Genomic DNA, 57671 nt, shown 5'->3' with positions numbered 1-57671 from the left:
TCGATGCCGGGGTTCTCCACGACCACCAGTTGCCCGCGCACCGGCCGCACGGCCGGGTCCGGCACCAGCTCGCGGGAGCCCAGACCGGTGCAGTTGACGACGACCGGCGCGTCCGCCTCGGCCAGGTCGGTCACCGCACGGTCCTCCACCGTGCCGCCCGCGGCCGCCAGCCGCTCCCGAAGCCACGGCAGATGAACCGACATGTCGATGAGCGGCAGCCGGGCCCACAGCCCCGTCCCGGCGTACTCGGCCGGGCCCGCCGCGCGCAGCCCGGGCAGCCGGGCCGAGGCCCACGCACCCACCTCGTCCGGGGCGGTCTCGCCGAGCACACCCTCGACCATGCGCACGCCGGTCTCCTCGGACCGCGCCGCCAGCTCCTCGTACACGTCCAGGGAACGCAGCGCCCACGCCTGGGCCAGCGCGACCGGCTCGATCCGGTACGGCCACCACAGTCCGCCCGCGACCACCGAAGTGGTCCGCTCCACGGGCTCCCGCGTCCACAGCCGCACCCGTCTGCCCCGCTCGGCGAGGACCACGGCCGTCGTCAGCCCGATCACCCCGCCGCCGACCACGACGACTTCACCGGTCAGTTCGCCATCCAGTTCGGTTTCCACACCAGGACGTTAACCGAACGCCCCACGCCGGGTCCGGAGCGGGCCCCGCCCCCGGGACGTACCCACCGCGGGGCCGCCGAGCGCGTGCCCATCGGGGCCGGGATCCGGCGCGTCCGGGCGCGGCTAGGATCGACGGTCTGATGACTGCCACCCTCGTCGCCAAGAACCTCGCCGCCGGCCACGGAGACCGCTCCCTGTTCACCGGGCTCGACCTCGTCGTCGCACCCGGCGACGTGATCGGCCTCGTCGGGGCCAACGGCGCGGGCAAGTCCACCCTCCTGCGGATGCTCGCCGGGCTGACCGCGCCGGAACAGGGCGAGCTGCGTCTGTCCCCGCCCACCGCCACCGTCGGCCACCTCCCGCAGGAGCCGGAGCGCCGCCCCGGCGAGAGCGTCCGGGAGTTCCTGGCCCGCCGCACCGGCGTCACCGACGCCCAGCGCGCCATGGACGAGGCCACCCAGGCCCTGGTCGACGGCGCCCCCGGCGCCGACGACGCGTACGCGACCACCCTGGAGCGCTGGCTGGCCCTGGGCGGCGCCGACCTCGACGACCGGGCGGAGGAGACCGCCGACGCGCTGGGCCTGACCGTCGGCCTGGACCAGCCGATGACGTCCCTGTCCGGTGGCCAGGCGGCCCGCGCCGGCCTCGCCTCCCTCCTCCTCTCCCGCTACGACGTCTTCCTCCTCGACGAGCCGACCAACGACCTCGACCTGGACGGCCTGGAGCGCCTCGAACGCTTCGTGACCGGCCTGCGCGCCGGCACCGTCGTCGTCAGCCACGACCGCGAGTTCCTCACCCGAACCGTCACCAAGGTCCTCGAACTCGACCTCGCCCAGCGGCAGATCAACCTCTACGGCGGCGGCTACGAGGCCTACCTGGAGGAACGCGAGGTGGCCCGGCGGCACGCCCGCGACGAGTACGAGGAGTACGCCGACAAGCGGGCCTCCCTCCAGGACCGGGCCCAGACGCAGCGCGCCTGGATGGACAAGGGCGTCAAGAACGCCCGGCGCAAGGCGGGCAACGACAACGACAAGATCGGCCGCAAGTTCCGCAGCGAGGCCAGTGAGAAGCAGGCCGCCAAGGCCCGCCAGACCCAGCGCATGATCGAACGCCTGGAGGTCGTCGAGGAACCGCGCAAGGAATGGGACCTGCGCATGGAGATCGCGTCGGCGCCCCGCTCGGGCGCGGTCGTCGCCACCCTGCGCGACGCCGAGGTCCGGCGCGGCGACTTCACGCTCGGCCCGGTCTCCCTCCAGATCGACTGGGCGGACCGGGTGGCGGTGACGGGAGCCAACGGCGCGGGCAAGTCCACGCTGCTCGGCGCCCTCCTCGGCCGCGTGCCCCTCGACGCGGGGCACGCGGCGCTCGGCTCCGGGGTCCTGCTCGGCGAGGTCGACCAGGCCCGCAAGCTGTTCCACGGCCCCGAGATCCTGCTCGACGCCTTCCGTGCCGCCGTCCCCGACCTGGAACCGGCGGAGATCCGCACCCTCCTGGCCAAGTTCGCCCTCAAGGCCGACCACGTCACGCGCCCGGCGTCGACCCTCTCACCCGGCGAACGCACCAGGGCCGCCCTCGCCCTCCTCCAGGGCCGGGGCGTCAACCTCCTGGTCCTGGACGAGCCGACCAACCACCTCGACCTCCCGGCCATCGAACAACTCGAATCGGCCCTGGACGCCTACGAGGGCACCCTCCTCCTCGTCACCCACGACCGCCGCATGCTGAACGCGGTCCACGTCACCCGCCGCCTGGAGGTAACGAACGGCAAGGTGACGGAGGCTCCCGCCTGACTGCGGGCAGCCGCCGGCCGCCGCCGCTGCGGGCAATCGTGCCGCTGGGGCGGCACGGGTGGGCGCAGCGGCACCCGGCTAGCCCCGGTCCGCGCAACCCACCCCCCGCCCCAGCGCCGGACGCCTAGGCGAGTCCGGCCCGCCGCAACGCGTCCGCCATCGCCCCGTTGGACGCGGCGGGCGCCGACGAAGACCGCCCCTTCCCGCCCCCGCCGGAGGCACCGGCACCCCGCTGCTGCCGCTGCCGAGGCGGCTTCCCACCCCGCTCCTTCTTCGGCTCCCCCTGCGCGGCAGCCTCGTCGTCCAACCGCAACGTCAACGAGATCCGCTTCCGCGGAATGTCGACGTCCATCACCTTCACCTTCACGATGTCCCCGGGCTTCACCACGTCCCGCGGATCCTTCACGAACGTCCTGGACATCGCGGACACGTGCACGAGCCCGTCCTGATGCACACCGACGTCCACGAACGCCCCGAACGCGGCGACGTTCGTGACGACCCCCTCCAGCACCATCCCGGAAGCCAGGTCGGAGATCTTCTCCACGCCCTCCTTGAAGGTGGCCGTCTTGAAGGCGGGCCGCGGGTCGCGCCCCGGCTTCTCCAGCTCCCGCAGGATGTCCGTCACCGTCGGCAGACCGAACGTCTCGTCCACGAACTGGTCCGGCTTCAGCGACCGCAGCACCGACGTGTTGCCGATCAGGCCGGTCACCTCCTGCCCGGCGGTCTTCACCATCCGCCGCACCACGGGGTACGCCTCCGGGTGCACGCTGGACGCGTCCAGCGGGTCGTCGCCGCCCCGGATCCGCAGGAAGCCCGCGCACTGCTCGTACGCCTTGGGTCCGAGCCGGGACACCTTCTTCAGCGCGGTCCGCGAGGAGAACGGCCCGTTCGCGTCGCGGTGCGCCACGATGTTCTCCGCGAGCCCGGAGGTGATGCCGGAGACCCGGGAGAGCAGCGGCGCGGAGGCCGTGTTGACGTCCACTCCCACGCCGTTCACACAGTCCTCGACCACCGCGTCCAGCGAGCGGGACAGCTTCACCTCGGAGAGGTCGTGCTGGTACTGGCCGACGCCGATCGACTTCGGGTCGATCTTCACCAGCTCGGCCAGCGGGTCCTGCAACCGCCGCGCGATCGACACCGCGCCGCGCAGCGAGACGTCCATGTCCGGCAACTCCTGGGAGGCGAAGGCGGAGGCCGAGTACACGGAGGCGCCGGCCTCGGACACCATCACCTTGGTGAGCTTCAACTCCGGGTGCTTGGTGATGAGTTCACCGGCGAGCTTGTCGGTCTCGCGGGAGGCCGTGCCGTTGCCGATGGCGATCAGGTCGACCGAGTGCTCCTTCGCCAGCCGCGCCAGCTTGGCGATCGCCTCGTCCCACCGGTTGGCGGGGACGTGCGGGTGGATCACGTCGGTGGCCACGACCTTTCCGGTCGCGTCGACCACGGCGACCTTCACGCCGGTACGGAAACCGGGGTCGAGGCCGAGCGTGGCCCGGGTGCCCGCCGGGGCGGCCAGCAGCAGGTCGCGGAGGTTCGCGGCGAAGACGTTCACCGCCTCGTCCTCGGCGGCCGTGCGCAGCCGCAGACGCAGGTCGATGCCGAGGTGCACCAGGATGCGGGTGCGCCAGGCCCAGCGGACGGTGTCGCCCAGCCACTTGTCTCCCGGCCGGCCGCGGTCGGCGATCCCGAACCGGCTCGCGACGATCGCCTCGTACGACGACGGGCCCTCGGCGGGCTCCTCGGGCTCCAGCACGAGGTCGAGCACGTCCTCCTTCTCGCCGCGCAGCATCGCGAGGACGCGGTGCGAGGGCAACTCGGTGAACGGCTCGGCGAAGTCGAAGTAGTCGGCGAACTTCGCGCCGGCCTCCTCCTTGCCGTCCTTGACCTTGGCGGCGAGCCGCCCGCGCGTCCACATCCGCTCGCGCAGCTCGCCGATCAGGTCGGCGTCCTCCGAGAACTTCTCCGTGAGGATCGAGCGCGCGCCGTCCAGAGCGGCCTGCGCATCGGCCACGCCCTTGCCGGCGTCGACGAACGCGGCGGCAGCGGCCGACGGGTCCACCGACGCGTCAGCGAGCAGGCCCTCGGCCAGCGGCTCGAGACCCGCCTCGCGCGCGATCTGCGCCTTCGTACGCCGCTTCGGCTTGAACGGCAGGTAGATGTCCTCCAGGCGCGCCTTGGTCTCCGCCCCGCGGATGCGCGCCTCCAGCTCCTCCGTGAGCTTGCCCTGCTCGCGCACCGAATCCAGGATCGCCGCGCGCCGCTCCTCCAGCTCCCGCAGATAGCGCAGCCGTTCCTCGAGCGTGCGCAGCTGCGCGTCGTCGAGCATCTCGGTCGCTTCCTTGCGGTAGCGGGCGATGAAGGGCACCGTCGAGCCGCCGTCCAGCAGCTCGACCGCGGCCTTCACCTGTCGCTCCCGCACGCCGAGCTCGTCGGCGATCCTGCTTTCGATGGACCTTGCGTCGCTGGACCCGCTGGACGTGCTGGACGCGTTGGACCCGGGTGTCGTCACGATCCCGTACCGCCTTCTCACTGAGGTTGCGCGGCAATTGTGGCAGGTGGCGCCGACAATCGGGGATCAGGGCGCCGTCCCGGCCGGTCGGAACCGGTGGGGGGAGGCGGCCGGGGATCAGACCCGACGGCCCCGCGTGGCGGAGGAGGCCCCGCCGAAGAGCCGGGCCAGGGCCCGGAAGGGAAGCGTCACCACGGTGGCGACTGCGCCACCGATCTGGCGCAGTACGTCTGCGATGGCACGGAACACGAGTTGCCCCTTTCGTCTGCCGGCCGCCCCGGCCGGCAGACGTACGGGTACCTCCGTACCGGCGCCGTATGCCCTCCCGTGCGTGCCCCGTGCCTGCCCGGGCGTGTCGACGGCGCGTCAGCGCTTGGCGAGCAGGTCCGCGGGGAAGGCACCCGCCTCGAGCGCCGCACGGGCGAAAGCCGACCCGAGTTCCGTCAGGCGCGCCACGCCCTCCGCTCCCAGGTGCGCGTAGGGGGCAGCGTCGAGCCGGTCGGTCTCCCGCTCGATCCCCTCGCGCAGGGCCGTGCCCTCCTCGGTCAGCTCGCCCGCCGCGTCGACGATCCCCCGCTCGCGCAGCCGGCCGGTGGCCGCGTCCCACTCCTCCTGGGTCCAGCCCCGCGTGCTGAGGATCCACTTCGGTGCCATGCCCTTGCCGGTCGCGGTGTGCGTCACCAGCGCCTCCAGACCGTCCAGTCCAGCGGTCGTCAGCGCGGCGAGGTGGCCGTCGCCGCGGTGCTCGCGCAGCAGCGTCGCCGCGTGCCAGAGGGCCAGGTGCGGGGCGTCGGGCACGGGCAGGTCCGCGTGGGCCGAGTAGAGCGGGCGGGCACTGCGCGAGCAGCCCCCGGCGGCACGCAGGGCCAGCTCGGCGGCCTCCGCCATCTCGGCCGACGCCACGGCCTGCGCGCCCAGCAGCCGGCGCAGCGTCGCGTCGACGGCGCGCAGGCGTGCCGCCAGGGCCTGCTGCGGAGTGACCTTCTCCCACACGGCGGGAACGTGCCGGGCGACCAGGTCGTGCTTGTAGTTGTAGAACGCCGCCGTCACGACGCCGGCGCCGACCGCGCCCAGCGCGGCGGCCCGCACCGCGAAGTTGACGGCCCGGGCGTCGGTGACCCCGAGGGCACCCAGCTCCCGGCCCAGGTCGGGGGAGAAGTAGTGCGTCGAGTGCAGCGAGTTGAGCGCGTTGTGGCAGCGGCGGCCCGCGCGTGCGTCGAGTGCGGCAGTGGTCATACCACGCAGGTTACCAACCGCTCAGTACGTCCTGGAGGTCCGCGCGGGCCATGGCAGGAAAGGTGGGATTCTCGTCATTGCGGCCATCGGACGGGGGACGAAGAATCGACGGCATGGCGCAGCGAACCCGGCCGGCCGGGCGGACCGTACTGGTACTCCTCTTCGACGACGTGCAGAGTCTCGACGTCACCGGCCCCGTGGAGGTCTTCGCGGGCGCCGAGAAGCACACGCCGGGCACGTACCGCATCCGCACGGCCACGCTGGACGGTGCTCCCGTGCGCACGTCCAGCGGTCTGACCGTCGTACCGGACCATGCTCTCGCCGACGCGCCGGAGCCGGACACCCTGGTCGTCCCCGGCGGACAGGGCACCCGGGACCCCGACCCGCGCCTGACCGACTGGCTGCGCGGGCACGGGCCGCGGGCCCGGCGCCTGGTCTCCGTCTGCACCGGCGCGATCCTGCTGGCCCGGGCGGGGCTGCTGGACGGCCGCCGCGTCACCACCCACTGGGCCTACAGCGGCCGGCTCGCCCGCGACCACCCGGCCGTGGACGTCGACCCCGACCCCATCTACATCCGGGACGGGAACGTGGCCACGTCCGCCGGTGTCACCTCCGGCATCGACCTCGCCCTCGCCCTGGTGGAGGAGGACCTGGGCCGGGACGTCGCCCTGACCGTCGCCCGGCACCTCGTGGTGTTCCTGCGCAGGCCCGGGAACCAGGCCCAGTTCAGCGCCCAGCTCGCCGCCCAGAGCGCGCACCGTGAGCCGCTGCGGGAGATCCAGCAGTGGATCACCGAACACCCCGGCGCGGATCTGGGCGTCGAGTCCCTCGCCGCCCGCGCCAGCCTCTCACCGCGCCACTTCGCCCGCGCCTTCCGGGCGGAGACCGGCACCACGCCGGGCCGCTACGTCGACCGGGTCCGTCTGGAGCACGCCCGCAGGCTCCTCGAGGACACCGGCGACGGCGTCGAGGAGGTCTCCCGGGCCAGCGGCTACGGCACGACGGAGGCCATGCGCCGCGCCTTCGTCAAGGCGCTCGGCACCTCACCGGCGGAGTACCGCCGCCGCTTCCGGCCCGCCCCGGCCCACTGAGACCCGTACACGCACCGTCGTCCACCGAACCGACCCCGGAAGGAAGAACGTGCAGATCGCCGTCGTCCTCTTCGACCGCTTCACCGCCCTCGACGCCGTGGGCCCCTACGAGACACTCGGCCGTCTCCCGGACGCGGAGACCGTCTTCGTCGCCGAGCACACCGGCCCCGTCCGCACCGACACCGGGAACCTCGCGCTCACCGCCGACCGGACCCTGGCGGACGTGCCCGCCCCCGACATCGTCGTCGTCCCCGGCGGGCCCGGCCAGAGCCCGCAGATGGAGAACGAGACCCTGCTGGACTGGCTGCGCGCCGCCGACGCCACCAGCACCTGGACCACGTCGGTGTGCACCGGTTCCCTGCTGCTCGCCGCCGCCGGGCTGCTGGAGGGGCGCCGCGCCACCTCGCACTGGCTGGCCCTGGACTTCCTGAAGCGGTACGGCGCCGAGCCGACCGGGGAACGGGTCGTCACCGACGGCAAGTACGTCACCGCGGCCGGTGTCTCCTCCGGCATCGACATGGGGCTGACCCTGCTCGGCCGGATCGCCGGCGACGAGCACGCGCAGGCGGTGCAGCTCCTGACCGAGTACGACCCCCAGCCGCCCTACGACGCCGGATCGCCGGCCAAGGCGCCCGCGCACATCGTCGAGAAGCTCCGCGGCCGGAGCCGGTTCATCCGGACGTAGGCCCGCTCCAGCCGAAGCGCGGCTGCCTGCGTTCCAGGAAGGCGGCGACGCCCTCGGCGGTGTCGCCGCTGCCGCGTGCCTGCGCGGTCCAGTGGGCGTCCCGGTCGGTGCGTCCGTTCGCGAACTCCTTCGCCGCGGACTGCGTCAGCAGCGAGCGGGACGTCAGCACCCGGGTGAACTCCGCGACCCGCTTGCCGAGTTCGCCCTCCGGCAGCACCTCGTCCACCAGACCGGTGCGCAGCGCCCGCGCCGCGTCGATCAACTCACCGCTGAACAGCAGGTACTTCGCGGTGGCGGGCCCCGTCAGCGCCACCAGCCGCCGGGTCGCGGACGCCGGGTACACGACCCCCAGCTTGGCCGGGGTCACCCCGAACAGCGCCGTCTCCTCGGCGAACCGCAGGTCGCACGCGGCCGCCAACTGCGCCCCGCCGCCCACGCAGTGCCCCCGGACCGCCGCCAGCGTCGGCTTGGGGAACGCGGCGAGGGCCTCCTCCGCCCGTACCGCCAGCCCTTGCGCCTCCTCGGCCGACTCGCGCAGGGTCGAGATGTCGGCCCCGGCGCAGAACGTGGCGCCCTCACCGGTGAGCACCAGCGCCCGCACCCCCGGATCCGCGGCCAAGCCGTCGAGGACACGGGGCAGCGCCCGCCACATCTCGGCCGTCATCGCGTTGCGCTTGGCCGGGTGGTGGACGACGACGGTGGCGACCGAGTCGGCGACCCGGTGCAACAGCTGCGGCTCCATGGACCGGATGTTATCCACCGGCCCGTCCACTGCGGGCGGCCGGGCGGACGGACGGCGGGCAGGCGGGCGTCAGTCGGGACAGTAACGGTCGCGTGTCATGCGTCAACGATCAGAAAACGCTCGATATTTGCTGACTTGTGTTCAGTCCCCGAGTGCGGCCCGGCGGGTTACCAACACTCGGGGTGTGGTGACTATCGAGCCCAGGGGTGGCGACCGGACGATGGACGAGACCGGGCCCGCCGGGCCGCTGCCGTACGAAGGCGTCTGGCGGTTCACCGCCCCCGCCGTGGACGCCTCGGTCCCGCAGGCCCGGCACGCCGTGCGCGACCTGCTGACCCGCCAGGGGGTGCCGGTCTCCGACGACGTGACGCAGGCGCTGCTGCTGATCGTCTCGGAACTGGTCACGAACGCGGTCCGGCACGCGGCCGTGCTCTCGCCGGTGCTCGCCGTGGAGGTCGCCGTCGGGCCCGAGTGGGTGCGGGTGGCCGTGGAGGACGACCACCCCTACCGCCCGACCGCCCTGGAGACCGACCACGGCCGCACCGGCGGGCGCGGTCTGCTGCTGGTCCGGGAGGTCACCCGGGAGGCGGGCGGGGCCTGCGACGTCGCCCACACCGCGAGCGGCGGCAAGGTGATCTGGGCCGCCCTGCCGCTCAAGCACACCCCGCGATAGGACCCGCCGCGGGGGGCCCGCTCCGCCACAGGCCCCCCGCGGCAGGACCCGCTGCGGCGGGCCCCCGCGGAGGACCCCGCTCACCAGCCCGCGGACGGGCCCGTCAGCTCGCGGACGGCCGGCCGGGCCGCGTCCAGCACCGTCATGAACCACGCCGAGAAGGTGTCCTTCGCGTGCCGCTCGGCCAGCTCCGCCGGGGACACGAAGACCGTCTCCGCCACTTCCTCCGGGTCCGCGCGCAGCCCGGCCTGCACCAGGCCGACGAAGAGGTGGTTGTACTCCTGCTCGACCAGCCCCGAGGCCGGGTCGGGGTGGTTGTAGCGCACCGTGCCCGCCTCGGCGAGCAGGGAGGGCGACACCCCCAGCTCCTCGTACGTCCGCCTGGCCGCGGCCGCGAAGGGGGCCTCACCCGGGTAGGGGTGGCCGCAGCAGGTGTTGGACCACACACCGGGGGAGTGGTACTTGCCCAGCGCCCGCTGCTGGAGCAGCAGCCGCCCCCGCTCGTCGAAGAGGAACACGGAGAAGGCGCGGTGCAACCGCCCCGGCGGCTGGTGTGCGGAGAGCTTCTCCGCGGTGCCGATCGTCACGCCGTCCTCGTCGACCAGTTCCAGCAAAATCGCGTCTGCGGTGCCGTTCGACGAGCTGGGCGTCGCGGTGGCAGGAGTGATCGGCATACCCATCCTTCACATCGGTCCTCGCGCCCCAAGTGTGCCGTACGAATCCGGCACTCTCGGCACTTCCCGGCACACCCGCATGTCCCGGGTGCCCGCACGGGCACCGGGGGTGGCCGGTCGGACACCGAGCAGGGGTCCGATGGAAGATCATTCCCGGCGTCGCCCCACCGGAACCCCCGGCCCCCGGCCTCCCGGAGGCATCGCGGCGGACCGGAAGCGGACGGGGGCGTGCGACAGCGCGTCCCCGTGCGTGCGCGCCCCCCGGAGCCCTGGACGGTTCACCGGCCCCGGCGCGTCCTGCCGGGCCTCAATGGCACAACCGCGCCTCGTGCTCCGCGTGACCGCTGGGCTCCAGCTGGAACGTGCAGTGCTCCACGTCGAAGTGGTCGCCGAGGCAGCCCTGCAACTTGTGGAGCATCTTCTCGTGGCCGATCGCGCTCAGCGCCTCGCCGTCGACCACCACGTGCGCCGACAGCACGGGCATGCCCGAGGTGATGGTCCAGGCGTGCAGGTCGTGTACGTCCTCGACGCCGTCCAGCGCCAGTATGTGCGCGCGCACCTCGGCGATGTCCACGCCCTTGGGGGCCGCCTCGAGGAGCACGTCCAGGGTCTCGCGCAGCAACCGCAAGGTACGCGGCACGATCATCAGACCGATCAGCAGCGACGCGATCGGGTCGGCGGGCTGCCAGCCCGTGGCCAGGATGACCAGCGCCGAGACGATCACCGCCAGGGAGCCCAGCGCGTCGGCCGCCACCTCCAGGAAGGCGCCCCGCACGTTCAGGCTCTCCTTCTGGCCGCGCATCAGCAGCGACAGCGACACCATGTTCGCCACCAGGCCGATCGCGCCGAAGACGACGGTCGGCCCGCCCGCGGTGTCGGCCGGCGTGATGAAGCGGTCGACCGCCTCGTACAGGACGTAGCCGCCGACCCCGAGCAGCAACAGACAGTTGGCCAGGGCGGCCAGGATCTCGGCGCGGGCGTAGCCGAAGGTGCGGCGGTCGCTCGGCGGGCGGCTCGCGAAGTGGACGGCCAGCAGGGCCATGCCGAGCCCCAGGGCGTCCGTCGCCATGTGCGCGGCATCGGCGATCAGCGCGAGCGAGTCGGCGACCAGACCGCCGACGATCTCCACGACCATGACCGTGAGGGTGATCGCCAGCGCCACCCGCAGCCGGCCCCGGTACGCGGCGGTCACCGTCCCGCCGCTGTGCCCTCCGTGTGCGTGCCCGTGATCGTGCCCAGCCCCCATGGGAAAGCCGCCTCCTTGTCCGCAGGGGCGTCCGGCCCTCCGGCGCCCGGATGACAGTCAACTACGGGTAGGGGGTATCCGGCAACGCGGCACTGAACACCGTTGTCATGTGCCCTGACCTGGGGAAACGTTCCGCAGGTCAGCGTGTTGCGGGGCAATCGGAGGCGCTTCGTCCGCCGTATGGGGGCACGCTTCGCCGAGGGCGGTCCTGACCCTGTGCGAACAAGTGCCGACACTGTGCGATGTCCGCGATGCCCGGTCTGGGAGCGCGGTTTGTGGGACGGGGCCCGGATCCACAATGATGATCGCGGCGAAGGTGGGTGCAAGCGGCGTCGACCGACCGTGAAACGGGCGGTGAACACGGCGTTCCCGGCATCCGATAACCTCTGCCGACATGCCGCCCGGGCGCCCCGGGCACGGGCGTTCCACCATGCACAGGCCGGCGCCGAGGCGCCGGCACCAGGGAGTGAGTTCGGTTGCCGACCGCCATCCTCACCGGTCAGCCGGTCCCCGGTTCGTCGATCGAGAGCGAGCTGCGGTCCCTGGGCTTCGACGTGCACCTCGCCCTCGGCGCCGCCGACACCGAGACCCTGCTGGCCCGGGTCCCGGGCGAGGAGCGGGTCGCCGTGGTCGACGCCCGCTTCGTGGGCCACCCGCACGCCCTGCGCCTCGGCCTCACCGACCCCCGCTTCCCGCTCGCCGCGATCCCGGGCGCCGTGACCGCCCAGCCGGCCGCCCGCCAGGCGCTGACCCGCGCGATGGCCCGCGAGAACTCGGCGGGCGGCGGCACCGCGCTCGCCGTCGACAGCCTCGCCGACCGGATCACCGCCGCTCTCGACGCCGACGGCGCCGACGTGCACCGCCCCGAGCTGGGCAGCCTCGTCGCCGCCGTCCCCGCCGACCCGCAGGCCCGCAACGAGGCACGCCAGGCCGTCGCCGCCGTCGACGACGAGGCCGTACGCCTGAAGTCGGCGGTCAAGGCCCGCGACGGCTTCGTCACCACCTTCTTCATCAGCCCCTACTCCCGCTACATCGCCCGCTGGTGCGCGCGCCGCGGCCTGACCCCCAACCAGGTCACCACCGCCTCGCTGATCACCGCGCTCATAGCGGCCGGCTGCGCGGCCACCGGCACCCGCGGCGGCTTCGTCGCCGCCGGCGTGCTCCTCATCGCCTCCTTCGTCCTCGACTGCACCGACGGGCAGCTCGCCCGCTACTCCTTGCAGTACTCCACGCTCGGCGCCTGGCTCGACGCCACCTTCGACCGCGCCAAGGAGTACGCCTACTACGCGGGCCTCGCCCTCGGCGCCGCCCGCGGCGGCGACGACGTATGGGCCCTGGCCCTCGGCGCGATGGTCCTCCAGACCTGCCGGCACGTCGTCGACTTCTCCTTCAACGAGGCCAACCACGACGCCTCGGCCAACACCAGCCCCACCGCCGCCCTCTCCGACAAGCTCGACAGCGTCGGCTGGACGGTCTGGGTACGCCGCATGATCGTGCTGCCGATCGGTGAACGCTGGGCGATGATCGCCGTCCTGACCGCGCTCACCACGCCCCGGATCACCTTCTACGCGCTGCTGATCGGCTGCGCGTTCTCCGCGACCTACACCACCGCCGGCCGCGTCCTGCGCTCGCTGACCCGCAGGGCCACCCGCACCGACCGGGCCGCCAAGGCGCTGGCCGACCTCGCCGACTCCGGCCCGCTCGCCGAGGCCGTCGCCAAGGGCCTGCGGTCCACCGCCCGCCGGCTGCCCGGCTTCACCGCCCCCGCCGTCGCCCTCCTCGGCGGCGCCGCCGTCGTCGCGACGGCCGCGCTCACTGGTTTCGGCGGCCCCTGGCCGCTCGTCGCCGCACTTGTATACGTTCTGACTTCGGCCCTCGCCGTCGCCCGCCCCCTCAAGGGTGCCCTCGACTGGCTGGTCCCGCCGTTCTTCCGGGCCGCCGAATACCTCACCGTCCTCGTACTGGCCGCGAAGGCCGACGTGAACGGGGCCCTTCCGGCGGCTTTCGGGCTGGTGGCCGCGGTCGCCTACCATCACTACGACACGGTCTACCGCATCCGCGGCGACGCGGGCGCGCCGCCGCAGTGGCTGGTGCGGACGATCGGCGGGCACGAGGGCCGCACGCTGGTGATCTGCGTGCTGGCCGTGCTGCTCACCGCCACACAGTTCAAGCTCGCGCTCACGGTCCTCGCCGTGGCCGTGGCACTCGTGGTGCTCGTCGAGAGCATCCGCTTCTGGGTCGCCGCCCACAAGGTCGGCGCACCCGCCGTACACGACGAAGGAGAACCCGCATGATCGGCCTCGTGCTGGCGGCCGGCGCCGGACGCCGTCTGCGCCCCTACACCGACATCCTGCCCAAGGCACTGGTCCCGGTCGGCCCCGAGGGCGCGGAGGACAGCATCACGGTCCTGGACCTGACCCTGGCGAACTTCGCCGAGGTCGGCCTGACCGAGGTCGGGATCATCGTCGGCTACCGCAAGGAGGCCGTGTACGACCGCAAGGAGGCGCTGGAGCAGAAGTACGGCGTCAAGCTCACCCTGATCGACAACGACAAGGCCGAGGAGTGGAACAACGCCTACTCCCTGTGGTGCGGCCGTGACGCCCTCAAGGACGGCGTGATCCTCGCCAACGGCGACACCGTGCACCCGGTCTCCGTCGAGAAGACCCTGCTCGCCGCCCGCGGCGACGGCAAGAAGATCATCCTCGCCCTCGACACGGTGAAGAACCTCGCCGACGAGGAGATGAAGGTCGTCGTCGACCCCGAGAAGGGCGTCCAGCGCATCACCAAGCTGATGGACCCGGCCGAGGCGACCGGCGAGTACATCGGCGTCACCCTCATCGAGGGCGAGGCCGCCGCCGACCTGGCCGACGCGCTGAAGGCCACCTTCGAGCGCGACCCGCAGCTGTACTACGAGGACGGCTACCAGGAGCTCGTCAACCGCGGTTTCAAGGTCGACGTGGCGCCGATCGGCGACGTCAAGTGGGTCGAGATCGACAACCACGACGACCTCGCCAAGGGCAGGGAGATCGCGTGCCTGTACTGACGAGGCTCATCCCGTCGCCGGTCGTCGTGGACATCCGCGCGGGTGCCCTCGACGACCTGGGATGCGTACTCGCCGACGAGCGCATCTCCCACTCGGGCAAGCTCGCCGTCGCCGTCAGCGGCGGCTCCGGTGCCCGGCTGCGTGAGCGCGTCGCCCCGTCGCTGCCCGGCGCCGACTGGTTCGAGGTCGGCGGCGGCACCCTGGACGACGCGATCAAGCTGGCCGGCGCCATGAAGGGCGGCCACTACGACGCGGTCGTCGGCCTCGGCGGCGGCAAGATCATCGACTGCGCCAAGTTCGCGGCGGCGCGCATCGGCCTCCCGCTGGTCGCGGTGCCGACCAACCTCGCGCACGACGGTCTGTGCTCCCCGGTCGCCACCCTCGACAACGACGCGGGCCGCGGCTCCTACGGCGTGCCGAACCCGATCGCCGTCGTCATCGACCTGGACGTCGTCCGCGCCGCCCCGGCCCGCTTCGTGCGCGCCGGCATCGGCGACGCCGTCTCCAACGTCTCGGCGATCGCGGACTGGGAGCTGGCCAACCGGGTCAAGGGCGAGCGGATCGACGGCCTGGCCGCCGCGATGGCCCGCCAGGCCGGCGAGGCCGTGCTGCGGCACCCCGGCGGCATCGGCGACAACGACTTCCTCCAGGTGCTGGCCGAGGCACTGGTCCTCACCGGCATCGCCATGTCGGTCTCCGGCGACTCGCGGCCCGCCTCCGGCGCCTGCCACGAGATCAACCACGCCTTCGACCTGCTCTTCCCCACCCGCGCGGCCTCCCACGGCGAGCAGTGCGGCCTGGGCGCGGCCTTCGCGATGTACCTGCGCGGGGCCCACGAGGAGTCCGCCCACATGGCCGAGGTCCTGCGCCGGCACGGGCTGCCGGTGCTGCCGGAGGAGATCGGGTTCACGCCCGAGGAGTTCTTCCGGGCCGTGGAGTTCGCCCCCCAGACGCGGCCCGGCCGCTACACGATCCTCGAGCACCTCGACCTCAAAACCGACCAGATCAAGGACCTGTACGCCGACTATGTCAAGGCCATCGGTAGCTGAACTACGTCCGGTCGTCCACCCCGCGGGGGTGAAGGACCGGCGCAGCGGCGAGCACTGGGCGGGACGCCTCTACATGCGCGAGGTCTCGCTGCGGATCGACCGCTACCTGGTGAACACCAGGGTCACGCCCAACCAGCTCACGTACCTGATGACCGTCTGCGGCGTGCTGGCGGCGCCGGCGCTGCTCGTGCCGGGCGTCTGGGGCGCCGTGCTCGGCGTCGTCGCGGTCCAGCTGTACCTGCTGCTCGACTGCGTCGACGGCGAGATCGCCCGCTGGCGCAAGCAGTACTCGCTCGGCGGGGTCTACCTGGACCGGGTCGGCGCCTACCTGACCGACGCCGCCGTCCTGGTCGGCCTCGGCCTGCGCGCCGCCGACATCTGGGGCACCGGACGCATCGACTGGCTGTGGGCCTTCCTCGGCACCCTGGCCGCCCTCGGCGCCATCCTGATCAAGGCCGAGACCGACCTGGTGGGCGTCGCCCGGCACCAGAACGGGATGCCCCCGGTCAAGGAGGCAGCCTCCGAGATCCGCTCCTCCGGCATGGCGCTGGCCCGCCGGGCCGCCGGGGCGCTCAAGTTCCACCGGCTGATCCTCGGCATCGAGGCCTCGCTGCTGATCCTGGTCCTCGCGATCGTCGACCAGGCCCGCGGCGACCTCTTCTTCACCCGCCTCGGCACCGCCGTACTCGCCGGCATCGCGCTGCTCCAGACCCTGCTGCACCTGGTGTCCATCCTCGCCTCCAGCAGGCTGAAGTGAGCGCGCCCATGAAGGTCGGCGCCGTCGTCATCACGATGGGCAACCGCCCCGAGGAACTGCGCGCCCTGCTCGACTCGGTGGCGAAGCAGGACGGCGACCGGGTCGAGGTCGTCGTGGTCGGCAACGGTGCCCCCGTCCCCGAGGTGCCGGACGGTGTGCGCACCGTCGAGCTGCCCGAGAACCTGGGCATCCCCGGCGGACGCAACGTCGGCATCGAGGCGTTCGGACCCGGCGGCAGCGACGTCGACGTCCTGCTCTTCCTCGACGACGACGGCCTGCTCGCGCGCACCGACACCGCCGAGCTGTGCCGCGAGGCCTTCGCGGCCGACGACGAGCTGGGCATCATCAGCTTCCGCATCGCCGACCCGGACACCGGCGAGACCCAGCGCCGGCACGTCCCGCGGCTGCGCGCCTCCGACCCGATGCGCTCCTCCCGGGTCACCACCTTCCTCGGCGGCGCCAACGCGGTGCGCACCCGCGTCCTCACCCAGGTCGGCGGGCTGCCGGACGCGTTCTTCTACGCCCACGAGGAGACCGACCTGGCCTGGCGGGCCCTCGACGCGGGCTGGATGATCGACTACCGGTCCGACATGGTGCTCAACCACCCCACGACCGCGCCGTCCCGGCATGCCGTCTACCACCGCATGGTCGCCCGCAACCGCGTCTGGCTCGCCCGCCGGAACCTCCCCGCGCTGCTGGTTCCGGTCTACCTCGGGGTCTGGATGGCGCTCACCCTGCTGCGCCGCCCGTCGCGACCTGCCCTGAAGGCATGGTTCGGCGGCTTCCGCGAGGGCTGGGCCACCCCGTGCGGTCCACGCCGGCCCATGCGGTGGCGTACGGTGTGGCGGCTGACCCGGCTGGGCCGTCCCCCGGTGATCTGACAAGCTCGTACCGAGAGCGTTCCGGCCCTCCGGCCGGAGGGCCACCAGGTCCAGTCCATGCCAGGCCCGCGCGGCCGAGCGTTTCGAAGACGAAAGTATCCACCAGTGAGTGAGACAACGCACGACGGCACGGTCGCCATGACCAAGCCCGTGTCGCCCGACGAGGGCCTCACACCGGCCCGGCTCGCCGCCAAGTACGGGCTGTCCGTGAGCGGTGCCAGACCTTCCCTCGTGGAGTACGTCCGTCAGCTCTGGGGACGGCGGCACTTCATCCTGGCCTTCTCCCAGGCGAAGCTGACCGCCCAGTACAGCCAGGCCAAGCTCGGCCAGCTGTGGCAGGTGGCCACCCCGCTGCTGAACGCGTTCGTCTACTTCGCGATCTTCGGTCTGATCCTCAACGCCGGCCGCGGCATGCCCAAGGACGTGTACATCCCGTTCCTGGTGACGGGTGTGTTCGTCTTCACCTTCACCCAGTCCTCCGCGATGGCGGGCGTGCGCGCCATCTCCGGCAACCTCGGACTGGTGCGGGCACTGCACTTCCCGCGCGCCTCGCTGCCCATCTCGTTCGCGCTCCAGCAGCTCCAGCAGCTGCTGGCCTCGATGATCGTCATGTTCGCGGTGGTCATCGGCTTCGGCAGCTACCCCAAGCTGTCCTGGCTGCTGGTCCTCCCGGCGCTCGTCCTGCAGTTCCTGTTCAACATGGGCCTGGCGCTCATCGTGGCCCGCATGGGGGCCAAGACGCCGGACCTGGCCCAGCTGATGCCGTTCATCATGCGGACCTGGATGTACGCGTCGGGCGTCATGTTCTCCATCCCGATCATGCTGGAGGACAAGCCGGCCTGGCTCGCCGACGTGCTCCAGTGGAACCCGGCCGCCGTCTACATGGACCTGATCCGCTTCGCGCTGATCGACGGATACGGCTCCGACAACCTGCCGCCGCACGTGTGGGCGGTCGGGCTCGGCTGGGCCGTGGTCCTCGCCGCGGGCGGCTTCGTGTACTTCTGGAAGGCGGAGGAGAGGTACGGCCGTGGCTGAGCAGCAGCAGGACCAGCGGGTGCCGACGGTCATCGCGGACGAGCTCCACATCGTCTACCGCGTCAACGGCGCCAAGACCGGGAAGGGCAGTGCCACCGCCGCCCTGAGCCGGATCGTGAAGCGGGGCTCCGGCGACGCGCGGGGTGTGCGCAAGGTGCACGCCGTGCGCGGCGTCTCCTTCACCGCCTACCGGGGCGAGGCCATCGGCCTGATCGGCTCCAACGGCTCCGGCAAGTCGACGCTGCTGCGGGCCATCGCCGGCCTGCTGCCCGCCGAGCGCGGCAAGGTCTACACCGACGGCCAGCCCTCCCTGCTCGGTGTGAACGCCGCCCTGATGAACGACCTGACCGGCGAGCGGAACGTCATCCTCGGCGGCCTGGCCATGGGCATGACCCGCGAGCAGATCAAGGAGCGCTACCAGGACATCGTCGACTTCTCCGGCATCAACGAGAAGGGCGACTTCATCACCCTGCCGATGCGCACCTACTCCTCCGGCATGGCCGCCCGGCTGCGCTTCTCCATCGCCGCCGCCAAGGACCACGACGTCCTGATGATCGACGAGGCGCTGGCCACCGGCGACCGCAAGTTCCAGACCCGCTCCGAGGAACGCATCCGGGAGCTGAAGAAGAAGGCCGGCACCATCTTCCTGGTCAGCCACAACAACAAGTCCATCCGCGACACCTGCAACCGGGTCCTGTGGCTGGAGCGCGGCGAGCTGCGCATGGACGGCCCGACCGACGAGGTGCTCAAGGAGTACGAGAAGTTCACGGGCAAGTAGCCCGACACGCCGGGCCCCGCCGGAACTGTTCCGGCGGGGCTCCGCGTCTGCAAAGGAAGCGTCAACTCCTGGCGTTCGCAGGAATCTTGAAGCGGATGGGTGTGTTGTTGTGATGCGTCGTGCACCCCGACGGACGCCCGTGAGTTGTACAACGTAAGCTGTACCGGTCCCGAAACGCGGCACATGGGGCGATAATGCCCGACACCCTCAGGCGGGCCTGCCGCGCGGGTGGCAGGGCGGCGTGTCCGAAATAGTGTGTATTGGGTCGGCAGTGTAGAACGGGAGATGTGACGGCAATGGCTACGGAAACTCCCCGGCTCCCCGAGGTGTGCGCCGTCCCCGCCCAGGGCAGCCCGCGATGACGGCCACCGAGACGGCGCACGCCGTCGACCCGGAGCGCGGCACCCTCGCCAAGGCCGCCGACGAGAACTTCCCCGTCGCCCCCTTCTTCCTGCCGCGCGCCTGGCGCACCGACCTCATGGCCGTGTACGGCTTCGCCCGCCTCGTCGACGACATCGGCGACGGCGACCTCGCCCCCGGCGGCGCCGACGCCCGCCTCCTCGGCGTGCCCGAGGACCGCGCCGACGACCGGCTGCTGATGCTGGACGCCTTCGAGGAGGACCTGCGCAGGGTCTTCGACGACACCCCGCGCCACCCGCTGCTGCGCCGCCTGGTGCCCACCGTGCGTCGCCGCGCGCTGACCCCCGGGCCCTTCCTCGGCCTGATCGCCGCCAACCGCCAGGACCAGCTGGTCGCACGCTACGAGACGTACGACGACCTCCTCGCCTACTGCGAGCTGTCCGCCAACCCGGTCGGCCGGCTCGTCCTCGCCGTCACCGGCACCTCCACCCCCGAACGGATCCGCCGCTCCGACGAGATCTGCACCGCCCTGCAGATCGTCGAGCACCTCCAGGACGTCGCCGAGGACCTCGGCCGGGACCGCGTCTACCTGCCCGCCGAGGACATGAAACGTTTCCACGTCCAGGAGAGCGACCTGGCCGCACCCACCGCGAACGCGTCCGTGCGCGCACTGATCGCCTACGAGGCGGCCCGCGCCCGCGACCTGCTGAATGAAGGAGCCCCCCTGGTGGGTAGCGTCCACGGCAGGCTGCGGCTCCTGCTCGCCGGATTCGTGGCGGGCGGAAGGGCGGCGCTCGACGCGATCGCCGCCGCGGATCACGACGTACTTCCCGGCCCGCCCAGGTCAGGCAAGGTCCACTTGCTGCGCGAGGCGGGCGTGGTCCTGCGAGGAGAGGGGTGATCGGGTCCGTGGAGTCGTCAGCGAACATGCCGGCACCGGTGCTCGCCGCCTACAGCTACTGCGAGGCCGTCACCGGTCAGCAGGCACGCAACTTCGCCTACGGCATCCGGCTGCTGCCCACGCCCAAGCGGCGGGCGATGTCCGCGCTGTACGCGTTCTCGCGCCGCGTCGACGACATCGGCGACGGAGCGCTGCCGGACGAGGTCAAGGCGGCCCGGCTGGAGGAGACCCGGGCCGTGCTCGCCAGGATCCAGGAGGGCGGGGTCGACGAGGACGACACCGACCCGGTCGCCGTCGCCCTCGCCCACGCCGCCCGGCGGTTCCCGATCCCGCTCGGCGGCCTCGACGAGCTGATCGACGGCGTCCAGATGGACCTGCGCGGCGAGACCTACGAGACCTGGGACGACCTGAAGGTCTACTGCCGTTGCGTGGCGGGCGCCATCGGACGTCTCTCGCTCGGTGTGTTCGGCACCGAACCGGGGGCGCGCGGCGCCGAGCGCGCGCCCGAGTACGCCGACACGCTCGGGCTCGCGCTCCAGCTCACCAACATCCTGCGCGACGTCCGGGAGGACGCCGAGGGCGGGCGCACCTACCTGCCCGCCGACGACCTCGCCAAGTTCGGCTGCGCCGCCGGGTTCAACGGGCCGACACCGCCCGAGGGCTCCGACTTCACGGGCCTCGTGCACTTCGAGGTGCGCCGGGCCCGCGCCCTCTTCGCCGAGGGCTACCGGCTACTGCCCATGCTGGACCGGCGCAGCGGCGCCTGCGTGGCCGCCATGGCCGGCATCTACCGACGCCTCCTCGACCGGATCGAGCGCGACCCCGAGGCCGTGCTGCGCGGCCGGGTCTCCCTGCCCGGACACGAGAAGGCGTACGTCGCCGTGCGCGGCCTGTCCGGCCTCGACGCCCGGCACGTCACCCGGCGGGCCGTCAGGAGGCGCGCCTGATGGACACACCGGGCACACTCGACACCCAGGACCCGTACGGAACCACCGGCGCACAGCAGCGGGCAACCCTCCGGTGGCGGTCGGCGTCCCTGACTGAGACGGTCAGCCGTACGCCGTTCAAACACCGCGGCGGCCGGACAGGGAAGGGCGCACCATGACGCAGGGCAAGGGCACGCGCGAGGGCGGAGTGCTCGCGGACGTCTCGTCCCTCGGCCCCGGCGGGCATGCCGTCGTGGTCGGCGGCGGACTCGCGGGGGTCACCACCGCGCTGGCACTGGCGGACGCCGGCGCGCGCGTCACCCTGCTCGAAGGGCGCCCCCGGCTCGGCGGGCTCGCCTTCTCCTTCCAGCGCGGCGACCTCACCGTCGACAACGGCCAGCACGTGTACCTGCGCTGCTGCACCGCCTACCGGTGGTTCCTCGACCGGATCGGCGGGGCCGCGCTCGCACCCGTGCAGGAACGTCTCGACGTGCCCGTCGTCGACCTGGCCAGGTCCGAGGGCAACCGGCTCGGCAGACTGCGGCGCGACGCCCTGCCCGTGCCCCTGCACCTGGGGCGCAGCCTGGCGACCTACCCGCACCTCTCCCTCGCCGAACGCGCCTCGGTGGGCCGTGCCGCGCTCGCGCTCAAGGGACTCGACCTCGCCGACCCGGCCCTGGACACCCAGGACTTCGGCAGCTGGCTGACCGCGCACGGTCAGTCGGCGCGTGCCGTCGAGGCCCTGTGGGACCTGGTCGGGGTCGCCACCCTCAACGCGGTCGCGGGCGACGCCTCCCTGGGACTCGCCGCGATGGTGTTCAAGACCGGTCTGCTGTCCGACCCGGGAGCGGCCGACATCGGGTGGGCCCGTGTCCCGCTGGGCGAACTGCACGACCGGCTGGCCCGCAAGGCGCTCGACTCCGCGGGCGTCCGTACCGAGGTCCGTACACGCGTCACCTCCGTCTCCGTAAACGAGAACGGCGGCTGGAGCGTTCAGGTTCCCGGCGAGACGCTCGAAGCGGACGCCGTCGTCCTCGCCGTACCCCAGCGCGAGGCCCACGACCTGCTGCCGGACGGTGCGCTCGACGCCCCGGAAAATCTCCTGGAGATCGGCACCGCGCCGATCCTCAACCTCCACGTGGTCTACGACCGCAAGGTGCTCGCCACGCCGTTCCTCACGGCCCTCGGCACCCCGCTGCAATGGGTGTTCGACCGCACCGAGGCCTCCGGACTGAAAGAGGGTCAGTACCTGGCGGTGTCCCAGTCGACCGCGCAGAACGACATCGACGAGACCGTGGCCGCGCTGCGCGAGCGGTACCTGCCCGAACTGGAGCGGCTGCTGCCGCGCGCCCGGGGTGCCGAGGTGAAGGACTTCTTCGTGACCAGGGAGCGCACCGCGACGTTCGCCCCCGCCCCCGGCGTCGGGCGCCTCAGGCCCGGCGCCCGCACCAAGGCACCCGGCCTCTACCTGGCCGGAGCGTGGACCGCCACCGGGTGGCCCGCGACCATGGAGAGTGCGGTTCGCAGCGGTGTCGGGGCGGCCGCCGCCGCGCTCGGCACCCTGGGCCGGTCCCGCGGCCTCCTTCCCGATTTCTTCGAGGAGGCGGCGTGAAAGCCGATCCGCGCGGGACCGACTTCCGCACTCCCGGCACCGCAACTGGAGGAAAGACTGTGCCCACTGTGCCCCCGGCCCCGACGGCCGATCGAAGGACCACGGTGGACGTGACCGCGCTTCTGGAGCGCGGCCGGACCCTTGCCACGCCGGTCCTGCGGGCGGCGGTCGACCGCCTGGCCCCTCCCATGGACACCGTCGCCGCCTACCACTTCGGCTGGATCGACGCCCAGGGCAACCCCGCGGACGGCGACGGCGGCAAGGCCGTGCGCCCCGCGCTGGCCGTGCTCTCGGCCGAGGTCACCGGCGCCGCGCCCGAGGTCGGCGTACCCGGCGCGGTGGCCGTGGAACTGGTCCACAACTTCTCCCTCCTGCACGACGACCTGATGGACGGCGACGAGCAGCGCCGCCACCGCGACACCGTCTGGAAGGTGCACGGCCCCGCCCAGGCCATCCTGGTCGGCGACGCCCTGTTCGCCCTCGCCAACGAGGTGCTGCTCGAACTGGGCAGCGTCGAGGCCGGCCGCGCCACCCGCCGGCTGACCAAGGCCAGCCGCTCCCTGATCGACGGTCAGGCCCAGGACATCTCCTACGAGCACCGCGACCGCGTCAGCGTCGAGGAGTGCCTGGAGATGGAGGGCAACAAGACCGGCGCGCTGCTCGCCTGCGCCAGCTCCGTCGGCGCGGTCCTCGGCGGCGCCGACGAGCACACCGCCGACGTCCTCGAGAAGTACGGCTACCACCTGGGCCTCGCCTTCCAGGCCGTCGACGACCTGCTCGGCATCTGGGGCGACCCGGACGCCACCGGCAAGCAGACCTGGAGCGACCTGCGCCAGCGCAAGAAGTCGCTGCCGGTCGTGGCCGCCCTCGCGGCCGGCGGGTCCGCCTCCGAGCGGCTCGGCGAGATCCTCACCGCCGACGCCAAGGCCAGTGACTTCGCGAACTTCTCCGAGGAGGAGTTCGCGGCCCGCGCCGCCCTCATCGAGGAAGCGGGCGGGCGGGAGTGGACCGCCGACGAGGCGCGTCGCCAGCACACCATCGCCATCGAAGCCCTCGACGCCGTCGACATGCCCGACCGGGTGCGGGACCGGTTCACGGCACTCGCGGACTTCGTCGTCGTACGAAAGAGATGATCATTATCGGTCGAATAGCCCTCGCGTAGTCGCCGGCCGGTGTCGTGGAGACACGAGCACCGGCCGACGGCGGACCCACAGCAGACGCACCACCGTATGCACACTGCACGAAGGGGAAGCCATGACAGCGACGACCGACGGAAGCACCGGGGCCTCCCTGCGGCCCCTGGCAGCCTCGGCCAGCGATACCGCCACCGACACCGACATCACGATCCCCGCCGCGGCGGCCGGGGTACCCGAAGCCGCCGCCCGCGCCACCCGGCGCGCCACCGACTTCCTGCTCTCCAAGCAGGACGCCCAGGGCTGGTGGAAGGGCGACCTCGAGACCAACGTCACGATGGACGCCGAGGACCTGCTCCTGCGTCAGTTCCTCGGCATCCAGGACGAGGAGACCACGCGCGCCGCAGCGCTGTTCATCCGCGGCGAGCAGCGCGAGGACGGCACCTGGGCCACCTTCTACGGCGGCCCCGGCGAACTGTCCACGACCATCGAGGCCTACGTCGCCCTCCGCCTGGCCGGCGACTCGCCCGACGCGCCGCACATGGCGCGGGCCGCCGAGTGGATCAGGTCCCGCGGCGGCATCGCCTCCGCCCGGGTCTTCACCCGGATCTGGCTGGCCCTGTTCGGCTGGTGGAAGTGGGACGACCTGCCCGAACTCCCGCCGGAGCTCATCTACTTCCCGACCTGGGTCCCGCTCAACATCTACGACTTCGGCTGCTGGGCCCGGCAGACCATCGTGCCGCTCACCATCGTCTCCGCGAAGCGTCCGGTACGCCCGGCGCCCTTCCCGCTGGACGAACTGCACACCGACCCGGTCCGCCCCAACCCGCCGCGCCCCCTGGCACCGGCGGCCAGCTGGGACGGCGCCTTCCAGCGCATCGACAAGGCCCTGCACGCCTACCGCAAGGTCGCCCCGCGCCGGCTGCGGAAGGCCGCGATGAACAGCGCCGCCCGCTGGATCATCGAGCGGCAGGAGAACGACGGCTGCTGGGGCGGCATCCAGCCCCCCGCCGTCTACTCGGTCATCGCCCTCTACCTGCTCGGCTACGACCTCGAACACCCCGTGATGCGCGCGGGCCTGGAGTCGCTGGACCGTTTCGCCGTGTGGCGCGAGGACGGCGCCCGGATGATCGAGGCCTGCCAGTCCCCGGTGTGGGACACCTGCCTGGCCACCATCGCGCTGGCCGACGCGGGCGTCCCCGAGGACCACCCGCAGCTGGTGAAGGCCTCGGACTGGATGCTCGGCGAGCAGATCGTGCGTCCCGGCGACTGGTCGGTGAAGCGCCCCGGACTCCCGCCCGGCGGCTGGGCGTTCGAGTTCCACAACGACAACTATCCCGACATCGACGACACCGCCGAGGTGGTCCTCGCGCTGCGCCGGGTCAGGCACCACGACCCGGAGCGGGTGGAGAAGGCGATCGGCCGCGGGGTGCGCTGGAACCTCGGCATGCAGTCGAAGAACGGCGCCTGGGGCGCGTTCGACGTCGACAACACCAGCGCCTTCCCCAACCGGCTGCCGTTCTGCGACTTCGGCGAGGTCATCGACCCGCCGTCCGCCGACGTCACCGCGCACGTCGTCGAGATGCTCGCCGTCGAGGGCCTCGCCCACGACCCGCGCACCCGCCGCGGCATCCAGTGGCTGCTCGACGCCCAGGAGGCGGACGGCTCGTGGTTCGGACGCTGGGGCGTCAACTACGTCTACGGCACCGGTTCCGTGATCCCCGCGCTGACCGCGGCCGGACTGCCCACCTCGCACCCGGCCATCCGCCGGGCGGTGCGCTGGCTGGAGTCCGTCCAGAACGAGGACGGCGGCTGGGGCGAGGACCTGCGCTCCTACCGCTACGTCCGGGAGTGGAGCGGCCGGGGCGCCTCGACCGCCTCGCAGACCGGCTGGGCGCTGATGGCCCTGCTGGCGGCGGGGGAGCGGGACTCCAAGGCCGTGGAGCGCGGCGTCGAATGGCTCGCGGCCACCCAGCGGGAGGACGGCTCCTGGGACGAGCCCTACTTCACGGGCACCGGCTTCCCGTGGGACTTCTCCATCAACTACAACCTCTACCGCCAGGTCTTCCCGCTCACCGCGCTCGGCCGGTACGTCCACGGGGAGCCCTTCGCCAAGAAGTCCCGGGCGGCCGAGGCCCTCACCGAATCCGCTCCGGCCGAGGTGAAGGGCAGCTGATGACCCGGCAGACCGGCCCGTCCTCGCTGCTGATCGCCTGTGCGCTCGGCATCGAGCACCTCGCCCTGCGCACCGGCGACCGCGCCGGAGCAGGCGGGCCGGTCACCGTCCTGCGCACCGGCATGGGTCCCAAGGCGGCCGAACGCTCGGTGACCCGGGTCCTCGCCGACCCGGCGCTCGAGGGCGCCGCCGTGCTCGCCACGGGCTTCTGCGCCGGACTCTCGCCCGGCATGCACCCCGGCGACCTGGTCGTCGCCGAGGAGACCCGGGACCCCCGCTCCACCGTCCCCTGCGTCTCGACCGACCGGCTCGTCAAGGAACTCGCGCGAGCCGTCCCCGGGCGCACCGTCCACACCGGGCCGCTCACCGGCTCGGACCACGTCGTCCGCGGCCCCGAACGCGCCGACCTGCTCGCGACCGGCGCGATCGCCGTGGACATGGAGTCCGCGGCCACGCTCCTGAGCGCCGTCCGCACGGGCCCGCGCCCGGTTGCGGCCGTCCGGGTGGTCGTGGACGCTCCAGAACACGAACTCGTCCGGATCGGCACCGTGCGCGGTGGAATATCGGCTTTCCGCGTTCTCCGATCCGTTCTTCCCGCGTTTTTCGAATGGCACCGTTCTTTGTTGCTCCCCCGGAGGTGAGCCCAGATGGCCATGCCCCTGCGCCAGTCCATCAAGGTCGCTACATACCTGGCCGAACAGAAGATTCGCCGACGGGACAAGTTCCCGCTCATCGTGGAGCTGGAGCCGCTCTTCGCCTGCAACCTGGCGTGCGAGGGGTGCGGCAAGATCCAGCACCCCGCCGGTGTGCTCAAGCAGCGCATGCCGGTCGCGCAGGCCGTCGGGGCGGTGCTGGAATCGGGCGCGCCGATGGTCTCCATCGCCGGCGGCGAGCCCCTGATGCATCCGCAGATCGACGAGATCGTGCGGCAGTTGGTGGCCAAGCGGAAATACGTCTTCCTGTGCACCAACGCCATGCTCATGCGCAAGAAGATGGACAAGTTCAAGCCGTCGCCGTACTTCGCCTTCGCGGTGCACATCGACGGCCTGCGCGAGCGGCACGACGAGTCCGTGGCGAAGGAGGGCGTGTTCGACGAGGCCGTGGAGGCCATCAAGGAGGCCAAGCGGCGCGGCTTCCGGGTGACCACCAACTCGACCTTCTTCAACACCGACACCCCGCAGACCATCGTCGAGGTGCTCAACTTCCTCAACGACGACCTCAAGGTCGACGAGATGATGATCTCGCCCGCCTACGCCTACGAGAAGGCGCCCGACCAGGAGCACTTCCTGGGCGTGGAGCAGACCCGCGAGCTGTTCAAGAAGGCCTTCGCGGGCGGCAACCGGGCCCGCTGGCGGCTCAACCACTCCCCGCTGTTCCTCGACTTCCTCGAGGGCAAGGTCGACTTCCCGTGCACCGCCTGGGCGATCCCGAACTACTCCCTCTTCGGCTGGCAGCGCCCCTGCTACCTGATGAGCGACGGCTACGTCCCGACGTACCGGGAGCTGATCGAGGAGACCGACTGGGACAAGTACGGCCGCGGCAAGGACCCGCGCTGCGACAACTGCATGGCGCACTGCGGCTACGAGCCCACCGCCGTCCTGGCCACCATGGGCTCGCTCAAGGAGTCCCTGCGCGCCATGCGCGAGACCGTCTCCTCGAACCGGGAGTGACGCAATGACCGCCATCCCCTTGGGGCTCCCCGAGGTACCGGTCCGGCCGATCGCCGAGCGGCGCGTGTCGCGGCGGATCCAGGTCGGGCCGGTGGCGGTCGGGGGCGGGGCCCCGGTGTCGGTGCAGTCGATGACCACCACCCGTACGTCCGACATCGGGGCGACGCTCCAGCAGATCGCCGAGCTGACGGCGTCCGGCTGCCAGATCGTCCGGGTGGCCTGCCCGACCCAGGACGACGCCGACGCGCTGCCCGTCATCGCCAGGAAGTCGCAGATCCCGGTGATCGCGGACATCCACTTCCAGCCCAAGTACGTCTTCGCCGCGATCGAGGCCGGCTGCGCGGCGGTGCGCGTGAACCCGGGCAACATCAAGAAGTTCGACGACCAGGTCAGGGAGATCGCGAAGGCGGCCCGCGACCACGGCACGCCGATCCGTATCGGCGTGAACGCGGGATCGCTGGACCGGCGGCTGCTCCAGAAGTACGGCAGGGCGACCCCCGAGGCGCTGGCGGAGTCCGCGCTGTGGGAAGCCTCGCTGTTCGAGGAGCACGACTTCCGGGACATCAAGATCTCGGTCAAGCACAACGACCCGGTCGTGATGGTCGAGGCCTACCGCCAGCTCGCCGCCCAGTGCGACTACCCGCTGCACCTCGGCGTCACCGAGGCGGGCCCGGCCTTCCAGGGCACCATCAAGTCGGCGGTCGCCTTCGGCGCGCTGCTCTCCCAGGGCATCGGCGACACCATCCGGGTCTCCCTCTCCGCCCCGCCGGTCGAGGAGATCAAGGTCGGCATCCAGATCCTCCAGTCGCTGGGGCTCAGGGAACGCCGGCTGGAGATCGTGTCCTGCCCGTCCTGCGGCCGCGCCCAGGTCGACGTGTACAAGCTGGCCGAGGAGGTCACCGCCGGTCTGGAGGGCATGGAGGTGCCGCTGCGCGTCGCCGTCATGGGCTGCGTCGTCAACGGTCCCGGCGAGGCCAGGGAGGCCGACCTCGGGGTCGCCTCCGGCAACGGCAAGGGGCAGATCTTCGTCAAGGGCGAGGTCGTCAAGACCGTTCCCGAGTCGAAGATCGTGGAGACCCTCATCGAGGAGGCGATGAGGATCGCGGAGCAGATGGAGAAGGACGGCGCCTCGGGGGCGCCGGCCGTCACCGTGAGCTGAAACGCGGACCGAAGGGGGCCCGAGCGTGACGATTCTGGAGAACATCCGGGGACCACGCGACCTGAAGGCGCTGACCGAGGCGGAACTCGGTGAACTGTCCGACGAGATAAGTGACTTCCTGGTGCACGCGGTCGCCCGCACCGGCGGTCACCTCGGACCCAACCTCGGCGTGGTGGAGCTCACCGTCGCCCTGCACCGGGTCTTCGAGTCGCCGGACGACCGCATCCTGTGGGACACCGGCCACCAGAGCTATGTGCACAAACTCCTGACCGGCCGTCAGGACTTCTCCAAGCTGCGGAGCAAGGGCGGCCTGTCCGGCTACCCCTCGCGCGAGGAGTCCGAGCACGACGTCATCGAGAACAGCCACGCCTCCACCGTCCTCGGCTGGGCCGACGGCCTCGCCAAGGCCCGCCAGGTCCAGGGGGAGCGCAGCCATGTCGTCGCGGTCATCGGTGACGGCGCGCTCACCGGCGGCATGGCCTGGGAGGCGCTGAACAACATCGCGGCGGCCAGGGACCGGCCGCTGATCATCGTCGTCAACGACAACGAACGCTCGTACGCCCCGACCATCGGCGGCCTTGCCAACCACCTCGCGACCCTGCGCACCACCGACGGCTACGAGCGGGCCCTGGCCTGGGGCAAGGACGTGCTCCAGCGCACGCCCGTGGTCGGCAACACCGTGTACGAGGCCCTGCACGGCGCCAAGAAGGGCTTCAAGGACGCCTTCGCCCCGCAGGGGCTCTTCGAGGACCTCGGGCTCAAGTACCTCGGTCCGATCGACGGGCACGACATCCGCGCCGTCGAGTCGGCGCTGCGGCGCGCCAAACGCTTCCACGGCCCGGTGCTCGTGCACTGCCTCACCGAGAAGGGCCGCGGCTACGAACCCGCCCTGCGCGACGAGGAGGACCACTTCCACACCGTCGGCGTGATGGACCCCCTCACCTGCGAGCCCCTGAGCCCCGCGGGCGGCCCGTCCTGGACCTCCGTCTTCGGCGAGGAGATCGTCCGCATCGGCGAGGAGCGCGAGGACGTGGTGGCGGTCACCGCGGCCATGCTCCACCCGGTCGGCCTCGCCCCCTTCGCCGAACGGTTCCCGGACCGCGTCTGGGACGTCGGCATCGCCGAGCAGCACGCCGCCGTGTCCGCCGCCGGCCTCGCGACCGGCGGACTGCACCCGGTCGTCGCCGTCTACGCCACCTTCCTCAACCGCGCCTTCGACCAGCTCCTGATGGACGTGGCCCTGCACCGCTGCGGGGTCACCTTCGTCCTGGACCGGGCCGGCGTCACCGGTGTCGACGGGGCCTCGCACAACGGCATGTGGGACATGTCCGTCCTCCAGGTCGTCCCCGGGCTGCGCATCGCCGCGCCGCGCGACGCCGACCAGCTGCGCGCCCAGCTGCGCGAGGCGGTCGCGGTGGACGACGCGCCGACGCTGCTGCGCTTCCCGAAGGAGTCCGTCGGCCCCGCCGTGCCCGCCGTCGACCGGATCGGCGGCCTGGACGTCCTGCACGCCGCGGACCGGCCCGAGGTGCTGCTCGTGGCGGTGGGCGTGATGGCACCCGTCTGCCTCGGGGCCGCCGAACTCCTCGAGGCCCGCGGCATCGGCTGCACCGTCGTCGACCCGCGCTGGGTCAAACCCGTCGACCCGGCGCTCGCACCCCTCGCGGCGGGGCACCGGCTGGTGGCCGTCGTCGAGGACAACAGCCGCGCCGCCGGAGTCGGCTCCGCGGTGGCGCTGGCGCTCGGCGACGCCGAGGTCGACGTCCCCGTACGCCGCTTCGGCATCCCCGAGCAGTTCCTCGCGCACGCCAAGCGCGCCGAGGTGCTCGCGGACATCGGCCTCACCCCGGTCGACGTCGCCGGGCGGATCGCCGCGAGCCTGGCCCTCGCCGGACAGGTGGACGAGGGGGCCGGGGGATCCGCGGTGGAACAGTCCGGCGACGGACGGATCGTCATGCCAGCGCAAGGAGAGAACTGAATGACCAAGGAGTTCGACCTCACCGCGCTCTTGGCCGAGCGCGGGGCCGAGCGGTACGAGCTGCACGCCAAGCACCTCAACCACCAGCAGCCGCGCATGCTGCGCACCATCGGCTTCGACAAGGTCTACGAGCGGGCCGAGGGCGCGCACTTCTGGGACGCGGACGGCAACGACTACCTGGACATGCTCGCCGGGTTCGCGGTGATGGGCCTGGGCCGCCACCACCCGGTCGTCCGCAAGGCGCTGCACGACGTCCTCGACGCCTCGCTCGCCGACCTGACCCGCTTCGACTGCCCGCCGCTGCCCGGCCTGCTGGCGGAGAAGCTGCTCTCCTACAGCCCTCACCTGGACCGCGTCTTCTTCGGCAACAGCGGCACCGAGGCCGTCGAGACCGCCCTGAAGTTCGCCCGCTACGCCACCGGAAGACGGCGGATCCTGTACTGCTCGCACGCCTTCCACGGACTGACCACCGGCTCCCTCTCCGTCAACGGCGAGGACTCGTTCCGCAAGGGCTTCGCGCCGCTGCTGCCCGACACCGCCGTACCGCTCGGCGACCTGGACGCCCTGGCCCGCGAGCTGAAGAAGGGCGACGTGGCCGCGCTGATCGTGGAGCCGGTCCAGGGCAAGGGCGTGCACGAGGCCCCGCCCGGCTACCTGCGCGCCGCGCAGGAGCTGCTGCACCGGCACAAGGCGCTGCTGATCGCCGACGAGGTGCAGACGGGCCTCGGCCGTACCGGCAAGTTCTACGCCTACCAGCACGACGACGGGGTGGAGCCCGACCTGGTCTGCGTCGCCAAGGCGCTGTCCGGCGGGTACGTGCCGGTGGGGGCCACCCTGGGCAAGGACTGGATCTTCCAGAAGGTGTACTCCTCGATGGACCGTGTGCAGGTCCACTCGGCGAGTTTCGGGTCCAACGCGCAGGCCATGGCGGCCGGGCTCGCCGTGCTGTCGGTGATGGAGAACGAGGAGATCGTCGCGAACGCCGCCGCGGTGGGGGAGCGGCTGAAGTCCCGGCTGGCCGCGCTGGTGGACCGTTACGAACTGCTCGCCGACGTCCGGGGCCGCGGACTGATGATCGGCATCGAGTTCGGCCGGCCCGGTTCCCTGAAGCTGCGCAGCCGCTGGACGATGTTGCAGGCCGCGCGGAAGGGGCTGTTCGCGCAGATGGTGGTCGTGCCGCTGTTGCAGCGCCACCGGATCCTGACCCAGGTGTCCGGCGACCACCTGGAGGTGATCAAGCTGATCCCGCCGCTGATCATCGACACCGACGACGCCGACCGGTTCGTCGACGCCTTCACGGAGGTGATGGAGGACGCGCACAATGGGGGCGGCCTCATGTGGGACTTCGGGAAGACTCTGGTCAAGCAGGCGGTGGCCAACCGCTGAGCGAGCGAGGCCTTGGGGGCCTCCGCCTCTGAGGCCTTCGAGTGTGTTTGCCTCTGAGGCCCCGGGGTGCCTTTGCCTCTGAGGCAAGGAATTTGCCTGACGGGCAAGTCTCGGGCTGAATGGAGCCATGAGCTCCTCCGAGACCGGCCCCGCCGAGGGGACGGTCGCCGCCGTCGCGCCCCAGCTGCGCGAGCTGCGGCGGCGGGCCGCCCTCACGCTCGAGGCCGCGTCCCGCGCCGCGGGGCTGTCGCCCGCCCACCTCTCCCGTCTGGAGACCGGGCAGCGCCAGCCCTCACTGCCGATGCTGCTCGCGCTCGCCCGTGTCTACGGTACGACCGTCGCCGAGCTGCTGGGCGAGACGTCCGCCGACCGGGACGCCGTCGTGCGCGGCGCCGACATGGAACCCACCGCCGCGGGCGGCTGGACGTACTGGCAGGCGGGTGCGCCGGGCCGCGGCATGCAGGCCCTGCGCGTCCAGGTGCCGTACGGCTCCCAGGGCGACGTCGTGCGGGTGCACCCCGGCGAGGAGTGGCTGCACGTCCTCAGGGGCCGGTTGCGACTGCGCCTCGGGGACACCGAGCACCGGCTCACCGCGGGGGACAGCGCCCACTTCGACTCGATGACCCCGCACCGGATCGCGGCCCAGGACCCCGACGGGGTCGAGCTGCTCTTCGTCCACACCCTGCTGCAGAGCCCGACGGCCGCGCTGTGCCTCGGCCCGACCCCTGGAGAGACGCCATGAGTGCCATCGAGGACAAGTTCCCGCGCGCCCTGTGGGTGCGGCTGGTCATCTACATCGCCCTGGGGCACGTCTTCGGCGGCTTCCTCTACCTGCTGTTCGAGGTGGGCGCCAAGTAGCGCCGTCCGGCCGTCGCGAGCGGGTGGCTCAGTCCACCATCCGCTCGCGCAGTCGCTCCCGGGTCTGCGGAGTGAGCCGGAGGCCCTTCTCCAGGTAGGCGTCGACGCCGCCCCACGTCTCCTCGACGGTCTCGAAGGCCGCCGCCAGGTACTCGGCGCGCGCGTCGAACAGGGGGCTGAGCAGCTCCATGACCTCGGGTGAGTACGCCGAGGCCGCCGAGCCGCTGCGGCGCACCTTGTAGCGGCGGTGCGCGGCGTTCGACTTCAGGTAGTCCTCGACGACGGCCTCGCGCTCGACGCCCAGGGCGAGCAGGGTGACGGCGATCGACAGGCCCGCGCGGTCCTTCCCGGCCGCGCAGTGCATCAGCGCGGGGACGCTGTCCTCGGCGAGCGCGTGCAGGACCCGGGAGTGCTCCGCCGTGCGCTCCGTCATGATGAGGCGGTAGGAGTTGATCATCCGGTCGGCGCCCTTGCCGTCCGCCAGGATGTCCCGCAGCTGGTCGAGGTCTCCGTCACGGACCATCTTCCAGAACTCGGCGCCGTCGGCCGGGTCGCTCAGCGGCAGGTTCACATTGCGCACGCCCGGCAGCTCGACGTCCGGGCCGTCGAGCTTCTGGTCGGCAGCGTTGCGGAAGTCGAAGATCGTGTGCAGGCCCAGTGAGGCCAGGAACGCGGCGTCCTCCCCGGTGGCGTGCGCGAGGTGGCCGCTGCGGAACAGCACCCCCTGGCGCACCCGCCGGCCGTCCACGGTCGGCAGTCCGCCCACGTCCCGGAAGTTGCGCACACCGGTCAGCTCGGGTTCGGTCGACGGGACCTGCTGCGTCACGGGGGCTCCTCCCACTCCGCCCCGCCGTCGCTGCTCGCCGGCGGGCACCACTCGACGATACGGCATGACCGGTCGGCGAAAGCCGCTGCAAGAGGGCCATTGTGGACCGGTAAAGGCATTCTGTCCGAATTGGCGCTTTGGTAATAACTGGCCCTGAAATGACGGATGGTGGATAAGGGGCGCGTGAGCAGCGTCATATCCGTGACCGAGCGTTGTCCGTCATGTTCACGTAATGCCGCCGGTTCTCAAGGGTATTCAGGGAAAACAGTGGGTCGGAAATCGACGCAGGGTCACCGGTTTTTTCATAAAGGATCAATCGAAACGCCTGTCGCCGGAACCTCGCGCTTGTCCCTGTGCGTCCTGGTCCCTTACGTTCACCACCGATCCGGACGGACGCCTAATCCTGCCGCCGACCGGAGCCCGCACTCATCCACCACCCGTACACGGCAGGAGCGGGGGACCCACAGGTAAAACTGCCTGTTCCGGTTCCCGGAACGGCTTGGGGTAAAGCCGCGTTTCGGCGCGGCCGGGCATCTCCAGCCCGCACCCGACAGCTCACCTCGCAGGCGCCGGAGAGGAATTCACCATGCCCGCGAAGGGTAAGCACCGCCGTACCAGGGCCATGCGCCTGACCCGCACCATCGCCGTCGCCGGAACCGGTGGCGCCGCGCTCGCGCTTCCGCTGCTGGGTGCCGCCTCCGCCAACGCCGCCCCCGCTCACTCCGTTTCCGAGCAGGCCGTGCAGTCCATTCCGACGTCGGCCAAGAAGTCCGCCGCGAGCAGCTCCGACAAGAACTCGGACTCCCGGACGTACACCGTGAAGAGCGGTGACTACCTTTCGAAGATCGCCGACGAGCAGCACGTCGACGGCGGCTGGAAGAAGCTCTACGCGGACAACCGCGAGGCCGTCGGTTCCGACCCGTCGCTGATCCACCCCGGTCTCGAGCTCGCGATCGGCGGCCAGGCCGCCAAGTCGTCGGCGCCGTCCGCCGCGCAGTCGCAGAAGCCGGCCGAGAAGCCCGCCGCCGAGAAGCCCGCCGCCGACAAGTCGACGGACGCCGAGAAGGCCTCCTCCTCGGACGACTCCGGCTCCTCGGAGTCCTCGGACACCGGCGCCCAGTCCACGGGCACCACCAGCGGTTACACCTCCCCCGTCGCGGGCGGCACCGTCGGTACCCCGTACCACCAGTCGGGCAGCATGTGGTCCAGCGGCTACCACACCGGCACCGACTTCGTCGTCCCGACCGGCACCTCGCTGAAGGCCGTCGGCGCGGGCACCGTCGTCTCGGCCGGCTGGGGCGGCGCGTACGGCAACCAGGTCGTCATCCAGCTCGCCGACGGCCACTACGCCCAGTACGCCCACCTCTCCTCGCTCTCCGTCTCCGCCGGTCAGTCGGTGACGGCGGGTCAGCAGGTCGGCCTCTCGGGTGCCACCGGCAACGTGACCGGCCCGCACCTGCACTTCGAGATCCGCACCACGCCGGACTACGGCTCGGACATCGACCCGATCGCGTTCCTGCGCTCGCACGGCGTCTCCGTCTGACGTCCGGCTCCGCGCAGCCACCGTGCCCCGAAGGCCGGACCCCGATCCCCGGGTCCGGCCTTCGGCGTACCCGGTCCTCGGCGTACTCGGTCCTCGGTGTACGACGCCTTCGGAGTACTGCGCCGTATTCCGGAATTGACGAACACTTTAGGCGTGGCCTTTCTCACCGACCGTCAACCCCTTCCTACGGTCGCGTAGGTCACATTCCAAGGTGAATCATGGGCCGACGTGGCAGACGATTCGAAGAGTGACAGCAGAGCAGTGATCGGGTCGTACGTGGCGGTGGGAGACAGCTTCACCGAGGGCGTCGGCGACCCCGGCCCGGACGGGGATTTCGTCGGCTGGGCCGACCGACTGGCCGTACTGCTCGCGGACCGGCGCCCCGAGGGCGACTTCACGTACACGAACCTCGCCGTGCGCGGCAGGCTCCTCGACCAGATCGTGGCGGAACAGGTCCCGCGGGCCGTCGCCCTCGCACCGGACCTGGTCTCGTTCGCGGCGGGCGGCAACGACATCATCCGGCCCGGCACCGACCCCGACGAGGTCGCCGAGCGGTTCGAACTGGCGGTGGCCGCGCTGACCGCCGCGGCCGGCACCGTCCTGGTGACCACCGGCTTCGACACCCGCGGGGTGCCCGTCCTCAAGCATCTGCGCGGCAAGATCGCCACGTACAACGGGCACGTCCGGGCCGTCGCCGACCGGTACGGCTGCCCGGTGCTCGACCTGTGGTCGCTGCGGAGCGTCCAGGACCGCAGGGCGTGGGACGCCGACCGGCTGCACCTGTCGCCGGAAGGCCACACGCGCGTGGCGCTCCGCGCCGGCCAGGCCCTGGGCCTGCGCGTCCCGGCAGACCCGGACCAGCCCTGGCCGCCCCTGCCGGCCCGGGGCACCCTGGACGTGCGGCGCGACGACGTGCACTGGGCGCGCGAGTACCTGGTCCCGTGGATCGGACGCCGGCTGCGCGGCGAGTCGTCGGGCGACCATGTCACGGCCAAGGGAACGCTGTCGCCGGACGACATCAAGACGCGGATCGCCGCGGTGGCCTGAGCCTGAGAAGGGGAGCGGGCGGCCGGTTCCCGCGCGACGTCCCCTAGCGTCGCGTGGCCGTCAGGGCCGCTCGCTCCAGACCCAGTTCCCGGGCCAGTGCCTCGTCCACCCACTGCTGCGCCCGGGCCCGCGACACCGTGCCCGCGTACGACGTGAGCTGCACCGCCAGGCCGTCCAGCAGCGCCGTCAGGCGCAGCGCGGCGGCGTCCGGCTCGGGGCAGGAGAACTCACCGGCGGCCGCACCCTCTTCGATGACCTCGGCGATCGCCGTCTTCCACTGGCGGTCCAGCTCGCGCGTGACCTCCCGCAGCGCGGGTTCGCGCGGCGCCGCCGCCCAGCCCTCGATCCACAGCCGCCAGCCCTTGGCCTGACCGGTCGGCGCGTACCACCGCACGGCCGCCCGCAGCCGGCGCAGCGCCGACGTACGGCGGGCGAGCAGCCCGCGCAGATGGGCGAGATCGGCCTCGGCGGCGTGGGTGAACGCGGCGGCGACCAGCCGCTCCTTCGTGGAGAAGTGGTAGAGCACCAGGGCGTTGCTGACACCGAGCGCGGCGGCCACGTCGGCGATCCGCACCGCCGCCACACCCCGCGCCGATATCTGCTCCACTGCCGCGCGCAACAGCTCCTCGCGCCGCTCGGCCACACTCAACCGGACTCTCCCCACACACGTCACCCTATACAGCCCCCCGGACGTGCGGTGACGCGCTCCCGGTCCGCCGCGGACCGGGAACACGGATGTGACATCCGTCGTTCGAGGTGACGTAGCACGAGACGACGACGATGAGAGCTTGATCCACTCCACCTGGAGGTACCGTGGCCGCTTTCCGTTTCCCGAGTGCCGGGTTCAGCGTGCCGCGTCCCGCGGCCTTCGGCGCGGACCCGGGCGGCGAGCGCATGGCGCGCATCCGCAGATCGCCCCACTTCCGCGACGGGGTCTTCCAGAACCCCGGGGGCACCGCCCGGACCCGCCCCTCCGGCTCGGCGACCGAATTCGCCAAGATCTACTTCAACAAGGAGGCGCGGGCCCGGCGGGCCCCCGAGGGCACGGTGCCGGTGCACGCCACCACCCTCGCCGACCTCGCCCGGCCGCCCGCCACCGGGCTCCGGCTGACCTGGATGGGCCACTCCAGCGTGCTCGCCGAGATCGACGGGCAGCGCGTGCTCTTCGACCCCGTGTGGGGCGAGCGCTGTTCCCCGTTCCCCTTCGCCGGCCCCAAGCGCCTGCACCCGGTTCCCCTGCCGCTGGCCGCCCTCGGCCGCGTCGACGTCGTCGTCATCTCCCACGACCACTACGACCACCTGGACATGCCGACCATCAAGGCGCTGGCCGGCACGGACACCGTGTTCGCCGTGCCGCTGGGCGTCGGCGCCCACCTCGAGCACTGGGGCGTCCCCGCCGGCCGGCTGCGCGAGCTGGACTGGCACGAGTCGACCCGCGTCGGCGGCCTCACCCTCACCGCCACCCCGGCCCGGCACTTCTGCGGGCGGGGGCTGCGCAACACCCAGCACACCCTCTGGGCGTCCTGGGTCGTCGCCGGGGAGGAACACCGCGTCTACCACAGCGGGGACACCGGCTACTTCGACGGCTTCCGCGAGATCGGCGCCGCGCACGGCCCGTTCGACGCCACGATGATCCAGCTCGGGGCGTACGCCGAGTTCTGGCCCAAGAACCACACGGACTATACGCCGCTGCCTGGTATGTGGCCAGACATTCACATGACGCCTGCGCAGGGGGTGCAGGCTCATCTTGACCTGCAGGGAGGCGCTCCGGGTGGGGTGCTGCTACCGATCCACTGGGGGACGTTCAATCTGGCTCCGCATCCGTGGGCGGAGCCGGGGGAGTGGACGAAGGACGCGGCCGAGGAGGCTGAGCAGGCAGTGGCGTTTCCGCGGCCGGGTGAGCCGTTCGAGCCGGCGGGGGAGCTGCCGGTGGAGCCGTGGTGGCGGGCGGTGTCGGGTCCGATCGCGCACCCATGGCGCCGTCCCCGGATCGTCGAAGGCGTGGCCGGGACGAGCAAAGGCGATCTCGACCTCGCGGGGGAGCAGTGACGTCGGTCGGGGACGAACTTGGGGAGATGGTGCGGATGATGGAGCGTCTGCCTGCTGACGAGCAGGATCGTTTGCTGCGCGCTTTGGACGGAGCAGCGTCCCGAGTGGAGTGTGAAGTCACTGCTCAGCGCCTTCGGCCCTTGCCGTCCCTGGAAGCCTCGTCTCGGCTTGTTGTCCGAACCCGCATTGTGGAGCGCTGAGCCGGCAGGAGGGCGTCGGCTGGGCAGGGCTCGGCCGCTGACGGCCCCCGGCGCCCTGCGGCCGGCACGGGGGCGCTCGCCACAGCCCGGCGCCCCGCCGCTCCCCCTCGCCGACAGACCGCTCACGACCACGGAGTGACCATGACGCGTCCCTTCACCGCCCTCGGCTTCCGCGCCGTCTCGTTCCTCGAACTGCCCTGGCTCGCCCAGGCGCGGTACTGCGCCGCGGTGAACCGGCTGCTCACCAAGAAGCACCGCTGACCCGCCCAAGCTCTGCGGCGGGCTTACAGCGTTGCAGGCTGTCGCGGCCGGGCTTCCAGGCTGGGGCATCGCATACGTCGTAGGCCTCTCCGTCTTTGCCGAGCTGGCCGCTCTGTTTCCGTTGCTGCTCGTCAACAACCGGTGGCGGCCGTTGCACCCCCAGGGTCCTCGCCCCGCTGGCCTGGACCGCCTCGGGTGTCCTGGTCCTGATGGCGCTGTGGCAACTCGTGGTCGCTTTTCACCGTTGAGAGCGAGACCTACATGTCGAGTGGTACAGCACAGACCGTCTGGGGCTTCGCTTTCGCCCCGCTGTTCGCCATCCCGGCCCTGATGATCGCGGTGACCTGGTCGTACGCAAAACGGCACCGGGCACGGGGACAGGTACAGCGACCACGAGATGGCACTTACGCCCCAGGGCGCCGCTGCTTCGAGCAGGAAGCGTGCTGGCGGACGCGGCGCTGGATTGGCGAGGGTTGTGAAGGTTTTCCGACGGGCGACCGGCGGGATCACTAGGCTGAACGCAACTGTGGAGGCGATGTGCGGGCAAGTGAAGGGGAGGCGCGGGGTGCTGGACGAGCGGGCGGGGGTCGACGCGTTGGCAGGGGACGAGACGGCCGTGGTTCCGGTGACGGTCGAAGGACATCCGCTGTATCTGTCGGTGCGGCGGCTGGAGTCCAGTCATGCCGGTGCGGACGAGCGGGAGATCGCGGCTTCACGGCCGACCCTTGAGGAGGCTCTGGACTCGCTGGTGGGGGTCGCCAGAGCGGTGGGGACGCGCTTGGAGCAGACCGGCAGTCAGAAGGCGACCGTTGAGTTCTCGTGCGAGTTCGCGGTCGAATCTGGCACGCTCGTTGCGGTCCTCGGCAAGGCCACGGCCAGGTCCGCCTTCAAGGTCGCACTGGAGTGGGCCGCACCGACGCCGTGACCTCCCTGAGCAGCGGCACTCGGGAATTGCTCACGGCGGCGACGGTGGCGCTGGTGATCCGTGCACCTGGTAGTGCGTCGCTGAGGTACGGCACGGGCTTTTTCATTGCGCCAGGCACTGTGGCGACTTGCGCCCACGTGATCGCGGACAGCGCTGAAACACTCCCGGAAGTGGTGTACGGCCGGGTGGGTGGCTCGGAGCGTGAACTGCGGCTGCGTCCCGCCCTCGATCTGTACTTCCGCGACCGGACCACGGGCCTTGACCTGGCCCTGCTGCGAGTCGTGACGGACACCGGCGGCGTGGCCGCCCCCGCCCCGTGGGTGCTATTCCACGACGACCTGCGGGACGGCGACGGGGTCTGGGTCCGGGGGCATCCGGAGGGAATGTTCCGCAGCGGCCAGTCGGTTCAACTCGACTACCAGGGCCCTTCGTCGCGCGACCCGGACGGACTCGGCCTGCTGGAACGGTTCTGGGGTCCCCCCATCGGCGGGGGCTACAGCGGCAGCGCGATCCTCAACAAGCGCACCGGCGCCGTCAGCGGAATGCTCTGCACGTCCGACCACGCCGGCAGCGTGCACGCCCTCTCCGCCACGGCACTGCTCTCCCACTGCCCACAACAGGTCCAGGAGCTGCACAAATCCGCAGCCCGCGCGGTAAGTCTGCGAGTGAGCAGCAAGATCTCAGATGTGGAGCAGCCCTGGCTGAGTACCCTCTCAGATGACCAACTCCGGGCGGGCGGCTGGGCGTTCCCCAGCCGCCGACTGCGCGGCTACCTCGCCGCCGCCGCGCGGGCGGCTGAGTCCCACCCTTATCCCGGAGTGGCACCAGGCAACGTCTCCCCGCCGCTGTCGACTGTCTACGTCAGTCAACACGCCCATTCCATAACGATGCTGACCCGGCCAGACCAACTGGACACCGAGGAACGGGTGTCGGCCTCGACCATCCTTGACGACCACATGGACGCCCTGGCGGTCGGCGGACCGGGCGCGGGCAAGTCCAGTCTTCTGCGCAGCTTCGTGCGGGAATGCGTGGCGGGGTGGGGTGATGCGTGGGCCGGGGACGAAGGCGACAAGGGCACCGGCGGCTCGGGCAGTCGTGCGGTCGAACAGTCCGCGCCGCCGAGTCCCGGCCTTCGCCCCGACCGCACCGCCCGCCTCGCGCCCACCCCTTTGCTGGTCCCGGTCTACGTACAAGCGGCCGATCTGGTCCCCGACCGCCCCTTGGCCGAAGCGCTAGAAGCCGGAGTCCGGGCCGATGCCGGGCGGTTTGGTCCGCTGGAGGCATGGTCGGCCGAGTTCTTCCGGGGGCCGCCCGCAGCGCATGCATCATGGCTCGTACTCGTGGACGGGCTAGACGAGTTGCTGGCCTCCGAGCAGCGTCAGGTCGTGCTCACCAGGCTGGCGGGTGTACGGGCCGCCGACCCCGAAGGGGCGATGTACCGATGCGTCATTGCCACGCGCCCCATCCCAGAGCTGCCCACATCGCGCTCCCCGGTCTGGCGGGCCGCCGTCTTCGACCTTCTGCCCTTCGACACCCGCCAGCTGCGGGACTTCGCCGAACGCTGGCTAAGTGCCCTCGGCCTGCCCGACCCCGAGCCCGCCGCGGAGCAGTTCACGCTTCAGTTCGGCGAGCAACGTCGCCAAGCGCTCGTACGCGTACCGCTCATGGCCACGATGCTGTGCCAGCTCTTCGCCGACCAGCCAAAACCCCCGCTGCCGACCACCCGGCACGAGGTGTATCGCTCCTTCATCGAGCTTCTGCAGAGCAGGCAGTATAGCGATGCGGCTTCCGGGATCATCCCCCAGGCCGCGGTTGCTGCCGCCAAGTACGGCACCACGGCAGTCCACACTGTGGAGCGCCTGCCCGCCCAGGTCGTGGGTCTGGCCGGAGAACTCGCCCTGGCCTGGCTGGACGGGGAGCAGCTGTCGGCCGGTGAGCTTTTCGCCGCACGCACCGAGGACCAGCGCCCTCCCGACCTTCCCGAGCAAGTCTGGCGAGAGATCCTGCGTGAAACTTTGCGCCGTAGCGGCCTGTTCACAGAACGCGGCGGCGACCTCGTCTTCATCCACCAGACCCTGCTGGAATTCCTTGCCGCGCGACGCGTAGCCGAAGACCCCCGGCGGGCCGACGTCGAGCTGCGTAACGTCTTCGGCCACTGGGTCACACGCCCGCCCCAGGAATGGCGACGGCAAGACTCCTTCACCCGCTTCCTGATCGCGGCTGTGACGGACCGCCCCCTGCTCAGCCGAGCCCTGTGGCGCTGCGGAAAACGCTGGGAGGGCGCCCGCTTCATTGCCGAACTGGTCGCGGACGGCATCCCGGTCGCGCCCAAGTCCATGCGCCGCTGTGCCGACACGCTCGCAGCCGCCGCGAAGATGCCGGAGTGTACCGGCTTCTTCCGCCGCGAACTCGCCCAGCACCTGCGCACCCTCGACGACGACAGAGACGCGCGCATCCTCACCGCCGTTGCCACAGACCCCATGATCAGCGACGACGACCGCATTATGGCCGCACGGACCCTGGGTTCCCTTCACGGCAGCGGCTACACCGAATCCCTGCTGAGCATCGCCGCCGACACCGACGTAGGCCTGCTCGCCAGGGTCGAGACCATGCAGCGCCTCCTGGAGGGGCTCGGCGACACCACCCACGGCAAGCAGCTGCTAGCCATCGTTGCCGACCCGGTGTTCCACGATGGGCTGCGACGGGATGTGGTCAACGCATTGCGCTCGGCCGACCCGAAAGGCTGCACCGAACTGTTCTTATCCTACGCCCAAGACCCCGAACTCAGCCAGAACGCCCGAGCCCTCGCGCTCCGCGAGCTCGCGACAGCGGGTGACCCGCGCGCCCCCGCACTGTTGCTGGCCCTGGCAGGCGAGAGCACAGCCGACAGCACGCTGCGATACGAGCTCATGAGGACCCTGCGCTCCACCGACGCTGACCGCTACGCGGAGCTTCTTGTCTCCTACGGAGCCGACTCCGGCCTCGACCCAGGCACCCGCGTCACTGCGCTTGGCGAACTCGCCCACACCGGTGACGAACGGGCCGCCGACCTGCTGGCCTCCCTCGCCACGGAACTGGACGCCGACCCCGTTGGTGGGGAACGCGTCCAGACCGCCCGGCTGCGGGTCGCCGAGCAACTCGCCCAGCTGAACGACCCACGCGCGGACGAACTTTTCATCACCCTGGCCGGCGACATGTCGGTCGCCGCGCCGATCCGGCTGGGTGCCGCAGACGAGTTGCAAGCCATGGGGAATGCCTCCGCGGCCGATATGTATGCGGCCTTGGCCGCCGACCGTGTGCTGGACGAGCACGCACGCGTGGCCGCCGCCCAAGCGCTTACCGAGGCCGAGCCGGGCGGGCACAGCCCCCGCCTCACCGCCATCCTGGTGCAGCTGGTCATCGAACCCGAAATGCCCGAGACGGCACGTGACGATGCGTTTCGGTTGCTCGACCGGTACGCGGCCGGTGCTCACAGGGTTCAGGACCCGCGCGACTCCCACCGCCCTCGCACGGCCGAGGGCGTCTTCGAACTCCTCACCCGCGTGGCAAACGACGGAAACAACTCACGCCTTCAGCGAGCTTGGGCTGCCAAGGCAATGCGTAACCTGCCGTATCTGCGCCGCCTCAGGGAAGGGCCGGCACCAGGGGGTCCCGTCCCCGATGCGCCAGGCGGCACCCACTCGACGTGGACACGCTTGCCGGAGCCATGACCCATGGTTCGCTGGGTCCGGCCAGTTTCCGCGCAGGGGCAGAAGCCCACGCAGGCAGCCCAGTTGGAAGGCCACAGGGCCATAAGCCTTCGGCTCGGCGCGGTTGACCTGCGAGAATGAAGCGGATTCAGCGAGCGGCCGGCGCGGCCGTCGGTTCAGCGGTGGGTGGCGCTCTAGGCCCCCTTCGAGTTTCGCTCCCCCCGGGAGCGTTCTCCGTGCGGTTCCCGCTTCCGGTGCTGGGGGCGAGATGTGCTGAGACGGTGGCTGGGACCCCGGCGAGGCCACTGACGACACGCAGATGGCCGTCCTGGTGGCCGAGTCGCTGCTGGAGCGGGCTGGATCAGTCGTGAGTCGGCGGGGAGCTTCCCTCGGTGGCGGCACCGATCGCGCACCCGTGGCGTCGCCCGGTAGCGGCGGATGCGGCACCGCTACAACTTCGACAGGAAGTCGATCTTGCGGGCGAGAAGACGCGGTCCTGCACTGCGAGAACCGCAGGTTCCTCGCAAACGTCATGTGGGACAGCATTGGTGGAACTCGCCCGTGCGGGCGGCCGCGTTCACCGCAGAAACGAGCCTGCGCCCTCACTCGGACCGGGGCCACCCAGGCGCCCTGAGGCATCGGTTCCAAGGACGGCTGCGGCGGGCTCTGATGAGGGCCTCGGCAGCGGAGCCGTGGACGAAACGATCGCGAGTAAGGGAGAATTCAGCGATGAATAGCAAGTGGTCGCGCTCGCGAGGTGAGGACGGCGGCAGGGACGCCGGGAAGATCGCGAGTGCGCCGGTCCCGGGGGATCGCGGGATCTTGGCGGGTGCCGATGTGGGGGTGGGCATCACAGGAGACGGGAACCAGTTGACCGTCGATGGCGATGTTGTCAGCGGCGACAAGCACGAGACCCGCACGACGACCGAGTACCACTACCACGCCTCGGCGCTTGCGGCGGCCGGGACATCCTCGACCGCGCTCCCGACCCATGTTGACCGGCGGCAGCAGGCAGAGCTGATTCTCGTCGGGCCGCTGAACACCGAGATGCTCGCCCCCCTCCTTCGCCAGGCTGACACACTCCTGCCGACAGACCCCGAACAGGCCGCCCGCCTCTACGGACAGATCGCCTCCAGCCTGCACGGCACCGGCTTCCACGGGCACGCAGCTGTGATGCAGCGCAAGCAGATGGCCGCCCTGCAAGCCGCTGGCCACAGCGTCGCCGCCGTGGAGATGGCAGGCAATCTCGCCGTCGCGTCCCTGCGCGCCGGAGACTACGACCAAGCCCGGTCCCTTACCAGAGACATCGCGAGGCTGGCGCTCAAGAGCACCGAAGCCGGGGAACCGCGAGCAGACCGAGCAGAGCGAATCGCGAAACTACTGCAAGCCACCGCGGACAGCCTGCTCCACCCGCTGGGCGAGTTGGACAGCCTTCGTGAGGTCCTTTCGGCGAGTTCTGCCGAGCGGGATCCCGAGTATCGTCCCGTACTGATTCTCCTGCTCGCAGAGCAGGCACTGGCCTTCGATCCGAACTCGGTTCGTGAGCTCGACGGGCTCGTGTTGGAAGCCATCGATGCCTTTGCCGAACGGGGCAACGACGCGGACCACACACTGCTCCGACTCCGTCTCATACGTGCCCACTACGACCCTGCCGAACGACGCGCACTGCGCCAGCGGGCGCGCCGCCACCACGTGACGGACCGCCCGGCGGCGATGGTCTTCGCACGGGAGGGCAGGCGGCTCGCCGAAGAGGGGGAAGCAGACGCCGCCGTCGAGGCGTACCGCGATGCCGTCAATGCCGGCATCCGCGCCGACTTGCCCCAGGATGCTGCGGACTGGCTCTACAGCATCAGGACCATCAACGTCTCGTACGGCCCGTTGGCGGGCGACATCGACGACGAACATCGACTCGCACAGGCACTCCGCGCAACCGGCACGGGTCGCCTTCTGGTCCGGTCCCGCCAACCCCGGGAGCAGGCTATGTCCGCACTGGTGCGGCAAAAGCCTCGGGAGGCCATCGCCGCCGCGCAGCGTTGGCTCGTCGACACCGTGGTGACGGGTGACTGGACGGGAGAACTGGAGGCACTGCGTTTTCTGGCCGACCTGTACCGGGAAAACACCGAGGCAGGGCTGGCGGCGATCTACTATCAGCGAGCGGGAGAGGCCAAGGCGGCCAAGAAGCTTGCTGCCGCCTCCGGCGACAGGCTCCTTCCTCTCGGGCCTCTCCAAGGCGTGCCCTGGCGGGTCTCCCGTGCACGAGCAGCACAGCTGGAAGCACAGACAGACCTCCTGGATGACGATGCCGCCATCGCGCTCCTTGGTGAACTCATCGACATAGCTCGACGGCTGCTCTCCGGGGATCTGGCTGAATCTCCTCTCCGGCACCTCCTACATCAAGTCCTCAGTAGCGCCTGTACCCTCGCCCCTCGGGGCACGGCCGAGCAGGCCAGTCAGGTGCTCACCGACCTCGTCGATCTCAAGCGGACAGGTCGAGGCGCAACCCGGTTCGCCATCGCGTACCGGCACCCGAGTCTCGCCCTTCCAGCCGTCACCAAGCTGCTCGACGAAGCAGAGCAAGGTACCTACGACGCTTGGGAGGCACTCGGCGAGAGCCGGTGGGTTCAGATCCTCACCGCCCCATCGTCCCCGCTGACGGCAGCCGAGCAGACGGCCTGCCGAACACGGCTCGCCACCCTTGCCACCCTCGCCGAGGACAACAAGTACCCAGCCGCCCTCGCCCTGAGCCAGGTGGTCGCTGACCACCCCACCGTGCGGGCCGCCGCCCTTGAGGCCTTGGACCGCATCCAGTCCCGTCCCGCGCCCGACCCGCACAACACCACCATCGGCGATCAGCTGGCGAACGACGCACTCCTGGTTTGCCAGCTCGACGAATCCAGTCGCCGACGCTGCGCCTACAGACTCATGGAAATCGCCTTGGACAGGCGCGAGATCGCCGACGCCCGACGCAGCGCCCTGAACGGCCTCCGCAACCTGATCACGGACTTGCCGCGGGCCGATAGGACAGCCATCTACCACCAGGCTAAGCCCTTCGTCCTGGGCGAGCAGGATGGCAGTCACCTTGACAGCGAAATGACCGGTACCCCTCACCCACTCAGCTGGGCCCGCATCTCCTTCGGCACGGCGTCCTTGCGCGGGCCGGCCCTAGAGTTGGCGCACCTCGCCGCGGAACTCGATGACGAGCACCACTGGGTGCGAGAGAACGCCATCGCATTGCTCCGTACCGCCGTTCCCTCGGACGTCGGAGACGCAGCCCGTGTTCTCGCGTACCTGCCGCCGCAGATCGCGCTCAGTGTTGACCCCGCGCTGCTGGTCACACATCACAACAGGACCGTCCGTCAGGCCGGCGCCTTTCTCGCCGTGTCCCATGCGGGTCAGCACCCCCGAACCATCCGCCGACTCGCTGAAGACAACGACCACACCGTCCGCCGCACATTGGCCGAGGTCGCTGAGCTTCGCATGAAGGAGGGGCCTATCGACCCGGTGGTACCGGAAGTGCTGGAGCGGCTCGCCGAAGATGTCCGCGCCAGCGTGCGACATGCGGCCGTCGCCGCTAAAGCGTCCTGAAGGACGTTGGCGGTCGCCGGCCAAGTAAGGCGTCGGTTTCGCGGGGGCGGATACCCACTGGTCTTGGACCCCGTAGGCCGCGGCACGTACGGCATGAGATGGTCGTGCCGGATGATTCCGGGGTCCACCTCACTTGCGCCGTGTCGCCGTGGTCGGAGCGAGCTCGCTCGCCCTCCCGATGGCGTTCGTGCCAGCTCAATTCCTCGGAATGCGTCGGCCTGGGGACCGCACATTCAAGTGCGGTGTCCGGGTGCGGTGCGCGAGGAGTAGACCGATGGCTGTTTCAGGGGTAATGCGACGCGTGTGCATCGCGGCCGCGGCGGTATCGGCGGCCCGCGGTCGTGGGCTTGATTTTTGTGGTTGTGCTGGTGGATCTGGGATGGCGTCCCGCTGAGTGGTGTAGGGGATCTTCGCGGTTGAGTGCGCGGGTCCCGCTCCCTGGAGTGCACCGTCTGCCGGTGACTGCTCCCTGCTCAACTGGCAGGCCGCCGTGTAACTGTCCGGGTGAACGGGCAGTTCGCGCTCAGAGGGTGCACGGTGGCCTTGTCCCAGCATGACCTACTTCTCCTGCTTGAGTCACTACGTTCGGCCGATGGTCTTGAACTTGTCCGCGAGGTCGCCGAGCGGCTGTTGCAGGAACTGATCGAGGCGGAGGCGAGTGCGAAGATCGGCGTCGAGTGGGGACAGCGCACCGGCACCCGCACCACCTGGCGCAACGGGCACCGGGAGAAGACGGTGACCACGCAGCCCCGGCGACCTCGAGCTCGCGATCCTGAAACTGCGGGCCGGGAGCTTCTTCCCCAGCCTGCTGGAGCGCCGGCGGCGCATCGGCCAGGCCCTCTACGCGGTGATCATGGAGGCATACCTCCATGGCGTCTCCACCCGCTCGGTCGACGACCTGGTCAAAGCGCTCGGCTCGGACGCCGGGATATCTCAAGAGCGAGGTCTCCCGGATCTGCGCGGACCTCGACAAACAGCTGGACGCCTTCCGCACCCGTCCGCTGAAACCACATCCGCTTCCCCTGCCTGTTCCTCGACGTCACCTACGTCAAGGCCCGCGTCGACCACCGCATCGTCTCGCAGGCGGTCGTCATCGCCACCGGCGTCACCCAGGACGGTGGCCGCGAGGTCGTCGGGGTCATGGTCGGCGACAGCGAGACCGAAGTGTTCTGGGCCCAGTTCCTGCGTCACCTGCGCGAACGCGGCCTCGGTGGCGTCCGCCCGGTCATCTCCGACAGCCACAGCGGTCTGGTCAAAGCGATCCGCAAGGTCATGCTCGGCGCCGCCTGGCAGCGCTGCCGGGTCCACTTCGTCCGCAACGTCTGCGCCGTGGGCCCGAAAGGCTCGGCGGAGATGGTCGCCGCGACGATCCGCACGGTCTTCGCCCAGCCCGCCGCGGACGCGGTCCGCACTCAGCTCGACACCGTCGCCGACATGCTCGGCTGGCAGTTCCCCAAGGTCAGAGAGATGCTGTTGGAGGCCAAGGAGGACCTGACCGCGTTCGCGGACTTCCCCCACCTGCACTGGAAGAAGAATCTGTCCACGAACCCGCTCGAGCGGCTGAACCGGGAGATCAAACGCCGCACCGACGTCGTCCAGGTCTTCCCCAACCCGGCCGCCGTCCTCCGCCTGGCCACCGCCGTCCTCGCCGAACTCCACGACGAATGGATCGCCTTCCCCCGCCGCTACCTCTCCAACGAAAGCATGGACGCCTTCTACCCCGACGACACGATCGTCCTGCCCGCCGCGTCAAACGACTGATCGCCTACACCACGATAAGAAACATGACCACTGGCTCAGAGACCCACGTCAAGTGTCGGTGGGAACGTGTGCCTACACGTCTCCTGTCGATGCGGTACCGATGTCGCCGCCAGCCGCTATCGACCGGCCGCCGGCTGCTGTCGCGCCGCCTGGTGCTGCGGGCGTTGCCGTCGGCATAGCCGGAGGGACTGCGGGGGCAGCGCCGTCCCCTGTTGTGGCGATGCCGATGTTGCCTCCGGCGGCGATCGATCGTTCTCCGGTGGCGCTCACGGACGGCGATCTGCTGGGCGTCAGCGAGAAGTGGGCGTACAGGGCCAGGCCGATACCGATGAGCCCGGCAGCACCGCCACCGACGCTGGCCCACGGATCTGCTGCGTCGACGTCGATGATTGCGCCTATGACCAGTGCCACTGCACCCACCCCGCACAGCCCAATACCTGCATACATCAGTGCCTTCATGCCCTCATCATCCCCTTTACGTGTCCTTCGGCCTACAGACATTGGTCGATCGCGTGGGCTTGAGTGTCCGCTGAGCTCAGGTGTGAGCTGTGGTCTAAGGCATGCCGGCAGAGGTGGCCGCAGCAGCCTTCGACTCGACCAACACCATTCGTACGGCCGACTGTAGGGCCTGGGGTGCCGTTCGAAGGACGGCATGGATGGAGTCGTGCCAGGGGGCGAGGCTGAGCGCTTCTATTGCGGCTGCGCGGCCTCGGGCGCTGTCACCCGATCCTTCAGCGATGGCGGCTTTCAGGCAGCCCAGCCGACTCCTGGTCCGGCCCTCTGAGGCCAAGGCGTTTGAGATCACAGAATCGAGCGCACCAGTGAGTTGACCAGCGTAAGCGTTCTCCCCGTGCTGGCGGGCTGCCGCGGAGATCGCGCACAACGCTCGTACCTGGTCGTAGGAGTCGGGCAGGGCATGGGCGGCAGCAGCAGCTTCAGCATACTGCTGCCTTTCTATAGCGAGCTCAACGGTGGACAGAAGCGCCCATTTCTGCTGTTCGTGGTGGCTGATGTCGGCGGCTACGTCGATAGCCGCGCCATAGTCCCCGCGCTGAGCGGTCCAGTAGGTGATGTTGCCAAGGACCCGGCTGCGCTGAAGGGGGTCGGCCAGGCTTCTTGCCAGATCGAGGCCCTTCGTTGCATGTCCGAATGCGGCCATTGCTTCGGCGACTGACGCTGTGGCCTCGTCCTTGGTAAAGGTGTCGGGCAGTGCGAGTGTCAGAGCTCGTGCCTGGTCATGCTGCCCTGTCCAGGCGAGTGCTGCTGCGGCTGAGGCGACGGCTTGCTGATGATTGTGTTCTTCGGTGGCCAGTTCGACAAGGAAGGCAGCCTCAGCCGTCAGGACGTCGTCGCTCTCCTCCTCGTCTGGCTCGCGTGTGGGCGGGGTCGGCGGCTTTGCGGCCCTGTCGTCCGGGGTGACGGCCCGGGCCTGCAGGAGCTTGTCCGCGATGTGCTGGCTGACAGCCGCGGCGAGCTTGGAGCGGCCCTGGCAGAGCAGCACCCTCACGCGTTCGTACAGCATGTGGTCGGGCCAGGTGGCAGCGGTCAAGATGTCAGTCAGAGTGCGCGCTTGACGGGCCAGAGCTGAGTGCTGCGAAAGGTGGCCCGTCCTAGTCAGGGACTGCGCGGCGAGGGCAAGCGCTTCAGCTTGCTTCGCCGAGTCGGGGAGGGCCTGGATCGCCTCAAGCGCTCTGGACCCCGAGCCAGCCCGCGCCCATGTCGCGGCCACCGGAGCAAGAGCGCGGGACGCGCGCGGGGACAGAGCAAAGTCCTTCACTAGAATGAGGGCCTTCTCATCCTCACCGCGAGCGACCAAGCCCTTGGCCACGGCGGCTAGGATCTCCGCCCTGATCCAGGTGTGCTGGGCGGTGGCGGCCAGAGCGATCGCAGCATCGTCCTGACCGGAATCGGTAAGAGCCTTCGCCATTGCGACAAGGGCAGCTTTGCTGTGATCGATTGAGACAACCGGTTGGGAAGAGCGGCTGCTTTCGAGTTTGCGCAGCCTCTGTAGCAGCTGGCTGGCGAGCTCCAGTGAACCGGCTCGGGCCGCGGCGGCTGCGACCCACCCCAGAGCTTGCGCCCGCCGGTATGGGTCCAGGATCGTTCGGGCGATAGTATCGCCGTCTTGGGGCCTCCCGCACCTGGCCGCGCCGCAGGCCGCTTCCAACAGGGTTGTGGCCTGTCTGTTCGGGTCGCTTATCTCTTGGGCAACCTCAATGGCGAGATCCGGTGCACCCGACTCAGCCAAGATCACCGACAGCGTGCCGACATGATGAGTATCTCCCAGCGCGGTGCCCTGTCGGGTGGCGGCGGAGGCTTCACGGGCAAGCTCTTCTGCTTGCTGGCGGCTTCCGGCGCGCATGTGGGCATCTGCGAGGTGTGCCAATGCCCTGCTTCGGCTGCGGGGAAGACTCAAGGTATGCGCCAGTCGGGCTGCAGGGCCAAGGCCGTCTGCTGCCTGTGCCAGGGCGGCGACGACGTCCGCGACGGCCTCTTCCCGCTCGTTATGGGATTTGAGGGGCTGTAGCAGTTCGATGGCGTCCTCGTGTCGACTGGCGAGGGCCAGGGCATGCGCTGCCATGGTGAGGCCGTGGGCGCGCAAGTTGTCAGCGGTTACTTGGGCGGCGAGGGCTGCGGATTCGCGAGCGAGCTCGACGACGGTGCTGCGGTCCGTGGCCGACTCGGCCAGAGCAGCTGCGACCCGTGCCAGGGACGTCATCTGGGCGTACGGGTCCGACAGCGACCGGCACAGTTCGGCTGCTCGCTGATGTTCGCCTGCCTGGGCCAGTGCCGCAGTACTCGCTGCCAGGGCATTGTCCGTTGCTTCCGAGAGTGCTTCCTCGGCTACCGGGACGGCGTCCGAAGACTGCCCGTTTTTTGCCATGGCTATAGCGGTGTTCACCAGCAGGTGGGCTCGTAGGTCGGTGTCGCCGACCGTTCGAGCCGCCGTCAGAGCATCTGGATAGCTACCTTCCAAGATCATGGTCTGCACTGCTGAGACAGGCATGATGTCGGGTATCGATGAGGCGGCCGCATGGGCGATTGCCTCTCCCGCGTGTCGTTGCCCAGACTGCAGCGCGGCAAGAGCAGCTTGCGCCAAAACCCGGCCACGGACCTCCGGGGGCTCCAGTGTCCGCGCCATGTCGATCGCCCGCTCGGGGGAGTTGGCAAGGGCTAGCATGGTCGCGGCGCACCCCACCGCTTCCTCGCTGCGCGGTCTGGCCACGGTGCCTGCCAGTCTTGCCGCCTCGTCAGCCACCTCTGCTGCTTGCGGTAGATCACCAACGGCAGCCAAGGCCCGTACCACGCCCGTGAATGCCTGCACTCGCGCCAACTCGTCTTGGCGGGCACGGGCCAGACTGATCGCGCGCCGCACATGGCCCAAGCTCGCCCACACAGAGATCAGCGCGTTCGGAATGCACTCACTGCGGGAACGCAGAGCGTCACGTCGGACAGCGAGGAGGAAGGCGTCACTGACATCCGCCGCATCGGAGGCGCCGGAGGCCACCAGGCCGTCGAATGCAGCCGAGAGTTCTGACAGTGCGTCAAGATCGGAGCCAGAGCGCTGCCACAACCGGCTGTGGCGGTGAGCATCACCAGCCAGCCGAACGAGCCGCGCAGTGTCCGCCTGCGTGCGCAGTAGCTGGCTATATCCACGCAGCAGGTACTCCGGTGTGTGGGGCGGCCAGTGCCGCTCATGAAAGGCGTCCGCCCACTCATACAGTCGTTCCCGATGCCCTGCCAACTCCTCGTCAGTCAGCAGATCAAGAGCGCTCCGCTGGATCTCCTCGTGGGCCAACACGTAGACGCCCGCCGCCCTGCGACCAGCCTCGCGGGAAGTCCAATGAGGTGACCGAACCCGGAAGGCGCGCCCGGTGACCGTGCTCAACTCCAACTCCACCAAACGCGAACGTGTACCCGCCAGCGTGGCCAAGTCCGCAGCCGTCAATCCGCCGCCGGCCGCCGTCACCAACCCGAGAAGCGCACGTGCCAGGCCACCTGCATTGAGCATGCGCAGCAGACTGTCCTCGGCCTCCCGGCGCACTGCAGCGGCAAATGACGAAGGCGTCAACCACCGGTCAATAAGGCTTTCCCGCAGTGGGTGGGATGCCGGCACGTCGTCCGGGACGGGAGGGTGCGGCCGCCCAGCCACAATCACGCGCATACCGTGCGAAGGCGAGCGCGGCAGTAGAGCGGCGATGCTGTGGCTGTCGGGTCCTGCCAGCACCCCACGGTCCTCATCCAGACCGTCGACCACGAGCACCAGACGTCGGCCACGCCTCTTGCAGAGTGCAGCGGTCCGTGCCATCGCGGCGAGCAGGCTCTCCTCACGCGTGTGCTCAGTGACTGCCGGCTCCTCCTCGCCCAGCAGCGCGTAGAACTGGCGGTGCACCACCTCGCAAAAGGCGGTGCGGTCGTTCTGCCGGTTCAGGCGCGAGGTGATGAAGAACGACACGACGTCGACTTCAGGAGGCGGCGCAAGGACGAATGCTGCCATCAAAGCAGTCTTGCCTGCCCATGCGGGGGCCAGCCACCGCCAATACGCGTTCACCCCTGTGTCTACGTCCCCGGGCGCAACGCTGAACGCTGCCATAGCCGCCAGTTCGTCGTGCCGCCCATGAAATTCGGTAGCGGCGAGGGATTCGACCTGGTAGCGGTAATCGGAACTGGCCACGCGCGGTGGCGCGGCCACCTGATAGACGTTATTGCCATCACCAGTCACGACGACGCCGATGTCCCCGCCAGCCGCCACCGAGCGAACACCGGTCGCCAGAGGGGACCCGCCGACGGGCAGTGCTTCCTGCCGGCTCGGACGGCTCCACCATCTACCGACCACGAGTGACCACTCCCCTCCCCGCCTTGCACCCTGTCTGCTGGCCGCATCGATGCCGACGTAGCGAGCCCTGGCGTGACGTCGCTGACGATGGCCAACGGGACCTGCCGGATGAAGGACCGGGTGGCCCGTTAGCTTACAGAAGCGATGGGTGCCGTATGGCATGCGTAGGTCGGAGCCGCCCTGGACCGATGCTGAAGTCGCCCCAGGGTTGACGGACCGCCACGCCACAAGCCGATCTCCTCGGTGAGGGAGGAGTTGTGTCTCCAGGTGGGTGAGACCGAGCACGACGTGGTGGGACACCTCGCTGAGGCGGCGGTCACGGCGTATAGAGGGCCGGGGTACCGGCCAGTCTGCCAAGCCGTACTCGTCGGGCCAGGGGTACCTCGGTACGCAGGTTGCCGTCATTGGTGCGGACCGGCCAAGGAAGCCCGGGGACGTCATTCATGATCTGGCCACGGGCGCGATGGCACCCGCTAGCCTGCCCGCTCCGCGGGCTCTGCTCACGCACGCGGGGAACCGTCACGGAAGTCCCACTTGCATCTGGGGTTGAGCTTTCTGGGCCGGAAGCCATCGCACATATGGCCGAGCTGCCCTTTGTTGTCATACCTCGCGCCTAGTCTGAGTCACGCGTGTAGGGCTCGGCGCAAGGGGGTTGTGTGGCGATCGATGGTGGGCGCGTTGCTGCTCGCGGGTTCCAGTATCAGTACCTGCGAACGGTAGAGGCTTTGTTGGCTGGCATGCAGCAGGGCGAGGCGACTGCTTGTCGTGTCGAGGGGCCCGGGAATGCGGTGTCTGTCCACCATGTGGATTCGGTCGATTTCGATCTGGTCGATGACTCTGGTCGCTCGCTGCTTGCGGTGCAGGTGAAGAGCGCTGGTGCAGGACGGACCGTGAGGGCGCGCGAGGCAGTGTCGGTGCTGGTTCATCTGGTCACCGGCTTCGAAGCCGACCAGTACCGCTTGATCACGTCCGCTGTCGCGGACGAAGGGTGCCTGCATCTGAGTGAGTTGTTGAAGCGCCACGGTGGTGACATTCCGCGTCTCAAGGTGGGGCTCCAGGAGCTTTTGGCACGGGCTCCGGCCGCTTGGGGCCTCTGCCAGGCGTTGTCCGCCGAGCACTGGCAGCGCTTGGGACGGTCGGGCATTGAGTTCGATGTCCGCAGTGATGAGCAGTTACGTGAGGACCTCCACAGTGCGCTGCGCTTGGAGCGCGAGAGGGCGGGGCGGGGGCTGTCCGGTCAGTCCGGCGGGCTCGTGCTGGGCTGTTTGGTGGCCGAAGTCATGCGTCGGGCGGCTGATCCCGGTCTGGCGCAGTGGGATGTGAGTGATTTCCGCCGTTCACTGCTGGTCGGTGATGAGGAACTGCGCGCGGCTCTGGGGCGGCAGGATCTGGGCATCGTGTTCGGGCAGGCGCCTCCGGTCCCGGAGGTGGACCGGGCGCACCTCGTCGAGAAGGTAGGCGAGGTACTGCTGGGTGGGCACGATTTGGCGCAGGGTGTGCGGACGTGTGTCATCACGGGTCTGTCGGGTCTGGGTAAATCCAGTCTCGCCGCCGCGTACATCGCGGCTGAAGCTTTCCGCTATGACGCTGTGTTCTGGGTCGACGCCGAGAGCGAAGAGTCTTTGGTGGCGTCGTTCGTCCGGGTGCTGGCACACCTAACGGGTAGTGCCGAGCAAACGGAGGTGCGGGACCCACGGCTGGTCTGCGAGCGGGTTCACGCCGAGCTGCAGTCGCTACCCGGGCGTTGGCTCATGGTTCTCGACGACGCAAGCGCGTCCGTTGCCGGCGCATGGATACCCCGGCGGGGGCACGGCCGGGTCATCGTGACGGCGCTGGGTGGTCACTGGCCGAGGACGGAGGGGCTCATCGATCTAGAACCGATGAGCTGCGAGGAAGCACTCGAGCTGCTGCAGCTGCGGCTGTCGGTCGGTGTACAGGAGGCTACCGAGCATGCGTCGGCACTGTCCCGGCTGGCGGACGTCTTGGAGCACTGGCCATTGGCGATCGAGGTGGCGTGTGGCTATCTGGTCAGCTGCGGGGTGGGCGTCGAGCGGATTGCTGCTTATACGGAGACTCTGGTGCACCGTGCTGCCGACGATGAACAGTCGGTGCCTGCCGGTTATCCGCGGACTCTGGCCGCAGCGGTCGCGCTGACCATGGAGCGCCTCATGAGCAGTGCGCACGGCCGTGGCCTGCTGCAACCGACTCTGGACACGGTGGCTGCGCTGTGCTGGCTCGCACCGCGCCGGGCGCCGGTGCATCTTGCTGCAGCATGCGCGTTTTACGAGCCCGAAAACATGCCGCCGTCTCCCGGATGGCTGGTCTTCGATGAGGCCCGGGTACCGATACGGGAGGTCATGCGCGAGCTGCTTAATGTCTCCCTCGTACGGTGGGACGAGCCGCTGCCAGCCCGGCACGAGCCGTTCCCCGGAAGCGATGACACCGTGTCGATGAACGCGGTCCTGCAGCAGATCATCCCCCGGTACCTGAGAATGACCGGGGCAGAGGTGACGGCCGCATTGTCGGTTCTGGCCTTCCACACGGACCGCTGGCTGCGTGGAGCTCTGCTCACCGGTCAGGCGGAGCGGAGCTGGGAGCTGGCCCAGCACGCTACTAATCTTGTTGGGCACATCCGCTCGGCAGGAGCAGCGGATACGTTCACCGCTCTGCTCATGGGCAATCTTGCCGCGTTCCATCAGGCCCATGGCCAGTACGAGTCCGCGCAGGGGCTGCTGCAACTGGAACTCGAATGGCTGGCACAAGCCGGCAACCCCGACCAAGGGATGGCCGCCCAGGCGCGCACGTCACTCGCCCACCTCGTTCAGCTACGCAACCAGGAGGGTGCCGCCGTTTGCGTGGCCAGCCACCTGGATCCTGTACTGGTCTATCTGCGTAAGCTTGACGGCCGCCTGCACGACAACATCGCCGACCTGCCGGCACAAGCGTCCCTGATCCTTCAGATGCAGTTGCGCAGAGGAGCCGACCCCTGGTTGGAGGAACTGCTGCATGGGTTTCGTTCCCTTGCCGATGGCCTCCCCCGAATCGATAGGGAGCATACGGCGCAGGACCTCTTGGCGATCCAGGATCTGATCCGGCAGGGAGAGGCCGAACGCGCCGAGCACGCCGCCGCCGAGGGCCTGGCGCGATCCGTCGATCCGTGGGCTTCGAGCACAGCCGACTTCAGACGCCTCTTGGTCGAGGCGCTGGTGCTGCAAGACAGATGGACCGAGGCTGATGCTGCCTTCACCGACTTCCTGCCTTATGCCGGTCCCCACACGCTCCATGGGTTTGCCGTGCATCACCTAGTGCACAACGTCGGCTGCCAGTGCGCATGGAAATGGGTGGTGACCGGGGAACAGCGTGCCGTGCAGTTGCTGGGACGACTGTTGAAAGAGACTCGCATCGCCGACAATCCAGCGTACGAGACGGACACCGACGAGGCCCGATTCATCCTTCTGCAGGCGGCCTACGACGGCTGGCGCGCCGTGCACGAGGACGCAAAGGACGCGGCACCCCTTCAGCTGCTTGCCCGCCTGCGGGACAAGACGTTTACCGACCCACATGACCCCGGGAGTGTGTGGGAGAGGATCTTCCAGGGATTGATACCGCGGTTGTCAGCTGTTGCGGGCGAGACCGCACACCGCCTCCAGCAGGAGGCCGGCGAAGCCGTGCTTAGCGAGTTCTTGCCGATGCTGCAGGCCGATGAGAACCTGCGCGCCGTGTACGAGGAAGCAGGCTGTTTCTCGGTGCTGTCCCTGTCTACGGACCCCGTCTACGGGTTCCTCGCTGGCCGCTCCACTGTGGACATCCTCCTTCCGGAAATTCAGGAGCTGTTGCCAGCGGCGAGGGCCCTGGTCGTCCTGCAGCCTCATCAGATGCTCGGCGCCACCTCGTCCGAGAACGGTGAGTCAGTCGAGCTGCAGATCCACCGGGCCTGCGCCAAGGGGCTGCGTCGCCTGGTGGGACCGCAGCCGACCATTCCCTCACTG

Annotated in this window: 42 protein-coding genes, 3 pseudogenes and 1 riboswitch (1 of these 46 running past the window's edge); of the genes and pseudogenes, 34 read left to right on the top strand and 11 right to left on the bottom strand. The window is 70.4% G+C overall.

The window, feature by feature from the left end; all coding sequences use genetic code 11:
• Nucleotides 1-614, bottom strand: the 5' portion of a protein-coding gene (locus Sco07f_RS20085) for an FAD-dependent oxidoreductase (protein ID WP_108988653.1). The gene continues 349 nt to the left of window position 1, outside the view; 614 of the gene's 963 nt are visible here — the first part of the coding sequence; it begins with the start codon at nt 612-614; its stop codon lies off the left edge, out of view.
• A gap of 140 nt (nt 615-754) precedes the next feature.
• On the opposite strand from Sco07f_RS20085, the gene Sco07f_RS20080 reads away from it, so the two are divergent.
• On the top strand, nt 755-2401 hold the full coding sequence (locus Sco07f_RS20080) for an ABC-F family ATP-binding cassette domain-containing protein (RefSeq protein WP_087788714.1): 1647 nt from the start codon (nt 755-757) through the stop codon (nt 2399-2401).
• 124 nt (nt 2402-2525) lie between these two features.
• Here Sco07f_RS20080 and Sco07f_RS20075 read toward each other — a convergent pair whose 3' ends face one another.
• The 3 genes from Sco07f_RS20075 to Sco07f_RS20070 all read right to left on the bottom strand — a co-directional run bounded on the left by Sco07f_RS20075 (nt 2526) and on the right by Sco07f_RS20070 (nt 6146).
• Complete coding sequence (locus tag Sco07f_RS20075) at nt 2526-4910, bottom strand: Tex family protein (RefSeq protein WP_108988652.1); 2385 nt, start codon at nt 4908-4910, stop codon at nt 2526-2528.
• A gap of 117 nt (nt 4911-5027) precedes the next feature.
• Nucleotides 5028-5159, bottom strand: a complete 132-nt coding sequence (locus tag Sco07f_RS41110; protein ID WP_007389050.1) for an LPFR motif small protein — start codon at nt 5157-5159, stop codon at nt 5028-5030.
• 117 nt (nt 5160-5276) lie between these two features.
• Nucleotides 5277-6146, bottom strand: coding sequence for an SCO6745 family protein (locus Sco07f_RS20070; protein ID WP_167468161.1), 870 nt, complete (start codon nt 6144-6146; stop codon nt 5277-5279).
• 113 nt (nt 6147-6259) lie between these two features.
• Here Sco07f_RS20070 and Sco07f_RS20065 point away from each other — a divergent pair, with 113 nt between their 5' ends.
• Both Sco07f_RS20065 and Sco07f_RS20060 read left to right on the top strand, forming a co-directional pair.
• Nucleotides 6260-7237, top strand: coding sequence for a GlxA family transcriptional regulator (locus Sco07f_RS20065; RefSeq protein WP_054101875.1), 978 nt, complete (start codon nt 6260-6262; stop codon nt 7235-7237).
• Between the two features lie 49 nt (nt 7238-7286).
• Nucleotides 7287-7922, top strand: a complete 636-nt coding sequence (locus Sco07f_RS20060) for a DJ-1/PfpI family protein (protein ID WP_054101876.1) — start codon at nt 7287-7289, stop codon at nt 7920-7922.
• On the opposite strand, the gene Sco07f_RS20055 is transcribed toward Sco07f_RS20060, so the two are convergent.
• Nucleotides 7909-8664 (bottom strand): enoyl-CoA hydratase/isomerase family protein, encoded by a 756-nt coding sequence (locus tag Sco07f_RS20055; RefSeq protein WP_007389052.1) that lies wholly within the window; start codon nt 8662-8664, stop codon nt 7909-7911. The two genes, Sco07f_RS20060 and Sco07f_RS20055, sit on opposite strands and share 14 nt — an antisense overlap.
• 220 nt (nt 8665-8884) lie before the next feature.
• On the opposite strand from Sco07f_RS20055, the gene Sco07f_RS20050 reads away from it, so the two are divergent.
• On the top strand, nt 8885-9337 hold the full coding sequence (locus Sco07f_RS20050) for an ATP-binding protein (RefSeq protein ID WP_007389055.1): 453 nt from the start codon (nt 8885-8887) through the stop codon (nt 9335-9337).
• Nucleotides 9338-9417: 80 nt separating this feature from the next.
• On the opposite strand, the gene idi is transcribed toward Sco07f_RS20050, so the two are convergent.
• Together idi and Sco07f_RS20040 are read right to left on the bottom strand one after the other, a co-directional pair.
• On the bottom strand, nt 9418-10011 hold the full coding sequence (gene idi / locus Sco07f_RS20045) for an isopentenyl-diphosphate Delta-isomerase (RefSeq protein ID WP_087788709.1): 594 nt from the start codon (nt 10009-10011) through the stop codon (nt 9418-9420).
• Nucleotides 10012-10318: 307 nt separating this feature from the next.
• Nucleotides 10319-11257 (bottom strand): cation diffusion facilitator family transporter, encoded by a 939-nt coding sequence (locus Sco07f_RS20040; protein ID WP_108988650.1) that lies wholly within the window; start codon nt 11255-11257, stop codon nt 10319-10321.
• Nucleotides 11258-11733: 476 nt separating this feature from the next.
• On the opposite strand from Sco07f_RS20040, the gene Sco07f_RS20030 reads away from it, so the two are divergent.
• The 20 genes from Sco07f_RS20030 to Sco07f_RS19935 all read left to right on the top strand — a co-directional run bounded on the left by Sco07f_RS20030 (nt 11734) and on the right by Sco07f_RS19935 (nt 32959).
• Nucleotides 11734-13551, top strand: coding sequence for a DUF5941 domain-containing protein (locus Sco07f_RS20030; RefSeq protein WP_087788707.1), 1818 nt, complete (start codon nt 11734-11736; stop codon nt 13549-13551).
• Nucleotides 13548-14300, top strand: coding sequence for a phosphocholine cytidylyltransferase family protein (locus tag Sco07f_RS20025; protein WP_007389102.1), 753 nt, complete (start codon nt 13548-13550; stop codon nt 14298-14300). The genes Sco07f_RS20030 and Sco07f_RS20025 overlap by 4 nt, the downstream gene beginning before the upstream one ends.
• Entirely contained in the window at nt 14288-15349 is a 1062-nt protein-coding gene (locus Sco07f_RS20020; protein WP_007389103.1) for an iron-containing alcohol dehydrogenase family protein, read from the top strand. Before Sco07f_RS20025 ends, Sco07f_RS20020 begins: the two co-directional genes overlap by 13 nt.
• Nucleotides 15327-16106 (top strand): CDP-alcohol phosphatidyltransferase family protein, encoded by a 780-nt coding sequence (locus Sco07f_RS20015; protein ID WP_164381555.1) that lies wholly within the window; start codon nt 15327-15329, stop codon nt 16104-16106. The genes Sco07f_RS20020 and Sco07f_RS20015 overlap by 23 nt, the downstream gene beginning before the upstream one ends.
• Before the next feature lie 8 nt (nt 16107-16114).
• Nucleotides 16115-16987 carry a glycosyltransferase family 2 protein gene (locus tag Sco07f_RS20010; RefSeq protein WP_007389105.1) on the top strand — a complete coding sequence of 291 codons (873 nt, stop codon included), beginning with the start codon at nt 16115-16117 and terminating at the stop codon, nt 16985-16987.
• Nucleotides 16988-17092: 105 nt separating this feature from the next.
• Complete coding sequence (locus tag Sco07f_RS20005) at nt 17093-18022, top strand: ABC transporter permease (RefSeq protein WP_087788705.1); 930 nt, start codon at nt 17093-17095, stop codon at nt 18020-18022.
• Nucleotides 18015-18800 (top strand): ABC transporter ATP-binding protein, encoded by a 786-nt coding sequence (locus Sco07f_RS20000; RefSeq protein ID WP_007389107.1) that lies wholly within the window; start codon nt 18015-18017, stop codon nt 18798-18800. The genes Sco07f_RS20005 and Sco07f_RS20000 overlap by 8 nt, the downstream gene beginning before the upstream one ends.
• Nucleotides 18801-19158: 358 nt before the next feature.
• Nucleotides 19159-20061, top strand: coding sequence for a squalene synthase HpnC (hpnC, locus tag Sco07f_RS19995; RefSeq protein WP_042822672.1), 903 nt, complete (start codon nt 19159-19161; stop codon nt 20059-20061).
• Complete coding sequence (hpnD, locus tag Sco07f_RS19990) at nt 20058-21008, top strand: presqualene diphosphate synthase HpnD (protein WP_439959693.1); 951 nt, start codon at nt 20058-20060, stop codon at nt 21006-21008. The genes hpnC and hpnD overlap by 4 nt, the downstream gene beginning before the upstream one ends.
• Nucleotides 21008-21166 (top strand): DUF6380 family protein, encoded by a 159-nt coding sequence (locus Sco07f_RS40630; RefSeq protein ID WP_007389108.1) that lies wholly within the window; start codon nt 21008-21010, stop codon nt 21164-21166. The genes hpnD and Sco07f_RS40630 overlap by 1 nt, the downstream gene beginning before the upstream one ends.
• Nucleotides 21163-22599: a hydroxysqualene dehydroxylase HpnE gene (hpnE, locus tag Sco07f_RS19980; protein WP_108988648.1), complete on the top strand. Its 1437-nt coding sequence runs from the start codon at nt 21163-21165 to the stop codon at nt 22597-22599. The genes Sco07f_RS40630 and hpnE overlap by 4 nt, the downstream gene beginning before the upstream one ends.
• Before the next feature lie 68 nt (nt 22600-22667).
• Nucleotides 22668-23732, top strand: a complete 1065-nt coding sequence (locus tag Sco07f_RS19975; RefSeq protein ID WP_164138917.1) for a polyprenyl synthetase family protein — start codon at nt 22668-22670, stop codon at nt 23730-23732.
• 121 nt (nt 23733-23853) lie between these two features.
• Nucleotides 23854-25908 (top strand): squalene--hopene cyclase, encoded by a 2055-nt coding sequence (shc, locus tag Sco07f_RS19970; protein WP_108988647.1) that lies wholly within the window; start codon nt 23854-23856, stop codon nt 25906-25908.
• On the top strand, nt 25908-26549 hold the full coding sequence (locus tag Sco07f_RS19965; RefSeq protein ID WP_108988646.1) for a phosphorylase family protein: 642 nt from the start codon (nt 25908-25910) through the stop codon (nt 26547-26549). The genes shc and Sco07f_RS19965 overlap by 1 nt, the downstream gene beginning before the upstream one ends.
• Nucleotides 26550-26555: 6 nt before the next feature.
• The gene (gene hpnH, locus Sco07f_RS19960; RefSeq protein ID WP_007389113.1) at nt 26556-27578 is read left to right on the top strand and encodes an adenosyl-hopene transferase HpnH; all 1023 of its coding nucleotides are present in this window, start codon (nt 26556-26558) and stop codon (nt 27576-27578) included.
• Between the two features lie 4 nt (nt 27579-27582).
• On the top strand, nt 27583-28737 hold the full coding sequence (ispG, locus tag Sco07f_RS19955; protein WP_108988645.1) for a flavodoxin-dependent (E)-4-hydroxy-3-methylbut-2-enyl-diphosphate synthase: 1155 nt from the start codon (nt 27583-27585) through the stop codon (nt 28735-28737).
• 25 nt (nt 28738-28762) lie between these two features.
• Complete coding sequence (gene dxs / locus Sco07f_RS19950) at nt 28763-30715, top strand: 1-deoxy-D-xylulose-5-phosphate synthase (RefSeq protein WP_108988644.1); 1953 nt, start codon at nt 28763-28765, stop codon at nt 30713-30715.
• Nucleotides 30716-32101 carry an aspartate aminotransferase family protein gene (locus Sco07f_RS19945; RefSeq protein WP_007389116.1) on the top strand — a complete coding sequence of 462 codons (1386 nt, stop codon included), beginning with the start codon at nt 30716-30718 and terminating at the stop codon, nt 32099-32101.
• 127 nt (nt 32102-32228) lie between these two features.
• Entirely contained in the window at nt 32229-32843 is a 615-nt protein-coding gene (locus Sco07f_RS19940; RefSeq protein ID WP_007389117.1) for a helix-turn-helix domain-containing protein, read from the top strand.
• On the top strand, nt 32840-32959 hold the full coding sequence (locus Sco07f_RS19935; RefSeq protein WP_007389118.1) for a DUF6126 family protein: 120 nt from the start codon (nt 32840-32842) through the stop codon (nt 32957-32959). Before Sco07f_RS19940 ends, Sco07f_RS19935 begins: the two co-directional genes overlap by 4 nt.
• A 28-nt stretch (nt 32960-32987) precedes the next feature.
• On the opposite strand, the gene Sco07f_RS19930 is transcribed toward Sco07f_RS19935, so the two are convergent.
• Entirely contained in the window at nt 32988-33785 is a 798-nt protein-coding gene (locus Sco07f_RS19930) for a tyrosine-protein phosphatase (protein WP_007389097.1), read from the bottom strand.
• A 424-nt stretch (nt 33786-34209) separates the two neighbouring features.
• A riboswitch (cyclic di-AMP (ydaO/yuaA leader) is annotated at nt 34210-34369 on the top strand.
• Nucleotides 34370-34371: 2 nt separating this feature from the next.
• Here Sco07f_RS19930 and Sco07f_RS19925 point away from each other — a divergent pair.
• Entirely contained in the window at nt 34372-35328 is a 957-nt protein-coding gene (locus tag Sco07f_RS19925) for a M23 family metallopeptidase (protein ID WP_108988643.1), read from the top strand.
• Nucleotides 35329-35589: 261 nt separating this feature from the next.
• Nucleotides 35590-36375, top strand: coding sequence for an SGNH/GDSL hydrolase family protein (locus Sco07f_RS19920; protein ID WP_007389120.1), 786 nt, complete (start codon nt 35590-35592; stop codon nt 36373-36375).
• Nucleotides 36376-36418: 43 nt separating this feature from the next.
• On the opposite strand, the gene Sco07f_RS19915 is transcribed toward Sco07f_RS19920, so the two are convergent.
• Entirely contained in the window at nt 36419-37039 is a 621-nt protein-coding gene (locus tag Sco07f_RS19915; protein ID WP_042822678.1) for a TetR/AcrR family transcriptional regulator, read from the bottom strand.
• Between the two features lie 149 nt (nt 37040-37188).
• Here Sco07f_RS19915 and Sco07f_RS19910 point away from each other — a divergent pair, with 149 nt between their 5' ends.
• The 7 genes and pseudogenes from Sco07f_RS19910 to Sco07f_RS19880 all read left to right on the top strand — a co-directional run bounded on the left by Sco07f_RS19910 (nt 37189) and on the right by Sco07f_RS19880 (nt 48845).
• A complete protein-coding gene (locus tag Sco07f_RS19910; protein WP_167468159.1) occupies nt 37189-38424 on the top strand; it encodes an MBL fold metallo-hydrolase in 1236 nt (411 codons plus the stop codon).
• Nucleotides 38425-38937: 513 nt separating this feature from the next.
• Nucleotides 38938-39275, top strand: a pseudogene (locus Sco07f_RS41355) (hypothetical protein); the annotation flags it as partial.
• Between the two features lie 175 nt (nt 39276-39450).
• Nucleotides 39451-39810: a CU044_2847 family protein gene (locus tag Sco07f_RS19900; protein WP_159106959.1), complete on the top strand. Its 360-nt coding sequence runs from the start codon at nt 39451-39453 to the stop codon at nt 39808-39810.
• Entirely contained in the window at nt 39789-43520 is a 3732-nt protein-coding gene (locus Sco07f_RS19895; RefSeq protein WP_159106958.1) for a serine protease, read from the top strand. The genes Sco07f_RS19900 and Sco07f_RS19895 overlap by 22 nt, the downstream gene beginning before the upstream one ends.
• Before the next feature lie 116 nt (nt 43521-43636).
• Nucleotides 43637-43860 (top strand): annotated as a pseudogene (locus Sco07f_RS40625) (ADP-ribosylglycohydrolase family protein); the annotation flags it as partial.
• Between the two features lie 368 nt (nt 43861-44228).
• Nucleotides 44229-47084 (top strand): hypothetical protein, encoded by a 2856-nt coding sequence (locus Sco07f_RS19885; protein WP_108988640.1) that lies wholly within the window; start codon nt 44229-44231, stop codon nt 47082-47084.
• A gap of 537 nt (nt 47085-47621) precedes the next feature.
• Nucleotides 47622-48845 (top strand): annotated as a pseudogene (locus tag Sco07f_RS19880) (IS256 family transposase).
• 72 nt (nt 48846-48917) lie between these two features.
• Here Sco07f_RS19880 and Sco07f_RS19875 read toward each other — a convergent pair.
• Complete coding sequence (locus Sco07f_RS19875) at nt 48918-49304, bottom strand: hypothetical protein (RefSeq protein WP_244942078.1); 387 nt, start codon at nt 49302-49304, stop codon at nt 48918-48920.
• Nucleotides 49305-49398: 94 nt separating this feature from the next.
• Nucleotides 49399-53598, bottom strand: coding sequence for a hypothetical protein (locus Sco07f_RS19870; RefSeq protein ID WP_159106957.1), 4200 nt, complete (start codon nt 53596-53598; stop codon nt 49399-49401).
• A gap of 740 nt (nt 53599-54338) precedes the next feature.
• On the opposite strand from Sco07f_RS19870, the gene Sco07f_RS19865 reads away from it, so the two are divergent.
• Nucleotides 54339-57671, top strand: a 3333-nt coding sequence (locus tag Sco07f_RS19865) for an NB-ARC domain-containing protein (RefSeq protein WP_159106956.1), incomplete at its 3' end; no start/stop codon positions are given.

Origin of the sequence: Streptomyces coelicoflavus (genome assembly GCF_003112555.1) — a bacterium.
Lineage (GTDB): Bacteria > Actinomycetota > Actinomycetes > Streptomycetales > Streptomycetaceae > Streptomyces > Streptomyces coelicoflavus.
This window is presented reverse-complemented; position numbering and strand designations above follow the sequence as displayed.

Excerpts from the sequence above, each read along its gene's own strand:
- Sco07f_RS40630 (WP_007389108.1), top strand. The coding sequence starts at position 21,008 with ATGGACACACCGGGCACACTCGACACCCAGGACCCGTACGGAACCACC.
- hpnC (WP_042822672.1), top strand. The coding sequence starts at position 19,159 with ATGACGGCCACCGAGACGGCGCACGCCGTCGACCCGGAGCGCGGCACC.
- idi (WP_087788709.1), bottom strand. The coding sequence starts at position 10,011 with ATGCCGATCACTCCTGCCACCGCGACGCCCAGCTCGTCGAACGGCACC.
- Sco07f_RS20055 (WP_007389052.1), bottom strand. The coding sequence starts at position 8,664 with ATGGAGCCGCAGCTGTTGCACCGGGTCGCCGACTCGGTCGCCACCGTC.
- Sco07f_RS19935 (WP_007389118.1), top strand. The coding sequence starts at position 32,840 with ATGAGTGCCATCGAGGACAAGTTCCCGCGCGCCCTGTGGGTGCGGCTG.
- Sco07f_RS20040 (WP_108988650.1), bottom strand. The coding sequence starts at position 11,257 with ATGGGGGCTGGGCACGATCACGGGCACGCACACGGAGGGCACAGCGGC.
- Sco07f_RS20070 (WP_167468161.1), bottom strand. The coding sequence starts at position 6,146 with ATGACCACTGCCGCACTCGACGCACGCGCGGGCCGCCGCTGCCACAAC.
- Sco07f_RS19875 (WP_244942078.1), bottom strand. The coding sequence starts at position 49,304 with ATGAAGGCACTGATGTATGCAGGTATTGGGCTGTGCGGGGTGGGTGCA.
- Sco07f_RS20025 (WP_007389102.1), top strand. The coding sequence starts at position 13,548 with ATGATCGGCCTCGTGCTGGCGGCCGGCGCCGGACGCCGTCTGCGCCCC.
- Sco07f_RS19925 (WP_108988643.1), top strand. The coding sequence starts at position 34,372 with ATGCCCGCGAAGGGTAAGCACCGCCGTACCAGGGCCATGCGCCTGACC.
- Sco07f_RS19965 (WP_108988646.1), top strand. The coding sequence starts at position 25,908 with ATGACCCGGCAGACCGGCCCGTCCTCGCTGCTGATCGCCTGTGCGCTC.
- Sco07f_RS19885 (WP_108988640.1), top strand. The coding sequence starts at position 44,229 with ATGAATAGCAAGTGGTCGCGCTCGCGAGGTGAGGACGGCGGCAGGGAC.
- hpnE (WP_108988648.1), top strand. The coding sequence starts at position 21,163 with ATGACGCAGGGCAAGGGCACGCGCGAGGGCGGAGTGCTCGCGGACGTC.
- Sco07f_RS20010 (WP_007389105.1), top strand. The coding sequence starts at position 16,115 with ATGAAGGTCGGCGCCGTCGTCATCACGATGGGCAACCGCCCCGAGGAA.
- Sco07f_RS20065 (WP_054101875.1), top strand. The coding sequence starts at position 6,260 with ATGGCGCAGCGAACCCGGCCGGCCGGGCGGACCGTACTGGTACTCCTC.
- Sco07f_RS19945 (WP_007389116.1), top strand. The coding sequence starts at position 30,716 with ATGACCAAGGAGTTCGACCTCACCGCGCTCTTGGCCGAGCGCGGGGCC.
- hpnH (WP_007389113.1), top strand. The coding sequence starts at position 26,556 with ATGGCCATGCCCCTGCGCCAGTCCATCAAGGTCGCTACATACCTGGCC.
- Sco07f_RS19940 (WP_007389117.1), top strand. The coding sequence starts at position 32,229 with ATGAGCTCCTCCGAGACCGGCCCCGCCGAGGGGACGGTCGCCGCCGTC.
- shc (WP_108988647.1), top strand. The coding sequence starts at position 23,854 with ATGACAGCGACGACCGACGGAAGCACCGGGGCCTCCCTGCGGCCCCTG.
- Sco07f_RS20015 (WP_164381555.1), top strand. The coding sequence starts at position 15,327 with ATGTCAAGGCCATCGGTAGCTGAACTACGTCCGGTCGTCCACCCCGCG.
- ispG (WP_108988645.1), top strand. The coding sequence starts at position 27,583 with ATGACCGCCATCCCCTTGGGGCTCCCCGAGGTACCGGTCCGGCCGATC.
- Sco07f_RS20080 (WP_087788714.1), top strand. The coding sequence starts at position 755 with ATGACTGCCACCCTCGTCGCCAAGAACCTCGCCGCCGGCCACGGAGAC.
- Sco07f_RS20050 (WP_007389055.1), top strand. The coding sequence starts at position 8,885 with ATGGACGAGACCGGGCCCGCCGGGCCGCTGCCGTACGAAGGCGTCTGG.